Raw genomic sequence first — 56,234 nt, 5'->3', positions numbered from 1 at the left:
GGTCTTCGCCAAGCTGGGCGTCAGCCGGCGCTCCGAACTGGTCGACGCTGAACCGGACTTCCTGACCCCTCCGGCACCCGGATCCGGGCCGGGGACGGGGCCGCCGGGAGGTCCTGCGTAGTTCCCGGCCGGCGCTCCGACCGGCCGGGAGTACGCCTAAGTAGTTCGGCAGGGTAGCGGCGGAGGGAAGTCGGGTAAGTCCTACTCGTGTGGAGCACCGGCGGGATTTGGTTAACTTGACTCAGTCAAGGGAACGGCCCCGAAAGGACAACGCTCCACACACTTGGCTTTCGCTTCATCCGGCTTCCTTCGATGGAACCGTACGGTGCCCCCAACCGGCAGCCGTACCCCTTAGACGGAGCCGGCGGCGTCAGAGCCTTCTGAGACCGAGGCTCTCCCCCCAGCCGCCGCCGGCTCCCTTTACGGTCTCCCGCCAGGTCCATCCGGCGGCAGACGCAGGAATCAAACGCCCCGCCCGGGAACCCAAGGCCCGCCGGTGGGGCGTTTGGCTGCCCGGGACAGGGCGCTTGTCTGATCGGCACGTGGCCTGTGGTTGCCCGGAACGCGGGGAGAAGCCCGGGAGCGCCCCGCGTTCCGGCGGTAAGTTCCGGCGGTAAGGGGGCCCTCCGTGGGGCATCCGGCCGGGCCGTGGAATAATTAGGCTAAATCTGTGTAACGTAATCGGTCGCCCACCCCGCGCTCACCCGCCGGCGGACGCCGACGCAGCGACTGCCGATCAGGAGTTCCACCCATGGTTGCACCACCAGCCCACCTGCCCAGCCCGGCCCCGGCCCTGGGGAACGACGAGGTCCTGAGGATCCGCAACGACTTCCCGATCCTCAACCGGCCCGTGAACGGCCAGCCGCTGGTGTACCTGGACTCCGGTGCCACCTCGCAGAACCCCACCAGCGTCCTCGAAGCCGAGCAGGAGTTCTACGAGCAGCGCAACGCCGCCGTGCACCGGGGTGCCCACCACCTGGCCGTGGAGGCCACCGACGTCTTCGAGGACGCCAGGGAAACCGTCGCCGCGTTCATCGGCGCCGGCGTCGACGAACTGATCTGGACCTCGAACGCCACCGAGGGCCTGAACCTGCTCAGCTACTCCTTCCTCAACGCCTCCCTGCCCGGCGCCCCCGCGGAGGCCGCCCGGTTCGCCCTCGGCGCCGGCGACCGGATCGTTGTCACCGAGATGGAGCACCACGCCAACCTCATCCCGTGGCAGCAGCTCGCCGCCCGGACCGGCGCCACCCTGGACTACATCCCCGTGGACGACTCCGGTGCCCTGGACCTGGAGGCAGCCGCCCGGCTGATCGGCCCCCGCACCCGGGTCCTGGCCTTCACCCATGCCTCCAACGTCCTCGGCACCATCAACCCCGTTAACGACCTGGTCGCGCTGGGCCGGGCCGTCGGCGCGCTGGTGGTCCTGGACGCCTGCCAGTCCGCCCCGCACCTGGAGCTCGACGTCAAGGCCCTGGACGTGGACTTCGCCGTCTTCTCCGGCCACAAGATGCTCGGACCCACCGGGATCGGCGGCCTCTACGGCCGCTCGGAGCTGCTCAACGCCATGCCCCCGTTCCTCACCGGCGGGTCCATGATCACCACGGTCACCATGGACCGCGCAGGCTTCCTGCCCAGCCCGCAGCGCTTCGAGGCCGGCACCCAGCGGATCTCCCAGGCGGTGGCGCTCGCGGCCGCGGCGAACTACCTGACCGAGACCGGCCTGGCCCGGATCCACGCCTGGGAGGCCACGCTCGGCCAACGGCTCGTCGAGGGCCTCGAGGCGATCCCCGGCATCCGCGTGCTCGGCCCCGCCGCCGGCCGGGAACGGATCGGCCTGGCCGCGTTCGACGTCGCCGGCGTCCACGCCCACGACGTCGGGCAGTTCCTGGACAGCCGCGGCATCGCCGTGCGCGTGGGCCACCACTGCGCCCAGCCGCTGCACCGCCGCCTGGGCCTGACGGCGAGCACCCGCGCCAGCACCTACCTGTACAACACCACCGACGACGTCGACGCGTTCCTCGACGCGGTCGCCGGTGTCCGTCCCTACTTCAACGCCTGAGGACCGCCCGTGAGCCTTGACCAGCTGTACCAACAAATCATCCTCGAGCACGCCAAGGAACGGCACGGCAACGGCCTGGATGCGGGGGTGGAGTTCCCTGCGGGGGCCGCGTCCGGCCAGTCGCACCAGCTGAACCCGACCTGCGGCGACGAGATTACCGTGCGGGTGTCCGTGGCCGGCGGGAAGGTCAGCGACCTCCGCTGGGACGGTGAGGGGTGCTCGATCTCGATGGCGTCCGCCTCTGTCCTGACCGAGCTCGCCGAGGACCTGGACACGGCGGAATTGCAGCGCATCATCGACAGCTTCCGTGAGGTGTTGCGCTCCCGCGGCAAGGTGGCCGCGGATCCGGAGATCCTCGGCGACGCCGCCGCGTTCGAGGGTGTGTCCCGCTACGCCGCGCGGGTCAAGTGCGCCATGCTCTCCTGGGTTGCCGCCGAGGACGCCCTCACCCAGGCGCTGGGCCGGCAGGAGAGCTAGGGCACGTAGCTGGCGATGATGCCGAAGAGCAGCACCATCATGGCCAGCGCGGTGTACATCGACCAGTTCCGTCCGCCCGGCTTCCGGTGGCTGCCGTGCCAGACCCGTTCCATTCCATCCATGTCCATAGCACCATTGGACGGCGGGCCGGCGGCCGGAAACAGCGTGCGGTCCACGCAAAAAAAGGCCCGGCCGCCGCTTACGTGAGCGGGTTGCCTACTCACATTTCGCGACGGCCGGGTGGGGTCCGGAAGGGACCGCGGAATCAGAAGAGCCCGGCGATCCCGATCCCGGCCGTGGCCGCACCGAGCACCATCGAGATGCTGACCAGCACCACGTGCACGGTCAGGAACCGGGTGGCCTTGCCATTGGCGTCACGGGCCCGCGGATCGTTGCGCACGCGGCGCAGGAACTGCGGCCAGACCACCAGCGACCAGATGCCGGCGATGATCAGGACGACGGCGGCGAGGACGGGAAGCTCCATGGCCTAGTGGCTTTCGAGCCAGGCCTGCGCCTGGGTGGCCTGGATGTTTAGGGCCTTGCCCACCATCGGCTCGGCGGCGTCGGCGATCTTCCCGCCGAGGAACGGCACGGAAGAGGACACGGTTCCCTCGAGTTCGATGCGGGTGCTGCCGCCCTCGGCCACGAGGCGCTGCACGGCGGTGACGTCCAGCGGGGCGCCGGCGACCTTGAGGGAGATGTTGCTTTCCCGCGAACCGTCTGCCGCCGGGGCGCCCCAGCTCTCAAGCTGGGTGACCTTCAGGCTCTCGCCGACGAACTTCCGGGCGATGTCCGGCATCCGGGTGGTGGGGATGGTGCGCACGGTGGTGGTGTTGAATGCGCCGGCCGTATCGCCGTCGACGGCGAACGATTCCAGGGTGCCGCCGACCAGTTCACTGGTGTGGCGCAGGAAGTCCTCGTTGGCGAAGACTGCGGTGACACTCTCGACGGTGTGCGGAAGGGTGGTGGATGCGCTCAGGGCCATTAGGGTCCTCCAGGGGGTGGAAGGGGTCGTTTCGGGCTCCAAACATCTTACGCGTTAGGCCCGGCCGGTTCCGATTCGGTCTTCGGCGCCCGTTCCGGTTCCGGCACTGGTTTCGCCTCTGGTTCTGTCTCTGCGAGCCGTTGGGCCGCCGCCGCGATATTCCGCGACATGGCGGGGAAAATCAGGCTGTGGAACGGCAGCACGGCCAGCCAGTAGAGCTTGCCGCTGAGCCCCTTGGGGAAAAAGATGGCCCGCTGCCGGTAGAGGCTGCCGTTGCCCTCCGGTTCCACCATGAGCTCCAGCCAGGCCCGGCCCGGGGCGCGCATCTCGGCACGGAGCCGGAGCAGCCGGCCGCGGTCGATCCGCTCCACCCGCCACCAGTCCACCACTTCGCCCTCGGCCAGCAGCCGCGGGTGGCGACGGCCGCGGGCCAGCCCGGCCCCGCCGGTCAGCTTATCCAGCCAGCCGCGGACGCTCCACGCCAGCGGCAGGGAGTACCAGCCGTTCTGCCCGCCGATGCCCTCGATGATGGTCCAGACGTGGTCCGGGGCCGCCGGGCTGGAGTAGCTGCGCTCATCCACGTAGACCCGGTGCCCGGCCCACTCCGGGTCGCTCGGCAACGGGTCGGCGTCGGCGCCCGCGTTCGCCCACGTGGTCTCCACCTGCCCGTCGCGTTCCCGGCCCAGGGCCAGGGCGACGGCGCGGCGGTAGGGGGTCAGGCCGCCGTCGGGCTGCGGGATGAAGTCGTCGATGTCGTGTTCGCGCGCCACGGCGTCGTGCTGAAGAGATTCCACCAGCGGCAGGGACATGGACAGCGGGATTGGCGTGGTCAGGGCCACCCACATGCCGGCCAGCTTCGGGGCCGGAACGGGCAGGGCCAGCACCATCCGGTAGGGCAGCCCGGCCTCCGCGGCGTACTCCTGCATCATCCCGGCGTAGGTGAGCACCTGCCGGGAGCCGATGTCGAAGGTGCGGTTGATCGGGCCCTCCAGCGAGGCCGCGCCGACCAGGTAGTAGAGCACGTCGCGGACGGCGATCGCCTCGATCTTGTTGCGCACCCAGCTGGGGGCCGGCATCAGCGGCAGCGTCTCGGACAGGTGCCGGATCATCTCAAAGGACGCGGAGCCGGAGCCGATCACCACGCCGGCCTGGAAGACGACGGCGTCCACGGGGCTGTCCAGGAAGATCTTGCCCACGGCCTCGCGGGAGCGCATGTGGGTGGAGAGTTCGGCGCCGGAGGGGTGCAGGCCGCCGAGGTAGACGATCCGGTCCACGCCGGCGGACTCGGCCGCCTCCGCGGTGAGCGCCGCCATCGCCTTTTCCTTGGCCTCGAAGCCGGAGCCGCCGGCCATCGAGTGGACCAGGTAGTAGAGGACGTCGACGCCGGCCAGGGCAGCCTTGAGTGCCGCGCCGTCATCGAGGCTGCTTTGCACCACCTCCACCTGCTCCAGCCAGGGGACGCCCGCGATCTTCGCCGGCGTCCGGACCAGGACCTTGACCTTGTGCCCGGCCTCCAGCAGCCGGGGGACCAGCCGGCCGCCGATGTAGCCGGTGGCGCCGGTGACCAGGACCGTCTTGGGGTGCGGGGTAGGGGGGATGCCGGTCATTGCGGGTGGCTCCTTCTCGTTGCGGATATTAGCCATTCGGAGCGGCGGGGCCGCCGGACGTCCCGCTGCCACGAAACAGGCGTGGAAGGGGAGCCGGAACGGGCCGGGCCCGTCCTGCCAGCTTAGCGCCCGGGTGCCCGGTCCGCTCCGGTGGCGGTAGGCTGGAATCACCCGGGATTCTTGCGAATTCCGGGTATTCGTGTTGCCTGCACGTCAGCGATCAGTTCAGGAGTTTCCGCCATGAGCCTTCCCGGCCCCTCACTTTCCGGCCTGCGGCGCGTCCTCGCCCGGGACTCAACCTTCGCCCGGGTGCAGGCCGAGGCGTCCCGGCCGGTCTCCGCCCGCAGCGAGGGCTACCAGCTCAGCGCCCCGGCCGGGCTGCGCGCGGCCCTGCTGGCCGAGGTATCGGACGGCCTGCTCGCGTCCGACGCCGGCGGCACCGCCGCACCCGTCGTGTTGGCCGTGACCGCGACCGGGCGTGAGGCGGAGGACCTGGTGCAGGCCCTGGACGCGTTCCTGCCCGCCGGCAGCATCGCCGAGTTCCCCAGCTGGGAGACCCTCCCGCACGAACGGCTCTCCCCGCGCTCGGACACCGTCGGCCGCCGCCTCTCCGTGCTGCGCCGCCTGGCCCACCCGGAGGCCTCCGGCACGCCGCTGCGCGTCGTCGTCGCCCCCGTCCGCGCCGTCGTCCAGCCGATCGTGGCGGGGCTGGGAGAGCTGGTGCCCGTGACCCTGACGGTGGGCCAGGAGGCCCCGTTCGGCGAGGTGGTGAAGAACCTCGCGGCCGCCGCCTACGCCCGGGTGGACATGGTCACCCGGCGCGGCGAGTTCGCCGTCCGCGGCGGCATGCTGGACGTCTTCCCGCCCACCGAGGACCACCCCATCCGGGTGGAGTTCTTCGGCGACGAGGTCGAACAGATGCGCTGGTTCGCCGTCGCCGACCAGCGCTCGCTGACCGCCCCCGGCGTGCACCACCCCACCAAACTGCACGCCCCGCCGTGTCGCGAAATCCTGATCACCCCCTCCGTGATGTCCCGCGCCGCGACGCTGAAGTCCCAGCTGCCGGCCGCCGCGGACATGCTGGAGAAGATCGCCGGCGGCATTGCCGTCGAGGGCATGGAGTCCCTCGCCCCGGTGCTGGTGGATTCGATGGTTCCGTTCGTGGACCAGTTCCCGGCCGGTTCGATCGCCGTCGTGATCGAACCCGAGAAGGTCCGCACCCGCGCCCACGACCTCGCCGCCACTAACGAGGAATTCCTCGAGGCGGCCTGGTCCACCGCGTCCGACGGCGGGTCTGCACCGCTGGATTTGAGCGCCGCCGCGTCCGAGGCGCTGCACTCGGCCAGCTTCCGGTCCTTGGCCGAGACCCGCGCCACCGCGCTGGAGCACCAGGTGTCCTGGTGGTCGATCAGCTCCCTGGCCAGCGACGAGGAGCTGCTGCCGGACATCGACGTCGTGAACCTGCACGCCCGCGAACCGCGCGGCTACCAGGGCGACGTCGCCGAGATGATGGACTTCATCGGCTCGCACGTGCGCGACCAGTGGCGGATCGTGGTCGCCACCGAGGGCCCCGGCCCCGCCCAGCGCCTCGCCGAACTGTTCCACGACAACGACATCCCCTGCGCCCGGGTCGAGACGCTCGAAGCGGAGCCGCAGCCGGGGCTGATCGAGGTCACCACCGCATGCGTGGGCCGCGGCTTCGTCCTGGACGGGCTGAAGACGGCGCTGCTGACCGAGGCGGACCTGCTGGGCCGCACCTCCGCCGGGTCCACCAAGGACATGCGGCGGATGCCCTCCAAGCGGCGCAACGCCGTCGACCCGCTGCAGCTGCTCGCCGGCGACTTCGTGGTGCACGAACAGCACGGCATCGGCCGGTTCGTCGAGCTGATCCAGCGCAAGGTGGCCGGTGGAGGCGACGGTGTGCGCGAGTACCTGGTGCTTGAGTACGCCCCGTCCAAGCGCGGCGCCCCCGGCGACCGGCTCTTCGTCCCCACCGACCAGCTGGACCAGGTCACCCGCTATGTCGGCGGCGACACCCCGGTGTTGAGCAAGATGGGCGGCTCCGACTGGGCCAGCACCAAGTCCAAGGCCCGCAAGGCGGTCAAGGAGATCGCCGGCGAGCTGATCCGGCTCTACTCGGCCCGGATGGCCTCCCGCGGCCACGCCTTCGGCCCGGACACGCCCTGGCAGCGCGAGCTGGAGGAGGCCTTCCCGTACGTGGAGACCCCGGACCAGCTGACCACCATCAACGAGGTCAAGGCGGACATGGAGCGGGAGATCCCGATGGACCGCCTGGTCTCCGGCGACGTCGGCTACGGCAAGACCGAGATCGCCGTCCGGGCCGCGTTCAAGGCCGTCCAGGACGGCAAGCAGGTGGCCGTGCTGGTGCCCACTACCCTGCTCGCCCAGCAGCACTACGAGACCTTCACCGAGCGGTTCTCCGGGTTCCCGCTGCGGGTCCGGCCCCTGTCCCGCTTCCAGGCCGCCAAGGAGGCCAAGGAGACGGCCGAAGGCGTCAAGACCGGCGCGGTCGACGTCGTCATCGGCACCCACCGGCTGCTGTCCAAGGACTTCGAGTTCAAGGACCTGGGCCTGGTGATCGTGGACGAGGAGCAGCGCTTCGGCGTCGAACACAAGGAGGCGCTGAAGAAGATGCGCACCAACGTGGACGTCCTGGCCATGAGCGCGACGCCGATCCCGCGCACCCTGGAGATGTCGCTGACCGGCATCCGCGAGACCTCCACCCTGGCCACCCCGCCGGAGGAGCGGCACCCGGTGCTGACCTACGTGGGCCCGTACACGGACAAGCAGACCTCCGCCGCGATCCGCCGCGAGCTGATGCGCGAGGGGCAGGTCTTCTTCGTCCACAACCGGGTCTCCACGATCGAGCGCACCGCCGCGAAGATCCGCGAACTCGTGCCCGAGGCGCGCGTGGAGGTGGCGCACGGCAAGATGTCCGAGAGCCGGCTGGAACAGATCATCGTGGACTTCTGGGAGAAGCGCTTCGACGTCCTGGTCTGCACCACCATCATCGAGACCGGCCTGGACATCTCCAACGCCAACACCCTGATCGTCGACGGCGCGGACAAGTACGGGCTCTCGCAGCTGCACCAGCTGCGCGGGCGGGTGGGCCGCGGCCGGGAACGCGCCTACGCCTACTTCCTCTACCCCTCGGAGAAGCCGCTGGGCGAGGTGGCGCTGGAGCGGCTCAAGGCCGTGGCCACCCACAATGAGCTTGGCGCCGGCATGCAGCTGGCCATGAAGGACCTCGAGATCCGCGGCGCCGGCAACCTGCTCGGCGGAGAACAGTCCGGCCACATCCAGGGCGTCGGCTTCGACCTCTACATCCGGCTGGTCGGCGAGGCCGTGGCGGATTACCGCGGCGAGGCCGAGGAAAAGGCCGCCGAGATGAAGATCGAGCTGCCGGTCAACGCGCACCTGCCGCACGACTACGTCCCCGGCGAACGGCTCCGCCTCGAGGCGTACCGGAAGCTGGCGTCGGCTCTCACCAACGAGGCGATCGAGGAAGTCGAGGCCGAGCTGGTGGACCGCTACGGGGAGTTGCCGCTGCCCGCGCAGAACCTCGTGGCCGTGGCCCGCTTCCGAGTCGGGGCGCGCGAGGCCGGCCTGACCGACGTAGCCCTGCAGGGGAACTTCATTAAATTCTCGCCCGCCCAGCTGCCCGAGTCCAAGCAGATGCGGCTGGCCCGGATGTACCCGGGCTCGCAGACCAAGCCGGCGCTGGACGCGGTGCTGATTCCCAAGCCCAAGACCGCCCGGATCGGCGGCCGAGACCTGCAGGACGCCGAGATCCTGGCCTGGGCCAACAGCGTGATCGAGGCGATCTTCACCGACGCCCCGCCCGCCGCGGGCTAGGCCGTGATGGGAGGACACCACGCCGCGTCAGGTGCCGCGGCGTGGGTGGCTATTGCCTCGACCGGGCCGTACACGCTCGGCTGGTACCCGCTGGATCCCGCCGGGATCGTGATCGGCGGGATGGCGACCGCGGGGACGGCGCTGATCTGCGACTGGGACCACCGCTCGTCCACGGTGGCGCACGCGCTGCCGCCGCTTTCGAACCTGATCGCCGTCGGGATCGAGAACGCCTCCGGCGGCCACCGCCAGGGCACCCACTCGGTGCTGGGGGCGGCGTTCTTCGTGCTGCTCGCCGCGCTGGCCGGGAAGATCCAGTTGCAGACCGACTGGGGCCTGCTCTCGGTGGGCGCCGGGCTGCTGTGCATGTTCCTGATCAACATCGCCGCCAAGGCGCTCAAGCTCTTCCCCAAATACGGGGTAGTCAGCAACTGGATCTTCGCGCTCACCATGGCCGGGCTGGTGACCTGGTTCGCTCCGCACCAGTGGTCCTGGCTGCCGGTGTCGATGCTGACCGGCGTGCTGGTGCACATCCTCGGGGACATGATCACCACCGGGGGAGTGCCGCTGCTGTGGCCGATCGTGGTCAAACCGCCGAAGTTCCTGCGGAAGCTGCCGCTGGTCAAGGACGTCTGGAAGGCCAACGGGGCGTTCTCCATCCCGCTCCTGGGCCGGGCCGGTTCGCGGCGCGAGTGGCTGGTGCTGATCCCCGTCGGCGCCTACGCCATGGTGGGGATGTGCGTCGCCGCCGTCGACGTCGCCCGTGGCCACTTCCCGGCGGCCGTCGCCTTCGGCTCCGCCGTCGTCGGCCGGCTGTTCGGCACGGGAAGCTAGCGGCGCCACCGCACATCGTTTCCGCTACGGTTTCGGACCCGCGCACAGCGGGTCCGGGGTGCGCGGGTCCGAATCCGCCGCGCCCGTCCGGAACCGGCCGTTAAACGCCTGAAGCCCCGGCGAACCGGGGCTTCAGGCGTTGGACGAGGCTTAGTGTTCGCCGGCCGAGTCCGAGCGGCCGGTGATGGTCTGCGGGATCCAGAACGCAAGGGCGAACAGCACCAGGCAGGCAAGCATCGGCCAGGGGTTGCCCAGGGTCAGGAACGACAGCGAGTACAGTGCGCCGAAGAAGAGCGCCATCATGATGACAAACAGCACCACGCTGGATGCCAGGTTGTTCTCGAACCTGGGGGTCTTGGCGGTCTTGCCGTTGTTGCTGGACATTCGTTCCTCCTCGGCCCCGCGGGGCTGTAAAAACTGTGGCGGCGTGGTTCCGGCGGGGCGGTCAGTACGCGGACGAACCCTGTTCGCCCTTGACGATCGCGATGCCGGAGCTGGCGCCAATACGTGTTGCACCAGCAGCTATCATAGCCTGCGCGTCGGCAAGGGACCGCACGCCGCCGGATGCCTTGACGCCCAGGTCCGGTCCCACGGTGCGGCGCATCAGGGTGACGTCTTCGACCGTCGCGCCGCCGCCGTTGAAGCCGGTGGAGGTCTTGACGAAGTCGGCGCCGGCCTCGACGGCGGCCTCGCAGGCGAGGACCTTCTGCGCGTCGTCCAGCAGGGACGTCTCGATGATGACCTTGAGGATGGCGCCGCCGGCGTGGACGGTCTCGGCCACGGCACGGATGTCATCGACCAGGGCGCCCTTGTCGCCGGCGCGGGCGGCGGCGATGTTGATCACCATGTCGATCTCGTCCGCGCCGTCGAGCACGGCGCCGCGGGCCTCGAAGGCCTTGACGTCGCTGGGTGTCGCACCGAGCGGGAAGCCGATCACGGAGCAGGTCAGCACGCCGGAACCCTTGAGGGCGGTCTTGACGGTCTTGACCCAGATCGGGTTCACGCAGACGGACTTGAACTGGTACTCGGCGGCCTCGGAGCAGACCTTGAGCACGTCGGCCTCGCCGGCCTCCGGCTTGAGCAGGGTGTGGTCGATGAACGCGGCGATGTTGCCGGTGCCCTGGTGGAGGTCCTGGCCGGTGCCGGGTGCCCCGGCCGTGGTGGCGTCGTTGCTCATGGTGGTCCCTTTCCTGACGGGACGGATCATGGCCGGCCCGGCTGCTGACGCGGCGCGCGTCGTGGCTTCTCAGTGCACCATCTTGCCATATGGGACCACACTGTCTCGGGGTAGGAGGCCCGCTCAGGCGGCGGCCGCGACGGGGACCTGGAGGCAGGCCTGCACGAGCCCGGCGGCGCAGATGCTGGCGGCGGAACCGGCGGCCACCAACAGGCCCAGCCGGACGCCGTCGAGCGCCGCGGCGTCGCCGATCGCCCAGATCCCGGGAACGGAGGTGCGGTAGTCGGCCCCCACCAGGATCCCGCCCTGGGCGGCGGTGGCCAGCCCGGCGGTGCGGGCCAGCGCGTCCCGGGAGATCCGCTCCTCGGCGAGGACCACCAGGTCCCCGCTCATGCTGGAGCCGTCCTCGAAGACGATCCCGGAGGCCGGCAGCACGGAGCCGGCGAGGGTGGGGACGACGGCGGCGGGCCGCAGCGTGGTGCGGACCGGGCGCACGCCGCGGGCCCGCAGCACTGCCTCGGCCTGTCCCGCTGCCGTGCCGGTGCCCACCAGGATGCCCAGCGGCCGCCGGCCCAGGACCCGGGTGACGTCCTTGACCGCGTCGCCGAGGGTGCCGGCGTCGTCGATCGTGGAATAGCTCAGGCACCGGCCCGAGCCCTCGATCGGGGCCAGGGCCGGCGCCGAGCCGGTGGCGATGACCAGCTGGTCGTAGCCGAATTCGAGGCCGTCCGCCGTCGTCACCCGCCGCTGCTCGGCGTCGATGAAGCTGGCGGGCTGGCCGAACCGGACCGAGACCTGGGGGAGGACGGCCAGCTCCAGCAGTTCCGCCGGGGCGTCGTCCCGGTTGCTGAGGACCGTGATGGCGCCGCCGAACGGGGTGCGGGTGAGCTGGCGGACCAGGGCCTGCGCCGCCGGGCCGGCCCCGGCGATCACGATCCGCGGCGAGGAGGCGACGGTGGTGGAAGCGGTGCTGGCGGCGGAGGATTTCGGTGCGGACATGTGCTGGCCCTTTCGCTGGCGGGCCTGCTGGTGTGGCCCCTGTTTCTGTTGTTCCCCAGCGTAGGAGGCCGGTTTTTCGCGCACGTTTCTGCGGTGTTGCGGTATTTTCGCTCCCTGTTCGCCAATTGTTACCAGCTGGTAATGGCGTGGCTCACACCCGGAGCCGGTAGCCGCGCTTCACCACGGTTTCCACCAGCGAGGCGTCCGGCAGCGCGGACCGGAGCCGGCTGACTGTCATGTCCAGCGCGTGCACCGAGCCGCGCAGTTCCAGCAGCTCGGAGAGCGACTCGCGGGACAGGACGGCGCCGCCCGCCCCCAGCAGCGCCCTCATCAGCAGCAGCGGCGCGGGCGCCAGTTCCACGGGCTCGCCGTCGATCCGCAGCGACCGGCCGCGCAGCTCCACCGCGCCCGCGGCGGTGTCCAGCCGGCGGACGTGATTCAGGGCCAGGTGCTCGCAGACCAGCCGGATCAGCGCGCCCATCCGGAACCGTTCCGGCACCAGCGGCTGCACGCCGGCGTCGACCAGCGGCTGGGCGGTGATGGGGCCGACGACGGCGGTGGCCACCGTGGTCTTCAGCGCCGCGACCAGTTGCTTGTACAGGCCCATCTCGTGCGCGGTGCTCCATAACGCGTCGACGGCGGGGGCGGAGGTGAAGGTCAGCACGTCGAGGCTGCCGTTGCAGGCGGCCTCTATCAGCTTGGGCAGCCGGCCGGCACCCTCGGGCTTGACCCAGCGGTAGGGGGTGACGGTCATGACGTTCGCCCCGGACATCCGGAGTCGCTCCAGCTGCCGGACGTCGGTGTAGCCATGCAGCTGGACGGCGACGGTCTTCCCGCGCACCCCTTCGGCCAGCAGCATGTCCACCAGGGTTGCGGTGGTCTCGTCGCTGCTGATCCCGACGTCGGCCAGGCCCGCCGCCCGCACGGCGCCGCGGGCCTTGGGCCCGCGGACGAACATCCGGGTGGCGGCCAGGGTTTCCAGCAGCTGGTCGCCGATGCCGAAGCTGTCCGCCGCCTCGCACCAGCGGCGCATGCCGTAGGCGGTGGTGGCGATGCACAGCTGCGGCCGGGCCTCGATGATGGCGCGGCTGTCCTCGATCAGCCGGTGGTCCTCCTGCACCGGGGCAATCTTCAGCGCCGGTGCGTGCAGCACCTCGGCGCCGCGGCGTTCCAGGGCCTCGATCAGGTCCTGCGAGCGTCGGTGAGAGGTGACGCCGATCCGGAACCCTTCCAGCGGCAGGTCGGCGGTTCCGGCGGTGTCCGGGGCGGTCCCGGCCAGGCTGTTCACGGTCACGGCGCTCACGCCCCGACCAGGGACGCCGCGAGGCGGTCCAGTTCGGCCGCGGCGGCGTCGCAGCCCCGGTTCGCCTCCGCGACCCGGACCACCTCGCCGATCACCAGGACGGCGGGGTTGCCGCAGCCGGCAGCGGCCGCCGTGATGCCGCCCAGGTCCGCGATGGTGGTGCGCTGGCCGGGCTGGTAACCGCGCTCGATCACCGCCACCGGCATGTCCGCGCGCATCCCGGCCCGGCGCAGCCCGGCCGCCAGCTGGTGCAGCGTGCCGATGCCCATCAGCACCACGATGGTCCCACCGAGCCCTGCCAGGTGCCGGTGTTCGTCCTCGGTGAGCGGGGCATGGCCGGAGACCACGGTGAACAGGCGGCTGACCTCACGGTGGGTGACGGGAATGCCCGCGGCGGCCGGGACGGAGACGGCGCTGGTGACCCCGGAAATGACCCGGACCGGCAGCCCGGCGCGCACGCAGGCGGCCACTTCCTCGCCGCCGCGGCCAAAGACGTACGGGTCTCCGCCCTTGAGCCGGACCACGTTCGCGCCGGCCAGAGCGGCATTGACCATCAACTCCTCGATGCCGGCCTGGCTGACCTTGTGGTGGCCGGGGGTCTTGCCCACGTCCACCAGCTCCGCGGTGGTCAGGGACGGCAGGTCCTGGTGCGGTGCCAGCCGGTCGTAGAAGACGACGTCGGCGTCGCGCAGGGCGGCCACCGCGGCGACGGTCAGCAGTTCCCCGGCGCCGGGGCCGCCGCCCACCAGGGTGACGTGCCCGGCCGGGCCGGCCGCCGGTTCGGCGGCGACCGGCACGCCGGCGGCGCGGAACCGGTCCAGGCGGGCCGGCCAGCCGGGCTGGCCGTCGTCCACCGCGGCCACCAGGAAGGGCAGCGGCCCCGGAGCCGCCGGGGCGTCCGGGCCGGTGAGGCGGCCGACGACGGCGCCGGCGGCCCGGTAGCGCCGGACGGCCTGCCGGGCTGCGGCGTCGGAGCCGGCCACCAGGACGGTCCGGCCGGTGAGTTCGATGCTGAGCTGCATGCTTAGACCCTGCTTTCGGTGGGTTCGCCGGCGGCGGGGCCGGCCGACCTGACGGGAATGGTCGTGGCGATCAGCCGGGAGCGTTTCTCTTCCGCGGTGGCGGGCCGCATCTGGCCGCGCTCGTCGGGGACGAGGGTGATGGAGTCGTCCACCTGGCCCGGGGCGTTGACGAAGGAGCGGAAGCGGCGCAGCCGGTCCGGGTCCCGCAGGGTCTCGGCCCACTCGTCGACGTAGGTGTCCACATGTTTGGCCATGGCTGCCTCCAGGTCCGCGGCAATGCCCAGGCTGTCGTGCACCACCACGTCCTCGACGTGGCGGATGCCGCCATCGAGCTCCTCCTGCCAGCGGGCGGTGCGCTGCAGCCGGTCGGCGGTGCGGATGTAGTACATGAAGTAGCGGTCGATGTAGCGGATCAGCGTCTCGTCGTCGAGGTCCTTGGCGAGAAGCTGCGCGTGCGCCGGGGTGGAGCCGCCGTTTCCGCCGACGTAGAGGTTCCAGCCGTCCGCGGTGGCGATCACGCCGACGTCCTTGCCGCGGGCCTCGGCGCATTCGCGGGCGCAGCCGGAGACCCCCATCTTCAGCTTGTGCGGGCTGCGCAGGCCGCGGTACCGGAGTTCCAGGCGGATGGCCATGGCCACCGAATCCTGCACCCCGAAGCGGCACCAGGTGGACCCGACGCAGGACTTCACGGTGCGCAGGCTCTTGCCGTAGGCCTGGCCGGATTCGAACCCGGCGTCCACCAGCAGCTTCCAGATCTCCGGGAGCTGTTCCAGCCGGGCGCCGAACATGTCGATCCGCTGGCCGCCGGTGATCTTCGTGTACAGGCCGTATTGCTCGGCGACGGCGGCGATCACGCCGAGTTTCTGCGGCGTGATCTCACCGCCCGCGATCCGCGGCACCACCGAGTAGGTGCCGTCCTTTTGCATGTTCGCCAGGGCCCGGTCGTTGGTGTCCTGGAGGGTGCCGCGGCCAGCGTCGAGGACGTATGCGCCGTGCTGGCTGGCGAGGATGTTGGCGATGGTGGGCTTGCAGATATCGCAGCCCTCCCCGCTGCCGTAGCGGTCCATGACGTCCTCGAATGAGGTCAGTTCCAGGACCCTGATGGCGTCGAAGAGTTCCTGGCGGGAGAGCGCGATGTGTTCGCATAGCGCCGTGGAGACCTCGACGCCGGACTTGGTGAGTTCGCCGTCGAGGAGTTTCTTGAGCATCGGGACGCAGGATCCGCAGCTGGTGCCGGCGCGGGTGCAGCCCTTGAGCCCGGGGACGTCCCGGACCGGTTCGCTGCCCTCGCAGGTGCCGCAGCCGTTGACGGCGTCGCGGATGGTCCCGGCGGCCACGTTGTTGCAGGAGCAGAGGATGGCGTCGTCGGGCAGTTCGGCCGCGAGGGCGTCGACTCCGCCGCCGGCCGCGGTGAGGTAGGCGCCGGGTTCGGCCGGCAGTGCGCGGCCCAGCAGCGGCCGCAGCGCGGTGTACGGGGCGGCGTCGCCGACGAAGATCCCGCCGAGCAGGGTGGTGGCGTCGTCGGTGGTGACGATCTTTTGGTAGACGCCTCGGGCCGGGTCCGCGTAGACGATCTCCAAAGCGTGGTCGGTGCGGGCGAAGGCGTCGCCGAAGCTGGCGACGTCGACGCCGGAGAGCTTGAGTTTGGTGGCGGTGTCGAAGCCGGGGAAGGTCGCGGCGCCGCCGTGCAGCCGGTCCGCGACGATTTCCGCCATCGTGTTCGCCGGCGCTACCAGGCCCAGACACATGCCGCCGAAATTGGCCACTTCGCCGATCGCCCAGATCCCGGGGACCTCGGTGCGGCAGTCCTCGCCGATCACGACGCCGCCGCGCGGGCCGAGTCGGAACTGCTGCGGCCCGCCGTCGCCGGCCCTGAACAGCTCGTCGCGGGGCCGCACGCCGACGGCGGCGATGACGATGTCGGCGTCGATCACCCGCCCGTCGGCCAGCAGCACGCCGGTGACCCGGCCGGCGTCGTCGGAGAGCACCTCGGCGGGGAACACGCCGCAGTGGACGGTGAAGCCCTTGGCCTCGATCAGCCGGCCGAGGGCCTGCCCGGCGCCCTCGTCCAGCTGGGTGTTCATCAGCCAGGGGGAGCCGTTGATGACGACCGGGTTGGCGCCGAGCTGGGCGGTGCCGGCCGCCGCCTCCAGGCCCAGCAACCCGCCGCCGACGGTGACGGCGTTGACCGTGCGGCCCAGGGCCGCGGTGAGGTCCGCGATTTCGGCGTTGATGGCCCGGACGTCCTCCAGCGTGCGGTAGACGTGGGTGTGTTCGGCGCCCGGGATGGGCAGGCGGGCCGCGTCCGAGCCGGTCGCGACCACCAGCTCGTCGTAGGGGTAGACGGTGCCGGCGGCGGTCTGCACGGTTTTCGCGGCGGTGTCGATGGCGGTGGCGCGCTCGCCGGTCCGGAGGGTGAGCGCCCCGTGGCCCCACAAGGAGGGCTCGCCCAGGGTGAGGTCCACGGCGGTATCCGTCAGCGCCTTGCTCAGCGCCACCCGGTCGTAGGGCAGGTGGGCCTCCTCCGTCAGCACGGTGATCTGCCAGCCGGCCAGGCCACGGGCGTGCATGGCCTCCACGAAACGGTGGGCTGCGGGGCCGCCGCCGGCGACGACGACGCGGCGCGCCGCGGCGGGTGCGGGGGAGGAGGGGCGGGGGCTGGCGGTCTGTCCGGTCACGGGTGGCCTTTCGTTGGGCCGCAGGCGGTGTGCTGCAACATCTCCGGCCAGCCTAGGCAGCGGCAGTTTCGCGTCAGTTTCCCGAATGTTTCGTGGTCTTAACTTCTGCATCACGGACGGGTTTCGGCCCGGGTGAGGTCTCTTTTACCGGCCGGACACATGGGCTGTATGCGGCCGTTACACGACGGTCCTAGCGTGGGGGAATGGCCGCAGTGGCGGCCGGGAAACCGGAAAGCAAGCAGGGAGGAGCCCCGGATGACTGCCGTACTGGATGACGCGGCCCGCAGTTTTGCGGAGCAGATGACGGGAATGCACGGGACCGGCTGGCACCGGATCTGCGCGGTGCAGGACCTGGAGCCAGGCTGGGGTGAGGCGGCACTGGTCGCGGGCCGGCAGGTGGCCGTGTTCCGCACGGCCGGCGGTGAGGTCTTGGCCGTCGACCACGCCGATCCGGCCACCGGCGCGCACGTCATGGCCCGGGGGATCACCGGATCGCGGGGGACCCGGCGGACCCTGGCGTCCCCGTTGCACAAGGAGGTCTACGACCTGCTGACCGGGGAGTGCCTCGGCAACCCGGAGCTGCGGCTGGCAACCTATCCGGCGCGCGCCGTTGACGGCTTCATCGAAATCCGGCTTTAGCCACGGCCCGTATCTCTTGAAGCTGCGTCCCCGCGAGGGGGGCGCTAGAGGCTCAAGGGATTTAGAGGCCCAGGGCCTCGCGCACGTCCGCCAGCACGGCGTCCAGCGCTGCGCGCGCCTCCTGCCGGGCCTGGGGCAGGCCGGCGGCGGATTCCACGCCCCGGATGACCTCCAAGTAGCACTTGAGTTTCGGCTCGGTGCCGCTGGGCCGGATGATCACGCGGCTGCCGTCGCGGGTCAGGTAGAGCAGGCCGTCGGTGGGCGGAAGCTGCTCGCTGCCCTCGGACAGGTCCGCGGCGGTCTCCACGGCGGAGCCGCCGAAGGATTCCGGCGGGCTGACCCGCAGCCGGTTCATCATGGCGTCCAGCAGGCCCAGGTCCGCCACCCGGATGCTGAGCTGATCGCTGGCGTGCAGGCCGTGCACCAGATACAGCTCGTCGAGGGTGTCGAAGATGGTCCGGCCGGCGGCCTTGGCCGCGGCGGCGAGTTCGGCGATCAGCACGGCGGCGGAGATGCCGTCCTTGTCCCGGACCAGGGACGGTGCCACGCAATATCCCAGGGCCTCCTCGTAGCCGTAGAGCAGGTGCGGAACGCGGGCGATCCACTTGAAACCGGTGAGGGTTTCCTTGTGGTCGTAGCCTGCGGCGGTGGCCACGCGGGCAAGCAACCGGGACGAGACGATGGAGTTGGCGAACACGCCGGCGTTTTCGCCGTCCTGTGCGGCGCCCGCAACAGCGCTACCCTGTCCGTCTCCGCCGTCGGCCGCGAGCCGGGCGACGACGTGCGCGCCCAGCAGGGCGCCCACCTCGTCGCCGCGCAGCATCCGCCAGGCGCCGGTGTCCGGGTCCTTGGCAGCCACCGCGGCGCGGTCGGCGTCGGGGTCGTTGGCGATCACGATGTCCGCGTCCACCCGGGCAGCGGTCTCCAGCGCCAGGTCAAGGGCGCCGGGTTCCTCCGGGTTGGGGAAGCTGACGGTGGGGAAGTCCGGGTCCGGAAGGGCCTGCTCGGTGACCAGGGTAACGTCCGCGAAGCCGGCGGCGTTCAGTACCGCGACGGCGGTTTCCCCGCCTACGCCGTGCATGGGGGTCAGGACGATCTTCAGGTCGCGGGCCGGGAAGTGCTCCGGCATCACCAGCGCCGCGACGGCGGCCTGGTAGTCGGCGGCGATGGAGGGCTCCAGGACCGTCCAGCCCTCCCCGGCGAGGGCGATCGACTCAAGCGGGCCGACGGCGTCGATCTCGGATGCGATCCGGGCGTCGTACGGTGCCACGATCTGGGCGCCGCGGCCGGATTCCTCGACGGCGTGCCGGCCCAGGTAGACCTTGTACCCGTTGTCCTGCGGGGGGTTGTGGCTGGCGGTGACCATCACGCCGCCGTCGCAGTCCAGGGCGCGGACGGCGTAGGCGAGCAGCGGGGTGGGCAGTGCGGCGGGCATCAGGAACGTCTCGATGCCGGCGGCGGTGAAGATGGCGGCGGTCTCGCGGGCGAAGACGTCCGAGTTGTGCCGGGCGTCGTAGCCGACGACGGCGCGCGGCCGGGTGCCGGCGGCTGCCTGGCCGACGGCGCCGGTGAGGAAGGCGGCGAGCCCTGCGGCGGCGCGCCGGACCACCACGCGGTTCATCCGGTTCGGGCCCGGGCCGAGGGCGGCGCGGAGGCCTGCGGTGCCGAACTCCAGGGTGCCGCTGAAGCTGTCTGCGAGTTTCTGGCGGGCGCCGGGAGCGCCTTCCTCGGTGAGGCGGATGAGCTCGGCCAGGGCGGCGGCGGTGGCCGGATCCGGGTCCTGTCCGGCCCAGGCACGGGCTTCGCCCAGGAGATCGTTCAGTGCGGCATCGGAAGACGTCATGGATACCAAACTAGCGGCAAACCGGGGGCCGGCGCGCCGCGACAAGCGCGCGCGGCCTTACAGTTCCATTACGTCCGGACCCTCCGCAGGGCTGGCTCAGGATTGCCGCAGGAGACCCCCACAGGGCCCCTCGGCCCGTTGACACCCCAATTTCCGGACACATAGCGTCTGGAATATGAGGATGGGGCGAGGGGTGGAATGGGCGCTGCACGCGTGCGTCGCCATGTCCTGGACCCCCGCCGGCGAGGCCGTCAACAGCGGCCGGATCGCCGCCCTGTATGACCTGCCCGCCGCCTACCTGAACAAGCAGCTGCAGGCGCTGGTCCGGGACGGGATCCTGGTCTCGGTCTCCGGCCCGCGCGGCGGGTTCGCGCTGGCCCGGCGGCCGGATGCCATCACCGTCCTGGACGTGGTGCTGGCCATCGAGGGCCAGGAACCGGCCTTCCGTTGCGAGGGAATCCTGGGCAACGTCCCGGGCGCCGCGACGCGGGACGACTTCACCCGGTCCTGCCTGGTCTCCCAGACGATGCGGCAGGCGGAACTGGTGTGGCGGCAGACCCTGGCCCGGCAGACCATCGCCGGGATCGCCGACTCGATGGAGCGGCGGTTCCCGGAGGACCGGGCCCGGACCGTGGCGCAGCTGGCGGCAGGCTGAGCCGGCCGACTTAGAGCTTGGCGATGATCTCCGCGAGCAGCTTGGAGATGCGCGGGCCCGCGGCCTGGCCGGCCTCGAGGACCTCTTCGTGGCTCAGCGGTACCGGGCTGATGCCGGCGGCGAGGTTGGTCACCAGCGAGATGCCGAAGACCTCCATGCCCGCGTGACGTGCGGCGATGGCCTCCAGCGCGGTGGACATGCCCACCAGGGAAGCGCCGATCCGCTTGGCATACTGCACCTCGGCCGGGGTTTCGTAGTGCGGGCCGGTGAACTGCGCGTAGATGCCCTCGTCCAGGCTTGAATCCACCTCGCGGGCCAGGCCGCGGATGCGGGAGGAGTAGAGGTCTGTCAGGTCCACGAATGTGGCGCCCTCCAGCGGGGAAGTGGCGGTGAGGTTGATGTGGTCGCTGATCAGCACCGGGGTTCCGGGAGCCCAGTCCTCGTTCAGGCCCCCGCAGCCGTTGGTGAGGACCAGGGTCTTGCAGCCGGCAGCGGCGGCGGTCCGGACGCCGTGCACCACGGCGCGGACGCCCTTGCCCTCGTAGTAGTGCGTGCGCGCGCCGAGCACCAGGGCGCGCTTGCCCTCGCGGGTGAGAACCGAGCGGATGGTGCCCACGTGGCCCACCACCGACGGCGCGGAGAAGCCCGGGACCTCGTCCGCGGACAGGGTGGCGGTGGTCTCGCCGATCAGTTCGGCGGCGTCCCCCCAGCCCGAGCCCAGCACCAGGGCGATGTCGTGGCTGTCGACGCCGGTCTCCTCCGCGATGTAGTCGGCGGCGGCGCGGGCGGCGTCGAAGGGGTCAGTGTTCAGGAATTCCGTGTTGCTCACTGGAACAAGCTACCCTGCCGCCCCCGCGCTGCCCAGCACCGTGGCTTGGTGGCGCCGGTCCGGATGATGGACAATGGATGATTGTGACTACGCATCCCGATTTCAGTGCACCCCGTATCGCGATTCTCGGCGGAGGGCCGGGTGGCTACGAGGCGGCCATGGTCGCCGCCTCGCTGGGAGCGCAGGTCACCATCATCGAACGCGCCGGCCTCGGCGGCTCCGCCGTGCTGACCGACGTCGTTCCCTCCAAGACCCTGATCGCCACCGCGGACCTGATGACCCGCGTGGGCGAGGCGGGGGAGCTGGGCGTGAAGTTCGACGTCGACGGCGGCGACTGCATGCCCACCATGCGCGCGGACCTCAAGCACATCAACGACCGGCTCCTCGGCCTGGCGCGGCAGCAGTCCGCGGACATCCAGCGCGGCCTCGAGGGCCAGGGCGTGCGCATCATGCTCGGCTCCGGCAAGATGCTCGACAACCACACGATCGAGGTCCTGACCGCGGAGGGCGTGGAGACGGTCGAGGCGGACGCGGTCCTGCTCGCCGTCGGCGCCCACCCGCGCGAACTGCCCACCGCCCGTCCGGACGGCGAACGCATCCTGAACTGGGCGCAGATCTACAACCTGGACGAACTGCCCGAGGAACTGATCGTGGTGGGCTCCGGCGTCACCGGCGCCGAATTCGCCTCCGCCTACAACGGCCTGGGCTCCAAGGTCACCCTGATCTCCTCCCGCGACCGGGTCCTGCCCGGCTCCGACGCGGACGCCGCCGAGGTCCTCGAGGGCGTCTTCGAACGCCGCGGCGTGACCGTGTTGTCCCGGGCCCGCGCCGAGACCGTGGAGCGCACGGACAACGGCGTCGTGGTCACCCTGGCGGACGGCTCCACCGTCCGCGGCAGCCACTGCCTGGTGGCCGTCGGATCCATCCCGAACACCGCCGGGATCGGCCTGGAGGAAGCCGGCGTCGCGCTGACCGAGAGCGGCCACATCAAGGTCGACGGCGTCTCGCGCACCACCGCCCCGAACATCTACGCCGCCGGCGACTGCACCGGCGTCCTGGCGCTGGCCTCCGTCGCCGCCATGCAGGGCCGGATCGCCATCGCCCACTTCCTCGGCGACAGCGTCGCCCCGCTGAAGCTGCACCAGGTGGCCTCCAACATTTTCACCTCGCCCGAAATCGCCAACGTGGGCGTGTCCGAGGCGGACATCGACTCCGGCAAGTACCAGGGCGACGTCGTCAAGCTCTCGTTGCGCAGCAACGCCCGCGCCAAGATGCGCAACCACCGCGACGGCTTCATCAAAATCTTCGCCCGCAAGGGCTCCGGCACCGTGATCGGCGGCGTCGTCGTGGGCCCCAACGCCTCCGAGCTGATCTTCCCGATCTCGCTGGCCGTGACCCAGAAGATGCACGTCGACGACGTCGCCAGCACCTTCACTGTCTACCCGTCCCTGAGCGGATCGATCTCCGAGGCGGCCCGCCGCCTGCACGTGCACATGTAGCACCGCTCCACACCTTCCGAACGCCGGCGCCCCTCGGGGCCGCCGGCGTTCGGCTTTTAACCGGCGCCAGGGCATCCCGGACACGGCACGCTTTACATTCTGACACTTCATGCCTAAAGTGTCAGACATGAACGACCGCAGTGCTGACATCGTCGAGGCGGCCTACGTGTGCTTCACCCGGCACGGGGCGCGCCGCACCACCATGAACGACATCGCCGGGCAGGCCGGAGTCTCCCGGCCCGCGCTGTATCAGTACTTCCGCAGCAAGGAAGACGTCTTCCGCGCCCTGGTCGAACGCCTGCTGGCCGACGCCCTCGCCGCCTCGGAGGCGGCCGCGGAGGCCGGCACGGCGCCGGAGGAGCGGCTGGCCGGAATCCTGCTGGCCAAGCTGGAGCTGGTGATGCGGATCTGGCGGGACAGCCCGGCACACGCCGCCGAGCTGCTGGGTGTGGAAACCCGGCTCGCGCCCGAGGCTCTGGGCCGGTACGACGAGGCGATGCTGGCCCTGCTCACCCGCACCGTACAGGAGGCCTACCCCGGCGCCGATGCCCGGGACGCCGCCGAAATGCTGTTCGCCTTCACCCGCGGCCTGGAAGCAGGCGTCGCCGCCCCCGACGCGCTCCCGGACCGGCTGCGCCGCGGCGTGGCCATCTTCACCGCAGGCTTCACCATCTATCCCAACGAACCCAAGGACCAGCCATGACCACCGCAGTTCTGATCACCGGAGCCTCCTCCGGCATTGGCCGGGCCGCCGCCGAACGGCTGCTCAAACGGCCCGGCTTCACCGTCTACGCCACCGCGCGTCGGCCCGAAACCCTCGCCGGACTCGCCGACGCCGGCGCCACCGTCCTGCCCCTGGACGTCACCGACGAGGACTCCATGGCCGCGGCCGTCCGCACCGTGGAGGAACGGCACGGCAGCGTTGGCATCCTGATCAACAACGCCGGCTACGGCGAATACGGCACCATCGAGGAAGCGGACCTGGACGCCGTCCGCCGCCAGTTCGAGACCAACGTCTTCGGCTTCTCCCGTATGATCCAGCTGGTGCTGCCCGGCATGCGCGCCGCCCGCTCCGGCCGGATCATCAACATCGGGTCCATGGGCGGCCGCGTCACCTTCCCGGTGGGCGGCTACTACCACGCCAGCAAGTACGCCGTGGAGGCCATCACCGACGCACTGCGCTTCGAGACGGCGCCCTTCGGCATCAGCACCTCCCTGATCGCCCCCGGCCTGATCCGCACCGGCTTCGGCGCCACCGCCGCCCGCACCCTGGCCTCCTCCGGCGCCGACGGCGGCCCGTACGCCCCGCTCCGGGCCGCGGCCGATAAACAGATGGCCGTCTCCTACGCCTCCCCGCTGCTTGCTGCGGAGCCCGACGCCGTGGCCGCCGTCGTCGAACACGCCGCGACGGCCCGCAAACCCCGGTCCCGCTACACCGTCACCCCCGCCGCCAAGGCGATCGTCCAGTCCCGCCGCTTCCTCGGCTCGGGCCTCTTCGACGCCTACCTTCGTCTTCAGTTCAGGAGCAGCAAGTGAACCCCACCACCGATTGGCCCGCCGGCTTCGACCCCGCCTCGGCCCGGGTGTACGCCTATAACGAGCTCCGCACCGACCTCACGCCGGAGCAGCTCTGGCCCGTACTGATCGAGGCGCCGCGCTGGCCGGCCTGGTACCGCAATGCCAAGGACGTGGTGCTCGACGACGGCGGCGGCACGGAACTTGAGGCCTCGTCCCGGTTCGACTGGACCACCTTCGGCCTGCGCGTGGCCAGCACGGTCCGCGAGTTCGCCCCCCTGCACCCGGCTCGGCTGGGAGGGCGCCGGCCGCGGCTCCACCGGCTACCACCGCTGGGACCTGCAGCGCACGGACGACGGCGGCACCCTGATCGTCACCGAGGAGGTCCAGGGCGGCGTCCTCGCGACGCTGCTGGGACCGGTGGTCCGGCGCAGCATCGAGAAGCAGCACCAGCACTGGCTCGAGGCCTTGGTGGAGACCGCCGCCGCGCGGGTGGCCCGCTCCTAGAACGGGTAGGGTGCGATGTCCGGCCGCATGGTGAGCCACTGGATCTCGGTGAACGACTCCATGTTGGCGTGATGGCCGCCGATCCGTGAGCCGTTGCCGGAGTTCTTCGTGCCGCCGAAGGGGGAGTTGGCCTCGTCGGAGACGGTCTGTTCGTTAATGTGGACCTTGCCGGAGTCCAGCCGGTCGGCGATGGTCATGGCCAGGCCCACGTCGCCCAGGATGCCGATCGAAAGGCCGTATTCGTTGTCGTTGGCCAGCGCCACGGCCTCGTCCACGGTGGAGAACTTCATCACCGGGGCCACCGGGCCGAAGATCTCGTCCTTCCAGGCGGGGCTGTCCGTGTCCAGGTCCACCAGCACGGCCGGCTGGTAGAAGCGGCCGTCGTGGGTGCCGCCCGCGGCGAGCTTCGCGCCGGCGGCGACGGCGTCCCGGACGATCCCGTCCACCCGCTGCAGCTGGCGTTCGTCGATCACCGGGCCGAGCGCCACGGTGCCGCTTTTCGGGTCGCCCACGGGCAGGTGCGCGGCCTTCTCGGAGAGGGCGGCGACGTATTCGTCGTAGAGGTCCTCGTGCACGATGTGACGGCCGGCGGCCATGCAGATCTGGCCCTGGTGCATGAAGGACCCGAACGCGGCGGCGGAGGCCGCCTTGGCGATGTCCGCACCGGGCAGGACGATCAGGGCGTTGTTGCCGCCCAGTTCCAGGTGGGCGCGCTTGAGCAGCCGGCCGGCGGTCTCGCCGATTTTCCGGCCGGCCGCCGTCGAGCCCGTGAACGCGATCACGCGCACCTCCTCGGCTTCGACGACGGCGGCACCCACCTCCGCGCCGCCGGGCAGCAGCGAGAGCAGCCCCGGCGGGAGCCCGGCCTCCTCGAAGATGCGGATGACGCTGACGCCGCCGCACACCGTGGTCCGCGGATCCGGCTTGAGCAGCACGGCGTTGCCGAGGGCCAGGGCCGGGGCGACGGCGCGGATGGAGAGGATCAGCGGGAAGTTGAACGGGGCGATCACGGAGACGACGCCGACGGGCCGGCGGCGGGCAAAGGACCAGCGGTTTTCGTTGGAGGTCAGGACGTCCCCGGCCGGCAGCGAGGGCAGCGCGGAGGCCTCGTAGCATTCGTTGGCGGCGATGTGGGTTTCCAGGCCGGCCTTGGGCGGGATGCCGCCGGATTCGCGGACGATCCAGTCCTGGATGTCGGCGGCGTGCTCCTCCCAGAGCTGCCCGGCGCGGCGCAGGACGGCGGCGCGCTCCTCCGGGCTCCGGGCGGCCCATTCCTTTTGCGCCTTGGCCGCCGTGGCGGCGGCCTCCAAGACGTCTTCAACCGAGGCGACCCCGTAGCTGCCCAGCTCCTCGCCCGTGGCCGGCTCGACGGCAGTGCCGGTCCCTCCGCCCCCGTCCCGCCAGCCGTTGAGGTAGATCTTGCCGTTCCAGAGGGCGGAGTCGAGCAGGGACATTCGTTGTCCTTTCGGCGTTCCGGGCGGCGGGCGTCCGGCAGATGAGTGGTCCGGGATCAGTTCCCGTCCATCACATGCTGTCCGGACGCCGCCGTCAAGAGCCGTTCCACGCTATGTGCGCGGTGCCTGGGGCGACCCGCGGTCGCTGCAGCCGGACGGCCAGGATCTGCACGAATTGAAGCCCGGCGGGGACATGGGGACCAGTGGAGGAATGCCTGCGTCGCGGCGCGAGCGTGGCAGTTAAGGCCAGGTGTGCACACCTCGGCCCAGGCCGGTACGCAATCCCGTCTTTATACGACGCGCCGGAATGAGAGCCCGGCCGTGGTGCAGAAAGGCCCACCCCCTAACGGGAGCGGGCCTTCAGGCAGGGAGGGTATTAGTTGGTGGTGCAGACGCCTGTGCTGTGGTTGTAGCCGCCGCTTACATTGGCTTCCACGAAATTGGTGTCCAGGACGCAGGTCAGTCCGTCGGGGAAGGAGAGGACATCTGACCCGTCGACCCGTGTGACCTTGGCATCGTAGTAGAGGACCCCGTCGGGTGTCTGAACGGACGAACCGAAGACGGAGACGTACCGCCGAGTTCCTTGGCTGGACTGCGTGCCATCGGGGAAGGCTGTGGAGTCCGTGTACTCGCGATAACCCTGCAAGACCGCAACCCCGGACGGGGTGACTACCACGTTGCGGCGCTCCTCCATAGTGAGGCAGGTGGTGATATCGGGTGCGAGTTCCGTGCAGGTGCTGGTGGTGCTCTTCGTAGCGCCTTCGCTGCTGGATGCCTGTGCCGGAACTGCGGCGCCCATCAGGGATGCAGCCGCTGCAATGCCGACGGACAGGCAGAGAAGATTTCTATTGCGCATGAGACGGTTTCCCCCGAAACGTAAATGGCGGCCCCAGCGACCGCTTGCGCATCGTATCAGTACCGCTCGGACGAGACGGCTAGGCTCGGGACCTATAAACCTCTGTGGCCACTGCGATTGGGCCGACTCGACGTCGACGGTCAGAGTCGCAGCGGTACATCCTGGCTGCCCAGCTTCAAGGCACCCAGATCCTCTACGCCACGGCCGCTTGGAAGTTTATTTCGATTAGGCCCTTGATCTCGTCGTGGCAGCGGCCGCAGCCGGTGCCGGCACGGGTGGTACTAGAGACTTAGGCAACCGTCGAGCAACCCGGGAGGAAACAGCTGAAGTAATGGGCCGGCATCCAGGCGCCAAGTATCTGCCGGGCCGAAGGCCGCGCCGCGTGTCAGTTACTGGCCGGTAGGCTGGTCGCATGCTTGAGATCCGACCGAACTGCGAATGCTGCGATCGCGACATCGCGCCCACCGACGAGGCCTATATCTGCACCTTCGAGTGCACGTGGTGCCCGGGCTGCGTCGCCCGTTTCCGCGACGGGGCGTGCCCCAACTGCGGTGGTAACCTCGAGCGGCGTCCGGTCAGGCCGGCCGCGGCCCTCGTCGCCAACCCGGCCAGCACGCTGCGGGTCGTCTCGCCCAGCTGCCAGGAACGCCTGACCGGAGTGTAGGTGCCGGGCCGGTGTGTCGGCCCGGCAACTTTCTCGAGCTAGTTTCTGATGCCTCCGTGACCGCTGCAAGCGCCCCGACGGGTTGAAGACGGCCATGCGTAGCCGTCCTTGCAGATGATTCCGCCATAGACGGGCGGAGCCTGAACCGGTGCCGGCGGGACATAGGCCGGTGCCGGCGGAACGTAGGCGGGAGCGGGCGGCTCAGCCACCGCCGGAGGGGCGGCCGGGACCACCGGCGCGGGCGGAGCCTCTACGACCTTGACCGGAGTCGGCGTCGGAGTCGGTGTCGGCGTCGGGGTGGAGTCGGTGAGGTGATGGACCCCCAATTCAACGGTCGCGCCCTTGTCTACCTTGGTGCCTTCCGCTGTGCCCTGGCGGGCGACGGTCCAGTTGCTTTTGACCATGATCGACTTGCCGTTATCAACGTCGGTTGCCTTGACCTTGAGACCCAGATCCTGAAGTTGGTTCGTGGCCTTGTCCAGGGTCATCCCGACCACACCGGGAACGGAGATGGCGCCCTCTACGGCCGCGGCTGCGGAAATGCTGGGTGATGCTGCAGATGGTGCGGACATCTGCTTGCCGCCGCACCCGGTGAGCAGAAGCCCGGTGAGCACGACAAATGCGAGTGATTTCTTCAAAATTTCCCCCTTGGAAGGCGGCGCCTGAGACTGGGCCGCTGTCATAAGCTACCAGCTGTTCAGGCCGGTCTCAGGTTCGCGACATCGGCGCACCCCCACCGGGCCGCTCCCTACGCCACCGCCGACTGGAAGTGCTTTTCGATCAGGCCCCTGATCTCGTCGTGGCAGCTGCCGCAGCCGGTGCCGGCGCGGGTGGTCCCGGAGACCTCGGCAACTGTCGAGCATCCGGAGGAAACGGCTGAAGCAATGGCTGTTCCGCTGATCCCCGCGCAGCGGCAAACGGTCCGCGCCGGGTCGTGGGCGGCCTGCGAGGTATTAGCCTCCGGACCGTCCAGCCTGAGCAACAGCGACCGGTCCGCCGGTAGTTCCGCACCGCGTTCGAAGAGCTGCACCAGCTCGGCCGCGGTGCGGGGCATCCCGACGGCCACTAGACCCTCCAATACCCCGGCACGGGTGGACATTTTGACGTAGCGGCCGTGTTCGGGGTCGGCCCATTGCGAGACCTGCAGCCGTGGCCGGTCCGTGGCCGACCCGGAACACAGCGCCTCCTCGTCCCACGGATCAGCGGTGACGTCACCGGCCACGGCCATGGTCAGCCCGCGCGCCTTGAGCACCACCACGGCCGGCTGTTCCGAAGGCAGCGCCGGCATCGCCTGAGCCTCCGCAAGAGCACCGGACGCCAGCAGCGTGAGGTAGCCGGCCAGCCACTCGGCCTGGCGCCATCCCGGCCCCACCAGTCCGGACGGTCCGCGGGGAACCCGGCAGTCCACGCAGTCCGGATCGGGGCAGCGGACCTCCGCGCAGTCCCCGACGGCGAAGACGTGCGGCTCGTGGTGCGCGCGAAGCCGGTGGTCCACCAGGATGCCGGCCGCCGTCGGCAGCCCGCAGCCCTCCGCGAGCTCAACGCGGGGCCGCACGCCGCAGGACAGCACCAGCAGGTCCCCGTCGATCGCGGAGCCGTCGTCCAGCAGCAGCGCGGAGAAGCCGCCGTCGTCGTCCGTCTCCACGCCCACGGATCGAGCATTGCCCGCCATCCGCACCCCGCAGTTCCGCAGCGACGCCGCCAGCACGGCCCCGCCGCCGCGGTCGATGCTGCGGCCCAGCGGGAACGGGCCATTGTGCACCACGGTCACGGTGGCGCCCTCCTCGGCGGCGGCCAGGGCGGTTTCCAGGCCCAGGACACCGCCGCCTAGGACCACCACGCGTTTGCCGCCGGCCACCGCTGCGTGCAGCGCCGCCGCATCACCCAGGTCGCGTAGCGCGGTCACCCCGGGCGGAAGGGCGGGCCGTCCGGGATCCGGGTTCAGCCCGGTGAGGTTGGGAATCACGGGCCGGGCGCCGGTGGCGAACACCAGCCGGTCATAGCGCGGGGTGCTGCCGTCGCTGAGCAGGAGCAGGCGCCGGGCCCGGTCCACCCGGCGGACCCGCACGCCCAGCCGGACGTCGACGCCCGCGGCCACCAGGGACGCCGCATCGGCAAGGGCCAGGGCGTCCGCGCTGGTCCGGCCGACGCCCAAGTCCGCCACCAGGACCCGGTTGTAGGCGGCCACCGGTTCCTCGCCGATCACGGTCATCTCCACCACGCCTGACTCCACCGCCGGCAGCAGTTCATCGATCAGCCTCGCCGCAACCGGGCCGAAGCCCACCACCACAACACGCTCGCTCATGAGGCACCTTCGCTCTGCAGGGCCACGGCGGAGGCACCGGCAGCAACCGGCCGCACCCACACCTGACTGGTCTTAAATTCCGGCATCCCGGAGACGGGGTCCGTTACGGCCTCCGTGAGCCGGTTCGCGCTCTCCACCCCGGCGAAATGGAACGGCAGGAACACGGTTTCCGGGCGGATGTCCGGGCTGACTTCGGCGCGGCACAGCACCTCGCCGCGGACATTCGCCACGAGCACCAGGGCGCCGTCGTCGATGCCCTGCGCCGCGGCTGCCGAGGGATGCAGCTGCAGCCGCGCCTCGGGCCGTGCATCGACCAACGCGGGCACACGCCGGGTCTGGGCGCCCGACTGGTAATGCTCCAGCCAGCGTCCGGTCACCAGGGTCATCGGGGCGCCGCCGTCGCCGGAACCTAAGGAGCCGGCCGAGCCCGCGGAAACGCCCGACGGCGCACGACGGCGGGGCGTCACCGGCGTGAACACCGCACGTCCGTCCGGATGCGCGAAGGCCTCCAGGAACAACCGCGGCGTCCCGGCGCTGCCCGCGGGATACGGCCAGTAGGCCTCCTCGCCGCGGTCCAACATTGCGTAATCGATCCCGGAGTAGTCCGCCGGTCCGCCGGCGGAGGCCCTGCGGAGTTCCTCGAACACCGTCTCCGGGTCCTCGCTGAAGGTCGACGGGGCGTCCAGCAACTCTGCCAGCCGGGCCATGATCCACAACTCGCTGCGGACCCCGGCCGGGGGAGTCACGGCCCGGCGGCGGCGCAGCACACGGCCCTCGAGGTTGGTCAGCGTGCCCTCCTCCTCGGCCCACTGGGTCACCGGCAGGATCAGGTCCGCCTCGGCCGCGGTCTCTGAGACGAAGAAGTCGCAGACCACCAGGAAATTCAGCCGGCGCAGGCCCGCGGTCACGGCGTTCGCATCCGGGGCGGACACCGCAACGTTGGCGCCGTGCACGAAGAGGCAGCGGACGCCGTCGGGCTGTCCCAGGGAGGCCAGGAGCTCGACGGCGGGGACCCCGGGACCCGGGATCAGCGCCTCGGGAACTCCCCAGACGCCCGCGACGTGGGCCCGCGCCGCGGGGTCGGTGATCTTCCGGTAGCCGGGCAGCTGGTCCGCCTTCTGGCCGTGTTCGCGCCCGCCCTGCCCATTGCCTTGGCCGGTCAGCGTTCCGTAGCCGCTCCGGGCCGAACCCGGCAGGCCCAGCAGCAGGGCCAGGTTGATCGCGGCGGTGGCGGTGTCCGTCCCGTCCACGTGTTGTTCCACGCCGCGGCCGGTCAGGACGTAGCTGCCGCCGCGGCGCGCACCGTCGGCCAAGCGCCGGGCGGTCTCGCGGACCAGGCCGGCCGGCACGCCGGTGAGGGACTGCACCCGCTCGGGCCAGTACCCGGCCACGCTGCGGGCGAGGGCCGGGTAGCCGACCGTGCGCTTGGCGATGTAGGCCTGATCTGCCAGGCCCTCGTGGATCACCACATGTGCCAGCCCCAGCAGCAGCGCCAGATCGCTGCCCGGCAGCGGCTGCAGGTGCAGTCCGGCGCCGTCGGAGGTCAACGCGGCCGTCGCGGAGCGCCGCGGGTCGACGACGATCAGGCCGCCGGCGTCGCGCGCCCCGCGCAGGTGCTGGACGAACGGGGGCATCGTCTCCGCCACGTTGGAGCCCAGCAGGAGCACGGTCGACGCACCGTCCAGGTCGGCCACCGGGAACGGCAGCCCACGGTCCAGGCCGAACGCGCGGATCCCGGCCGCCGCGGCGGAGGACATGCAGAACCTGCCGTTGTAATCGATCCGCGAGGTCCCCAGCCCCAGCCGCGCGAACTTGCCCAGCTGGTACGCCTTCTCGTTGGTCAGCCCGCCGCCGCCAAACACGCCGACAGCGTCCGGGCCGTGGGCGGCCCGGGTCTCCCGGACCGCGGTGGCGGCCAGGTGCAAGGCGGTATCCCAGTCGACCGGACGGTGCACGCCGTCGGCGCCCCTGAGAAGCGGCTCGGTGACCCGCCCGGGGTGCTCGAGCAACGACGTCGAGGTCCAGCCCTTCCGGCAGAGCCCGCCACGGTTGGTGGGGAACTCCCTGCCGGTCACCTCGAGCGGGACTTCGGCGGCCGCCGGCACCGTCAGCGTCACGGCACACTGCAGGGCGCAGTACGGGCAGTGGGTCGCGGCGCCGTCGGCCATCTAGACGTGCCCCTTGCCGTGACCGGCGGGGCGTAGGTAGCAGGCCCAGCACACGGCCAGCATCAGGACGTAGGCCGCCACGAAGCCGTAGAACGCCGGCGTGTAGGAGCCGGTGGCGGTGTTCGCGGCGTTGAGCACCTGCGGGATCACGAACCCGCCGTAGGCGCCGATCGCCGAGATCAGCCCCAGCGCCGAGGAGGCCAGTTTCTGCGTGGCCGCCGGACCGGCCCCGGTGCGGGCCGCGCGGCTGTGCAGGGCGAAAATCACCGGGATCATCCGGTAGGTGGCGCCGTTGCCGAACCCGCTGGCGGTGAAGAGGGCCAGGAACAAGACCAGGAAGAGCCAGAAGTTCTTCAGCGGCAGCGTCCACACCACGGTCAGGGTGATGGCGGCCATCGCCGCGAACGCGGCCACGGTCATCCGCGCCCCGCCCAGCCGGTCCGCCATCCGTCCGCCGTAGGGCCGCGCCAGGGATCCCACCAGCGGGCCGAGGAAGGCCAGGGACAGCGCCACGGTTCCCACCCCGAAGGAGGAGAACGCCGGGAAGTAATCCTTGATCAGCTTGGGAAAGACGCCCGCGAAGCCGATGAACGAGCCGAAGGTGCCGATGTACAGCAGCGCCATCACCCACAGGTGGGGTTCCCGGACCGCGGCGAGGGAGCCGGCCACGTCACCCTTGGCGCTGGTGAGGTTGTCCATGTACTTCCAGGCGCCAAACGCCGCCAGCAGGATCAGCGGCACCCACATCAGCCCGGCCACGGGCAGGTTGATGGTGCCGGCGGCCAGCAGGGTGACGGCGACCGGGACGGCCAGCTGGGCGACGGCCGCGCCCAGGTTTCCGCCGGCGGCGTTCAGGCCCAGCGCCCAGCCCTTTTCCCGGGCCGGGTAGAAGAAGCTGATGTTCGCCATCGAGCTGGCGAAGTTGCCGCCGCCGAAACCGGCCAGGGCGGCCACCAGCAGCATGACGCCGAACGGGGTGCCCGGGTTGGCCACGCAGAACGCCAGCCCGGTGGAGGGGACCAGCAGCAGGAGCGCCGAGACGACCGTCCAGTTTCGGCCGCCGAAGCGCGGGACCATGAAGGTGTACGGGATGCGCAGGGTCGCTCCGACCAGGCTGGGCATCGAGATGAGCCAGAAGATCTCATTGGTGGAGAAGCGGAAACCGGCCGCGGGCAGCTGCACCACCACGATCGACCAGAGCTGCCAGACCACGAAGCCCAGGAACTCGGCGAAGATGGACCAGTTGAGGTTCCGCCGGGCGATGCCACGCCCCGCCGACTCCCACTGGGCCGGGTTCTCGGCGTCCCAGTTGGCGATCCACCGGCCGGCCCGGTGTTCCAGTGCGGGGACGGTCGGGGGAGTGAGGGTGGCGGTGTCTGCGGTGCGTTCTGTCACGGGGACCTCCTTGGGGATGTTCCCTCAAAGCTAGGGAGGCCGCATTTCCGGAACGCTCGCCGAATGTAAACGTGCTGTGACGTTTGCCTATCCGGGGTTCAGCCGGGGCGTGAGGCGCCGGCGGCATCCCGGGCCAGCCAACCCCTAATCCGGGCGACACGCAGATGTCCAAATAGTGAAATAAATGTCCAACTCGTGGACAGTGCCGCGTAATATGGCAGATATATTCCACTCCTTTGCCGGACGGCCCCCACTGGCCACCGGTCTTGATGAAAGCGTTCTCACATGTCACCCACCGCCATGTCGACGGAGCATGGATCCGCCAAGCAGGTGAACTCGCGCGGCCGCGTGATCGTTGCCAGCCTGATCGGCACCACCGTCGAGTTCTACGACTTCTACGTCTACGCCACGGCCGCCGTCCTGGTCTTCCCGAAGCTCTTCTTCCCGGGCCAGAACGAGACCACCCAGCTCCTGAGCTCCTTCGCCGTCTTCGGCGTCGCGTTCGTCGCCCGTCCGCTCGGCTCGATCGTCTTTGGGCACTTCGGTGACAAGTTCGGCCGCAAGGGCACCCTCGTGGCCTCGCTGCTCACCATGGGCATCGCCACCTTCCTGATTGGCTGCCTCCCCACCGCCCTGGTCCCGGGCTGGGAATTCTGGGCGCCGGCACTGCTGGTGGTCATGCGCTTCGCCCAGGGCCTGGCCCTCGGCGGCGAATGGAGCGGCGCCGCGCTGCTCGCGACGGAGAACGCCCCGGCCAACAAGCGCGCGATCTACGGAACGTTCCCGCAGCTGGGCGCGCCGATCGGCTTCATCATCGCCAACGTGCTCTTCCTGGTTTTCAGCTACACCCTGAGCCCGCAGGCCTTCAGCGACTGGGGCTGGCGCGTGCCGTTCCTGGTCAGCGCCGTCATGGTCATCATCGGCCTGTACGTCCGGCTGAAGCTGATCGAGACCCCCGCCTTCACCAAGGTCCTGGAGACCAACGAGGTTGCCAAGCTGCCGCTGGGCCGGGTCTTCAAGACCAGCTGGCGCCCGCTGATCCTGGGCACCTTCATCATGCTGGCCACCTACGTGCTCTTCTACCTGATGACCACGTTCACGCTGACCTACGGCACCAAGCCGACCCTGGCCGGCGCGCAGGCCGCCGCGGAGAAGGCCGGCAAGCCGATGAGCGAGGCCGCCGCGGCCGCGTTCGTTCCCGGCCTGGGCTACTCCCGCAACGACTTCCTCTGGATGCTGATCGCCGGCGTCGTGTTCTTCGGCATCTTCACATTGGTCTCCGGCCCGCTGGCCGAGAAGTACGGACGCCGCAAGATGCTGCTCGCCGTCACCACCGGCATCTTCGTCTTCGGCCTGCTCTTCGTGCCGCTGTTCAGCGCCGGGTTCGCCGGTGCCATGGGCCTGCTGATCATCGGCTTCTCCCTGATGGGCCTGACCTTCGGACCGATGGGTGCGCTGCTGCCGGAGCTCTTCCCGACCAACGTCCGGTACACCGGCTCCGCCATCAGCTACAACGTCTCCTCCATCCTGGGTGCGGCCGTGGCTCCGTTCATCGCCGTCTGGCTGTGGGAGTCCGCCAAGGGCAGCCCCGTCCTGGTGGGCATCTACCTCTCGGTCATGGCGGTGCTGACCCTGATCGCACTGTTCATCAGCCGCGAGACCCGCGACCTGGACTACGAGAACAACGTGGCCTGACGCTCCTCCCCGGTTACTGCGGCAAATGCCCGGCGTGCGCACCCGACACGCCGGGCATTTCCGTGTCCGGGGAGGGTGCGGTGGGCGGTAACCGGGGAGGAGCGTACGACGGCGGCGGCTCTCCTTGCGGGCTAGCGCGCGTACCGCTCCACGAAGTTGCGCAGGATGGCCATCGGCTCGGTCACGTTGTGGCTTCGGGCCTGGGCCATGAGTTCCTCGGCGGATTCCGGAGGGAAGTAGCCGGCGTGCCGGTAGATGTCGATCCGGGTGGTGAGGCCGTCGGCATCGAGCTCCGGGTGGAACTGTGTGGCATAGAGGTTGGACCGAATCCGGAACATCTGCACCGGGCAGGTCTCTGAGCTGGCCAGCAGCACCGCGCCGCCGGGCAGCACGGTGCAGGCCTCCTTGTGCCCGACGAACGCCGTGAATGATTCCGGCAGCCCGCGCAGCAGCGGGTCCTTCCGGCCCGCGTCGGTCTGGCTGACGGTCACTCCGCCCAGGCCCTCGCCATAGGTCCGGTCGATGACGGCGCCCTGGTGCAGGCCCAGGGTGCCGACGCCGTAGCAGGCGCCCAGGAAGGGGAAGTCCTCGGCCACGATACGGTCCAGCAGGGCGAACAGCTCACGCTCCACCCGGTGCTGGACGTCGGTTTTGTCCTCAGCGGGGTCGCTGGAGGTGAACGGGCTGCCGCCGACAATCACGCCCGAGTACCGCTCCAGGTCCAGTGGCGGCAGGGGCGCGGCCTCCATCCGGATCCGATGCAGCCCGGACTCGGCCAGACCGGTGTAGCGCAGGTAGGCGAGATATTCGTCGTCGGCGGCGGCGTCCTCCGCGCGGGAGGCGAGCAGCAGGAAGGGCTTCACAGACCTAAGTCTGCACCGCCGCCGACGCGGCCGCTATTCGGCGCCCTCGCCATCCTCGATCATGGCGATCACGGCACCGGCGGAGACAGTCTCTCCGGCGGAGGCGGACAGGCCGATGACGATGCCGGCGCGGTGCGCGGTCAGCGGCTGCTCCATCTTCATGGCTTCCAGCACCACCACAAGATCGCCCTCGGCGACGCGCTCACCCTCGGCGACGGCCACCTTGACGATGGTGCCCTGCATGGGGGAGGTCAGGGCGTTGCCGCCGGCTGCCGCGGCGGGACCGGCGGCGCTGCGGGAGCGCTTCTTGGCCTTGGCGGGCTTGCCGCCGCCGCTGACGGTTCCGAGCGATGCCGGCAGGACGACTTCCATCCGCTTGCCGCCGACCTCGACGACGACGCGCTGGCGTTCGCCGGCGTCGGCCGCCTCGGCGGTGGCGCCGCCCGGGGTCCAGGCGGGGATGTCGTTGACGAACGCTGTCTCGATCCAGCGGGTGTGGACCTTGAACGGGCCGTCCGCCGGGGCGAAGTCGGGGTTGCTGACGACGGCCAGATCGAACGGGATGACGGTGGGGATTCCCTCGACCACCATCTCCTCGAGGGCGCGGCGGGAGCGCTGCAGGGCCTGCTCGCGGGTGGCGCCGGTGATGACCAGCTTGGAGAGCATGGAGTCGAAGTTGCCGCTGATGACGTCGCCCTGCTCCACGCCGGAGTCGATCCGGACGCCGGGGCCGGTGGGGCTCTTCAGGGCGGTGATGGTGCCGGGGGCGGGCATGAAGTTCCGGCCCGGGTCCTCGCCGGTGATGCGGAATTCGATCGAGTGGCCGCGGACCTCGGGATCGCCGTAGCCGAGCTCCTCGCCGCGGGCCAGCCGGAACTGTTCGCGGACCAGGTCGATGCCGGTGACTTCCTCGGAGACGCAGTGCTCCACCTGAAGGCGGGTGTTGACCTCGAGGAAGGAGATGGTGCCATCCTGGCCGACCAGGAATTCGCAGGTGCCCGCGCCGAGGTAGCCGGCCTCTTTAAGGATGGCTTTGGAGGATTCGTAGAGGCGCTGGTTCTGCTCGTCGGTGAGGAACGGTGCGGGGGCCTCTTCGACCAGTTTCTGGTTGCGGCGCTGCAGTGAACAGTCACGGGTGGAGACGACGACGACGTTGCCGTGCGCGTCGGCCAGGCACTGGGTTTCGACGTGGCGGGGAGCGTCGAGGAACCGTTCGATGAAGCATTCGCCGCGGCCGAAGGCTGCGGTGGCCTCGCGGACGGCGGATTCGAACAGTTCGGGGATCTCCTCGCGTGTGCGGGCGACCTTGATGCCGCGGCCGCCGCCGCCGAAGGCCGCCTTGATGGCGACCGGGAGGCCGAAGTTGTCGACAAATTCGAGGATTTCCTCGGCGGAGCTGACGGGGTCGGCGGTGCCGGGAACCTGGGGCGCGCCGACCTTTTCGGCGATGTGGCGGGCCTGGACCTTATCGCCGAGGGCGGAGATAGCCTCGGGGGAGGGGCCGATCCAGGTGATGCCGGCGGCGATGACCTTGGCGGCGAATTCGGCGTTCTCGGCCAGGAAGCCGTAGCCGGGGTGGACGGCGTCGGCGCCGGAGCGCAGGGCCACCTCGATCAGCTTGTCCATGACCAGGTAGGACTCGGCCGCGGTGTTGCCGCCGAGAGCGTAGGCCTCGTCGGCGAGCTTGACGTGCAGCGCGTCGCGGTCCGGATCGGCGTAGACGGCCACCGAGGCCAGGCCTTCGTCACGGGCGGCGCGGATGATGCGCACCGCGATCTCGCCGCGGTTGGCGATCAGCACCTTGCTCAGGCGACGGGTACCTGGCTGGGTTGAGGCGGGCGCGGACTGGACGGACTGCTCCGAAATAGCTGACAAGGCGTCTCCTTCTTTCCTTCACGGAGCCTAGCGCGGTTTTGTGGGTTCCGCCGAGATTCCTTGCGGATCCCGCGCGTAAACCGCTATTCCTTTGTGGGGTTCCTACAAGGCCGGGCGAATTGCCTCACTCGGCGCGGACCTCGGCGGGATTCGCGGCGCCGGAGGTCCACAGCTGTGTGACGTTGACTCCCGCCTGGGTCAGGAGGCCGCGGAGGGTGGAGATGGAGAGGCCGACGACGGTGTGCGGGTCGCCGTCGACCTTGCGGATGAACGCCCCGCCGTAGCCGTCGATGGTGAACGATCCGGCGCAGAGGAGCGGCTCTTCGGTGGCGATGTAGGTGTCGATCTCCGCCTCGCTCATCTCCATGAAGTGCACCTCGGCCGAGGCGACGGAACCGAGCGTCGCACCGGAACCGGTGCCGCCGTCGTCGTCCGCTTCGTCCGTGTCCCGGCAGTCGACCAGCCAGTGGCCGGTGTGCAGGATGCCCATACTGCCGCTCATCCGGAGCATGCGTTCCTTGGCGACCTCGGGGGTGTAGGGCTTGCCGTGGGCTTCGCCGTCGAATTCGAAGACCGAATCGCAACCGATCACCAGGGCGCCCTCCGCCTCGGGGAGCGACGCGACCGCCTCGGCCTTGGCGCGGGCCAGGAGGAGGGCGGTGTCGTGCGGGTCGGTTACGCCGTAGCGGGCCTGGACGGCGTCCTCATCGACGTCGGAGACGAGAACGGTGTGCGCGATGCCGGCGTTGCTGAGCAGCTTGGTGCGGGCGGGGGACTGGGAGGCGAGGATCAGGCGGGTCACGGAACCAGCGTAGTTCCTCGGGCTGACAGTGTGGCGGGTTCGGTGGGTATCCGGTGGGGTGCGGGCTTGGTCGGGGCGGCCGCCGCGCATCGAAGTACAGCGGACGACGACGATGCGCCGCCAAAAACGGCTTCCGGCCGCGTGCCCGCATGGCCGTCGTCAGGTCTCGGCCCCGGCGGCAGAGGTGCGACGTTATGGCGGGGGCGGCCTTATATTGTCAGACCCCTCCGATTGAATTGGCTTATGGAAGGCAGTCGGAAGCTTTTCGAGGATTCAGTCGGCGCGGTCCCGGTGGCGGGGGACGCGGCGGCGATCATCGATGAGCTCCGTGCGCTGGAGGACCGGAAGTCGGCGATCACTGCCCGGCAGGCGAGGTTGGCCGTGTCGCTGGACCTGGTGCGGCGGCGGGACCAGGCCGCTCTTGGCTTGCCCGCGGACCAGCTCGGTGCCGGGGTGGGGGCGGAGGTTGCGTTGGCGCGGCGGGAATCCCCGGCCAAAGGCTCACGGCTGCTGGGTCTGGCCCGGGCGTTGGTGACGGAGATGCCGCGCACCCTGGCCGCCCTCGACACCGGGCGCCTGAACGAATGGCGCGCCACCCTGCTGGTCCGCGAAACCGCCTTCCTCGACTCTGCTGACCGTGCCGCGGTGGATGAGGAACTCGCCGCCGACACCGGGACCTTCGACGGCGTCGGCGACCGTGCCATCATCTCCGCCGCCAAGGCCGCCGCCTACCGGCACGACCCGAGATCCGTCACCCAACGGGCAGCCCACGCCGAAACCGAACGCAGTGTCAGTCTCCGACCGGCCCCGGACACCATGTGCTACCTCACCGCACTGCTCCCCGTCGCCGCCGGAGTCGCCGCCTACGCCGCCCTGACCCGGCACGCCGACACCGCCCGCTCCACCGGAGACCCACGCACCCGCAGCCAACTCATGGCCGACGCCCTCGTTGAGCGAGTCACCGGGACACCGGGCGGGATCACCGGCATCGAAGTCCAACTCGTCATGACCGACCGCGCCCTCCTCGCCGGGGACAGTGAACCCGCCAGGCTCGCCGGCTACGGCATCGTCCCGGCCGGGTGGGCCAGGAAACTCGTGGCCGGCAAAGGCGACAACGCAGAGTTCACAACCTGGCTCCGCCGGCTCTACACCGCCCCCGGCACCGGCGAACTGACCGGCATGGACTCCCGGGCCCGGCTCTTCCCCGCAGGGCTGCGCCGGTTCATCGAAACCCGCGACAACACCTGCCGCACCCCCTACTGCGACGCACCCATCCGGCACCTGGATCACATTGTCCCCTGGCACCGCGGCGGACAAACCACAGCCACCAACGGCGCCGGACTCTGCGAAGCCTGCAACCACACCAAAGAAACCCCCGGCTGGACCGCCCGAACGGTCACTGGGACAGGTTCCGCCCGGCGGACAGAATCGACCAGAACGGCTGAACCGGGTAAGCGGGCCGGTCCGGACAGCCGGCGCCACACCTTGGAACTCACCAGTCCCACGGGTCACACCTATCTCTCAGTCTCACCGCCCCTCCCGGGTCATTCCGTGACGTCCGGAGAGGCGGAGCCAGCAGGGGTGGGGGATCGATGGTTGACGATAGATGTCTCCCACGCCCGGTCGGAAGTTGAGACTAGTTACCGGCTCCAAGCGCTTTCGAAGAGTCGGACAGCCCGTCGGAAACGGATGAAACCGGTCGCGGCACTCGTCCCGCGTGTGCCGAGTGTTCACGCGCCCGACGGTTCGTTGGATGGAGCCGTGTGACCGCTCAGCATGAGAAATCGTGACCGTCCGCGTAGGAGATGTGGAGGGCGCGGAGAGTCTGCGGCGACCGGCCCGGTGGGCTTGAGTACTAGTCGGTCGTAGGAGTCTGGCAAGTCACCAAGGCGTACCCCGAAGGTCGATGTCGCCCTCTGGCCATTCGCTCGTCTCGCGGAGTCCAGAGCAGATGAGAATGGGGCCACCTTCCGTTTGGACGACGGATTTTTGATCCAGCCGTGAGATGCAGCGTTCCGTCGCGTGAACCTGCACCCAACCTGCTTTCTCATAGAACGGCACCACCTCCGGCCGGCAACCGAGGAAGCCAAACTCGATGTCCCGTTCTGTGCGCATGGCCTGTTGGGCACGGCGCATCACCAGGCCGCCGAGGCCCGTCCCGCGAGAGCCGTCGTCGACGAGCACGCCACCGGTGCCGGCCACCACGACCTCGCGCATCCCGACGGCAATTCGTCGACGTTGAAAGCCCACATGAGCGGCCAGGTCCCGGCCGCGGAACGCCAACACATGGGTGTCGGCTGGCGAATAACCGTAGGGTGCGTTGGGAGTCCACGGGCCGAAGTCCTTCAGGTATTCACCGTCGAAGAGCTTCTGTAAAGCGTCGACGTCAGCAACCGTCAGGTCTGCATGGCGAAGGACATGGATCCCCTCACGCATCGTCGCCGCAGCTGTCGAGAGATGGCGGCATCGGACGCCTCTTAGCCGGCGCGTTGCGGAGACAGAAACTCAAGGCGGTTTCCATTGTTGTCCTGCAGATAGAACCGCCGCATGCCGGGGAAATTGTCATCCCACTCGACATCGAGGCCGTGCTCCTGAACCCGCTGAGCGAGGGCATCGATGTCCGCTACCAGAATTCCAGGATGAGCTTTCTTCTGCGGGCGGAAGTCCTCCTCGACCCCAAGATGGATCTCAAGGTTGTCAGCCCTGACCCACAGGCCACCCCGGGCGGCCAGCGCCGGTGGTTTCTGCACCTCCGTCATGCCCAGGACGCCTACATAAAACTCCCGGCACTCCTCTTCGCCACCCGCCGGCAGAGCCAACTGCACGTGGTGGAGACCAAAGCCCAGGACAGTGCGGGCAGGAACAGACTCATACGGTTGCAGGTCAGGCACGGAACTCCTTCGTCGGCGTCGGGCCGAGTATTCCACATGGAGCGCCCGGGAGCTTGTAAAGGTGCGCATTCGAAGAACCCACCCAAACGACCACCGCCCGCCGATCAAGGATCGACGGGCGGCGTCTAGGGGAGTGCAGCGCGGGCGTGCCGCGACGGGTTCGGCGCGCAACCCGTGAAGGCGCGGAAGCAACCCTTAGCGCACGGCGACCCCGGCGGGCTCGGACTCGGCGGCCTCGCCGTCGGCGTCGGCCTTGCGCAGCTTGGCGCCTTCGACGTCGACGTCCGGGAGAATCCGGTCCAGCCAGCGCGGCAGCCACCACGCCTTGCTGCCCAGCAGGTACATGACCGCCGGGACGATCGTCATGCGCACCACGAACGCGTCCACCAGCACGCCGAACGCCATTGCGAAGCCCAGCGGCCGGACCATGTTCAGGTGCGAGAAGATGAAGCCGGAGAACACACTCACCATGATGATCGCGGCGGCGGTCACCACGGCGGCCGCGTGGCTGAAGCCGGACCGGACCGCGTGCTTGGCGGTCTCGCCGTGCATGTAGGCCTCACGCATGCCGGAGGTAATGAACACCTGGTAATCCATCGCCAGGCCGAACAGCACGCCGATCAGGATGATGGGCAGGAAGCTCAGCACCGCGCCCGGATTCTCCACACCGAACACGGACCCCAGCCAGCCCCACTGGTACACGGCCACCACGGCGCCGAACGCCGCCGCGAGCGAGAGTAGGAAGCCGCCGGTGGCCAGCAGCGGAACCACTACGGAGCGGAACACCAGCAGCAGCAGGATCAGCGAGAGCCCCACCACGATCGCCAGGTACGGCGGCAGCGCGTCGCCCAGCTTGGTGGAGACGTCCACGTTGCCCGCGGTCTGGCCGGTCAGGCCGATGGACACCCCGGTCTGGTCCTTGATCTGGCCCTTCTCGGCCCGCAGGTCGGCCACCACCTGGACGGTGCTGGCGCTGGCCGGACCCTCCTTCGGCAGCACCTGGAACACGGCGGTCCGGCGGTCCTCACTGAGGGCCAGCGGCACGGCGGCGGCCACGTTGTCGGTCTTGCGCAGGATGTCGGCGACGTCGAACTGCTCGGCCTGCGCGGTGGCCGCGTCCAGGCCCTCGGGGAGGTCGCCCACCACGATGATCGGACCGGTCATGCCCTCGCCGAAGCTGCGCTTGGTGACGTCGTAGGCCTTGAACGCGGTGGAGGCCACCGGTTCGGAGCTGGCATCCGGCAGGGCGAGCCGCAGCTGGCTGGCCGGCAGCGCCACGACGCCCAGCAGGATCACGCCGGCCAGGAGCGCCAGCCACGGGTGATTGGTGACGACGCCGCCCCAGCCGTGGCTGCCGCGGTACTCGTCCCGCTCCCGGTCCTCCGAGTCGTGGCCGGGGTCGGCGTTGTGCCGTTCGGCCTTGGCCCAGGCCCGCTTCGAGATCAGCTTCCGGCCCACCAGCGACAGGATGGCCGGGGTCAGCGTCAGGGCGACGACGACGGCGACAGCCACCGTGGCGGCGGCGGAGAGGCCCATCACGGCCAGGAACGGCAGCCCGGGCACCACCAGGGCGGCCAGGGCGATGATGACGGTCAGCCCGGCGAACATCACTGCGTTGCCGGAGGTGCCGGTGGCGAGTGCCACGGACTCCTCCGTGTCCATGCCGGAGAGCAGCTGGCCGCGGTGCCGGTTGACGATGAAGAGCGAGTAGTCGATGCCGACGGCGAGCCCCAGCATCAGGGCCAGCATCGGCGAGATGGAGCTCATGTCCACGGCGCCGCTGAGCGCGAAGGTACCGCCGACGCCGACGGCCACACCCACGATTGCCATCAGCAGCGGCAGGCCGGCGGCCACCAGGGTGCCGAGCATGACGATCAGGACCAGAGCGGCGACGGCGATGCCGATGACCTCCGCGGTGCCGAAGAGTTCCGAGATGTCCTCGCTGATTTCCTTGCTGGGCAGGGCGGTGACATTGGCGGCGGAGACCTCGTTGACGATGTCCTGAACCTGCTGCCGGACCTCCGGCTTCAGGCCGTTGATCGAGGTCTTGAACTGCACCTGGGCGATCGCGGCCTTGCCGTCCTCGGAGACAAACCGGAGACCCTTGGAGGCCTCCAGCTGGCGTTTTCCGAGCGCGAGCTTGGCGTCGCCGGCGGCCAGGTCTTTGGTGCCCGCGTCGAGCTTCGCCTGCCCGGCTGCGAGGGCCGCCTTCTGCTGGCCGAGCTGGGCTTCGATGGCGGCATCCGGCAGGCCGGCGGCCCTTAGCTGGACCTCGGCGGCGTCCAGCTTGGCCTTGCCGGCGGCGAGGTCGGCAGCGGACTTGTCCAGCTGCGCCTTGCCGGCCGCGGCCTGCTGCTCGCCGGCGGCCAGGTCGGTACCGGCCTTGTCCAGCTGGGCCTGGGTGGCGAAGGGATCCACGGTTCCCTGCACGTCGGGAATGGTCTTGAGCTTAGACAGGGCGGCGGACACCGCGTCCTTGCCGGCCTGGCTGAACTGGGCGTCGTTGGCCTCGAAGACCACCGTGGCGGACCCGCCGGAGGACGACGGCAGGTCCTTCTTGAGCTTGTCCGCCATCTGCTGGGTCTCGGTGCCCGGAATCTGGAAGTTGTTGCTGAGGGTGCCGTGGAAGGCGGCGGCGGCCCCGCCGACGGCCACCATGACGGCGAGCCACAGCGAAATGACCAGCCAGCGGTGGCGGTAGGAGAACTTGCCGAGGCGGTACAGCAGGAGTGCCATGTCAGAGCCGATCTGGGGAAGGGGTGGCGGTGGAAGGGGCGGCCGGGGCGGCCGCCGGGGAAGCGAATCCGGAGCCCAGCAGGCTCATGGAGTCGATGAGGAGCTGGCGGAGGGTGGACAGCGAGGCGGGGGAGAGGTCGCCGTGGCAGCGGTCGAACCAGAGATCCATGGCGGCCTTGCCGCAGGCGATGACCGAGCCGGCCAGCGCCCGCAGGTAGAGCTCGTCGAGCGCCCCGGCCGGGCCGGTGAAGCGGGACCGGGCGGCCTCGATGATCTCGGCCGTGCAGTGGTCCCAGGCCTCCAGCTCGGAGCGGTTCAGCTGCGGATTGGATTGGCCCAGGGTGTACAGCTCGGCCAGGGGGGCGATGGTCATCGGATCCGCCAGGGCCATGAGCGAGGCCCGGGCCGCCTCCAGGATGGGTTCGCTGACCGGGCGCAGCCGGAACTGCTGGAGCGCGGTGTCCAGGAAGCCATGCGTCACCTACGCGATGACGGCGTCGGTGCTGCCGAAGTAGTTGAAGAAGGTGCGGCGGGAGATCCCGGCGGCGTCGGCGATTTCCTCGACCGTGAAGTTGCCCGGGCCGTTGGCGCGCAGGAGCCCGAGGGCGGCGTCGATGATGGCCTGACGGGTGGCGGCCTTGTTCAGTTCACGCCGGGAGGGTGCGGCCGCGGGGGCGCCGGGAACGGTCGCGGAGGAGGGCATGGAATTACACTAAGTGCATCTTTGCACTCCGGGCAACTTTATGACGGTGAGGTGAGCTGGATCGACTGTCCGGTGGCGCCCGGCTCGCCGCTGGTCAGCGGAATCGCGTAGACCGCCGTGCCGTAGGCGCAGATTTCGGACCAGTTGTTGGCCATGTGGGCGGTGTCGAAGCGCATCGCCACGATCGCGTTGGCCCCGCGCTGGGCCGCCTCGGACACCATCCGGGCCATGACCTCCTGCCGGCTCTCGTAGAGCACATCGGTCAGTTCGCGCAGTTCCCCGCCCGCCAGCGACCGGAAGCCCGCCACCACCTGGGCGCCGACGTCGCGCGAGCGGACGGTAAGGCCCATGACCTCCCCGAAGACGGCGTCGATGCGGTGGCCGGGGATGTCGTTGGTGGTGACGATCAGCATGCCCTGAGCCTAACCAGTCATCAGCATTCACAGGAAGCTAAAAGGTTCCCGACAGCCCACGCAGAAACGGACGGGGCACACTGGAAGAGCGGCCGGTCCGTCGACCACCGTGGTTTCCGGGCCGCCGCACACCGTAGGACTGACACCGCCGTCGCTGACGGCAGACCAGGAGACATCGCATGTCACGTACCAAGAGAATCACGCTCGGCGTCTCGGCCACCGCCCTGGCCCTGGGCGCAGGCCTCGGGGTGGCCGGGATGGCTTCCGCCACCACCACTCCCGCCCCCAGCCCGAGCGCCAGCTCCAGCGCGCCCGCCGACGGTAGCATCGCCAAGGGCGACGGCGACGGGATGCGCGGCGGCCACGGCCGCGGCGACCGCGAAGGCATGGCGGCCGTCAAGGCCGCGGAACTCGCCACCAAGCTGGGCGTGGACAAGACCAAGGTGGTCGATGCCCTGAAGGCCTTCCGTGACGCGCACAAGCCGTCCACGCCGCCGGCCGAGGGCACCAAGCCGGACCGCGCCGCCATGGAGGCGGAGCTGGCCAAGTCGCTGGCCTCCTCGCTGGGAATCGACGAAGCCAAGGTCACCGCGGCGCTGGATGAATTGAAGTCCGAGGCCCAGGCCAAGCACGCGGCCGCGCTGAAGACGAAGCTGGACAAGGCCGTCAGCAGCGGCACCCTCACCCAGGCCGAGGCGGATGCCGTCACCAAGGCCGTCGAGAAGGGCGTCATCGGCGGCGGCGGACGCTGACCGAAAAGAAACGACGCCGATGAGGCGGGATTAAACGGAAAGGTCCCCGGGAGACGTATCTCCCGGGGACCTTTACTTGTGGCGGGTAGGTCAGGCCTTGCTGCCCACCAGGCGCCCGCCCTCGAACTCGTCGGCGTCGGCCTCGCGGCTGATGGCCGCGGCGGTCGGGTCGGAGCCCTCGGATTCGGCGTCGTCGTCGGCGAACGGGTCACCGTTGCGCGGGGCGTTGTAGAGCGCCTCGTCCAGGATGCCCTGGCGCTTCGCGACGATCGTGGGGACCAGCGCCTGGCCGGCGACGTTGACCGCGGTGCGGCCCATGTCGAGGATCGGGTCGATCGCCAGCAGGAGGCCGACGCCGGCCAGCGGCAGGCCCAGGGTGGAGAGCGTCAGGGTCAGCATCACGACGGCGCCGGTGGTGCCGGCGGTCGCGGCGGATCCCAGGACGGAGACCAGTGCGATCAGCAGGTACTGGCTGAAGTCCAGCTGGATGCCGAAGAACTGGGCCACGAAGATCGCGGACACGGCCGGGTAGATCGCGGCGCAGCCGTCCATCTTGGTGGTGGCGCCCAGCGGCACGGCGAAGGAGGCGTAGGCGCGGGGGACGCCCAGGGACCGTTCGGTGACGCGCTGGGTCAGCGGCAGGGTGCCCACCGAGGAGCGCGAGACGAAGGCCAGCTGCACGGCCGGCCACACGCCGGAGAAGTACTGCTTGATGGACAGGCCGTGGCTGCGGATCAGGACCGGGTAGACCACGAACAGGACCAGCACCAGGCCGGCGTAGATCGCGACGGCGAACTTGCCGAGCGAGCCGATGGTGTCCCAGCCGTAGACGGCGACGGCGTTGCCGATCAGGCCGACGGTACCCAGCGGGGCGATCCGGATGATCCACCAGAGGACCTTCTGGATGACGGCCAGGGCGGAGGCGTTGAGGTTCAGGAACGGCTCGGCGGCCTTGCCCACCTTGAGCGCGGCGATGCCGACGGCGATCGCGATCACCAGGATCTGGAGGACGTTGAAGCTCACGGCCGTCGTGGCAGTGCCGTCGGCGACGGTGGTGCTGGCGCCCAGGCCCAGAAAGTTCTTCGGGAAGAGGCCGATCAGGAACGCCCACCAGTCGCCGGACTTGCCGGTGTACTTGGCTTCCTGGGTGATGCCGGTGCCGGCGCCGGGCTGCAGCAGGACGCCCAAGCCCATGCCGATCAGGACCGCGATCAGCGAGGTGATCGCGAACCAGAGCAGCGTGTTCCAAGCCAGCCGCGCAGCGTTGGAGACGGCGCGGAGGTTGGAGATGGAGCTGACGACGGCGGTGAAGATCAGCGGGACGACGGCCGTCTGCAGCAGCGAGACGTAGCTCGAGCCGATGGTCTGCAGTGTGGCGCCGAGGGCGTTCGGGGCCGTCTTGGTGCTGCCCGTGTACTTCGCGAGCAGGCCGAGCCCCAGGCCAACGATCAGCGCGGCGATGATCTGGAAGCCGAACGAGCCGGCCCAGCGTGGCAGCCGAAAACCGGGCTTGCCTGCGGTTGCGGGGGTACTTGTCTGAGTGGTCACCCGAATACGCTAGGACCACGGCCTTTACCACGACGAACCAATGTTGAGAAATGTTACGCGGCAGATTTTGCGTTGTGCTTCGAAAAACCCTGCAACGACGCCGAAAGACTGCCCCATTGTGAAGTTATTCCGGCCCGGAGTGTGGTGATTGTCTCTCGGTAGGATGCGCCCTAGAGTGGCGCCATGGCTATCGCACGCTTTCCCGCCGTCGTCCTCGACTGCCCCGACCCCCGGGCCCTGGCGCGGTTTTACGGCGCCCTGCTCGACTGGACCATCGAGCAGGACGACGAGGGGTGGACCTCCATCCGCGCCGAGTACGGCGACTCGATCAATTTCCAGAAAGTGGAATCCTTCGTCCCGCCGCAGTGGCCGGGCCAGGAAATGCCGCAGCAGATGCACCTGGACCTGACCGTTGACGACCTCGACGCGGCCGAGGCGGCGGTGCTGGAGCTTGGCGCGACCCGGCACGAGCACCAGCCGGGGGAGACCTTCCGGGTCTTCCTGGACCCGGCCGGCCACCCCTTCTGCCTCTGCCTGAGCTAGCCCCGAGAGGCTAGCCCCGAAAAGCCAGCCCCGAAAAACTAGCCCAGCAGCGCCCGCTTCAGCGTGTCCAGCCCCACCGAGCCCATGTTCAGCGCCTTGGTGTGGAACGCCTTGAGGTCGAAGCCGGGGCGGGACTCCAGCTCGGCCCGGATCTGCTCCCAGAGCCGCTGGCCAACCTTGTAGGACGGGGCCTGGCCCGGCCAGCCCAGGTAGCGGGTGAACTCGAACTTCAGCTGGCCCTCGCTTATCGGCAGGTTGGCCTTGAGGAACTCGAAGCCCTTCTCCGAGGTCCAGGTGCCGCTGCCCCAGCGCTCGGGGACCTCGAGCTCCAGGTGCACGCCGATGTCGAAGACCACGCGGGCCGCGCGCATCCGCTGCATGTCCAGCATGCCCATGTGGTCACCCGGATCTTTGAGGTAGCCCAGTTCCTGCATCAGCTTCTCGGCGTACAGCGCCCAGCCCTCGCCGTGACCTGAGGTCCAGCAGACGCTGCGGCGCCACTTGTTCAGCAGCTCGCGGCGGTAGACGGCGGTGGCAACCTGCAGGTGGTGGCCCGGGACGCCCTCGTGGAACACGGTGGTGGTCTCGGCCCACGTGGTGAAGGTGTCCTCGCCGGCGGGTACGGACCACCACATGCGGCCGGGGCGGCTGAAGTCCTCGGACGGGCCGGTGTAGTAGATGCCGCCCTCGTCGGTGGGGGCGATCCGGCATTCCAGGGTCTTCATGATGTCCGGGATCTCGAAGTGCACGCCGGCGAGGTCCGCCACGGCTTTGTCCGAGAGTTCCTGCATCCAGGCCTGGAGCGCGTCGGTGCCCTTGAGCTGGCGCGCCGGGTCGTTGTTCAGGATCTCCTTGGCCTCTTCGATGGTGGCGCCGGGGCGGATCTGGTCCGCGACGCGCACCTGCTCGGCGATCAGCCGGTCCAGTTCCTGCACGCCCCAGGCGTAGGTTTCCTCAAGGTCCACGGCGGCGCCGAGGAACTGGCGGGAGGCCAGGGCATAGCGTTCGCGGCCCACGGCGTCCTTGTCCGGGGCGACCGGCAACAGCTCGGATTCGAGGAACCCGGCCAGGCGGGAGTAGGCGACGCGGGCGTCCGCGGCGCCGGCGTCGAGGTCCGACTGCAGTTCTGCCGGAAGCGGGCCGTCACCGGTGCGGGCGCCGGCGGCGAGCTTGGCGAAGAAGCCGTCCTCGGCGGCGTACTTGGTGGTCTGCTCGATGACGATCCGCACCTGGCGGGCGGCGGAGACCTTGCCGTCGGCCTTGGCCGCGCGGAGGGATTCGATGTAGCCGTCGATGGCGCCGCCGATGTTGTGCGCGCGGCCGGCGATGTGGTCCCAGTCCGTGGTGGTGGCCGTGGGCATCAGGTCGAAGATGGCCCGGATCTGCTGGGCCGGGGATTCGATGTTGTTCAACTCGGCCAGGCCCCAGCCCGACTCGTGGATTTCCAGCTCCAGGCCCAGGCGCTCGCGCATCGCGTCCAGGGTGACGGCGTCGACGTCGTCCTCCGGCTCCAGCCCGTCCAGGGCGTCCAGCGCCTCGCGGGCCGCGGCGGCGAACGCGTCATGGCCGGCGGGGGAGAAGTCCGGGTACTCGGTCTCGTGGCCGGGCAGGCCCAGTTCGGTGGCGAAGCTCGGGTTGAGCCGGATCAGGGTGTCCGTGTACGCGTCGGCGACGGCGTCGATCCGGGTCTGCGGGCGGGCCGGCGTGCCGGCGGCGGGGGTGTTGGTTTCGATAGTCACCCGACCGACACTAGCCCGGCCCGCGCAGTTATGAAAGGGTTACTGAACTTTTAGCCGCGGCTGCGTTTCCACGAGCCCGGGCCGGGCTTGGGGGCCAGCTGCAGCTGCTGCCGGCGGATCCAGTGACGGGCGCTGGGCTGCTTCGCCTCCGCCGGCGCGCCGCTGCCCAGGGACAGGACGACGGCGGTAAGCGCGGCGAGTTCCTCCGCGGTGGGATCGCCCTTGACGACGGCCAGCAGGGGCTGCTCCGCCGGCGCGGCTGCGGGGTCTGGAGCGGCGGTCACAGCGGGATGTTCCCGTGCTTCTTGGCCGGCAGGCTGGCGCGCTTGTCCCGCAGCGCCCGCAGGCCCTTGATGATCTGCAGCCGGGTCTCCGACGGGGCGATCACGGCGTCGACGTAGCCAAGCTCGGCAGCCTGGTACGGGTTGAGGAGCTCCTCCTCGTACTGCCGGATGACCTCGGCGCGCTTGGCCTCGACGTCGCCGCCGGCCTCCGCCACGGCCGCCAGGTCGCGGCGGTACAGGATGTTGACGGCGCCCTGGGCGCCCATGACGCCGATCTGCGCTGTGGGCCAGGCGAGGTTCAGGTCCGCGCCCAGCTTCTTGGAGCCCATCACGATGTACGCTCCGCCGTAGGCCTTGCGGGTGATGACGGTCAGCTTCGGCACGGTGGCCTCGGCGTAGGCGTAGAGCAGCTTGGCGCCGCGGCGGATGATGCCCTGGAACTCCTGGTCCTTGCCGGGCAGGAAGCCGGGCACATCCACCAGGGTGATGATCGGGATGTTGAAGGCGTCGCAGTGCCGGACGAAGCGGGCGGCCTTCTCCGAGGCGGCGATGTCCAGGGTGCCGGCGAACTGCATCGGCTGGTTGGCCACGACGCCCACGGTGTGGCCCTCGACCCGGCCGTAGCCGATGATGACGTTCGGCGCGTAGAGGGACTGCATCTCCAGGAAGTGCGCGTCGTCGACGATCTGCTCGATCACCTTGCGCATGTCGTACGGCTGGTTGGCCGAGTCCGGGATGAGTGCATCCAGGACGAGGTCCTCGTCGTCGAGCTCGAGTTCCTGCGCGTGCTCCAGCACGGGGGCCTCGGCCAGGTTGTTCGAGGGCAGGAAGTCCAGCAGTTCGCGGACGAACTCGACGGCGTCGGCCTCGTCGGCGGCCAGGTAGGTGGAGGTGCCGGTGTTGGCGTTGTGCTGGCGGGCGCCGCCCAGGGTCTCCATGTCCACGTCCTCGCCGGTGACGGTCTTGATCACGTCGGGGCCGGTAATGAACATGTGCGAGGTCTTGTCCACCATGACCACGTAGTCGGTCAGGGCGGGGGAGTAGGCCGCGCCGCCGGCGGAGGGGCCCATGATGAGAGAGATCTGCGGGACGACGCCGGAGGCGTGGACGTTGTTGCGGAAGATGTCCGCGAACATGGCCAGCGAGGCGACGCCCTCCTGGATGCGGGCGCCGCCGCCGTCGAGGATGCCGACCACGGGGCAGCCGTTGCGCAGCGCGAACTCCTGGACCTTGACGATCTTCTCGCCGTTGACCTGGCTGAGGGACCCGCCGTAGACGGAGAAGTCCTGGCTGTAGACGGCGACCGGCCGGCCATCGACGGTGCCGTAGCCGGAGACTAGGCCGTCGCCGAGGGGCTTCTTCTTCTCCATGCCGAACGCGGTGGAGCGGTGCACGGCCAGGGCGTCGAACTCGACGAAGGAGCCGGCGTCGAGCAGCAGGTCGATGCGCTCGCGGGCGGTGTTCTTGCCGCGGGCGTGCTGCTTGGCGATGGCTTCGGGGCCGGAGGGCTGCTCGGCACGGGCCTGGCGGTCGCGGAAATCGGCAATCTTTCCCGCAGTCGTGGTCAGATCGTGGCTCATCAGGTGTCTCCGGCTCTGTTGTTCTGTGCTGACGTTCTCTGTCGGTCGTGGGCGCTGGCCCGGGCCCGTGCGGGGAATTCGCCGTTTAGGTGAATCCACACAAAAGCAGGGCCGTTGTGGCAAGTCTAGTAACGGTATTCGAGCTTGCCGCTGTAGAAACCCTACAATTTTCGACCGAATCCGCGGCGGGTGGGGCTGTACGGCACCCGGGAAAAAGGGGATGTTACTGGCGGGTAACATCGGTTAGGGTAGTGCCATGACTTCCAGCAATGACGCTTTGGACACCTCCGCCGCCCAGCAGCCGGGCCCCTACCGGGCTACCGGGTCCCTGGCCGGCCGCACCATCCTGATGTCCGGCGGCAGCCGCGGCATTGGCCTGGCCATCGCCCTGCGCGCTGCCCGGGACGGGGCCAACATCGCCCTGCTGGCCAAGACCGGCCAGCCGCACGCCAAGCTGGAGGGCACTGTCTACACCGCCGCCGAGCAGATCGAGGCGGCCGGCGGGCGGGCCCTGCCGCTGGTGGGGGACGTGCGCAACGACGCCGACGTCGAGGGCGCCGTGACGTCCACGGTGGAGCGGTTCGGCGGGATCGACATCGTCATCAACAATGCCTCCGCGATCGACCTGTCCAAGACCGACGCCGTGGACATGAAGCGCTACGACCTGATGCAGGACATCAACGTCCGCGGCACGTTCCTGCTGAGCAAGCTGTCCCTGCCGGCACTGCGCGAGTCCGAGGCCGGCCAGATCCTAACCCTCTCGCCGCCGCTGAACCTGGACCCCAAGTGGGCCGGCCTGCACCTGGCGTACACCATGGCCAAGTACGGCATGAGTCTGACCACCCTGGGCCTGGCCGAGGAGCTCAAGGTGGACGGCATCAGCGTCAACTCGCTTTGGCCCTGCACGCTGGTGGACACCGCCGCCATCCGCAACATGCCCGGCGGGGACCGCATCGTCCGCGGCGCCCGCGGCCCGGAGATCATGGCCGACGCCGCGCACGCCATCCTCACCGCGGGCAACGCCATCCCCGAATCGGGTAGCTGGAGTGGAAACTTCTACACCGACGAGCAGGTCCTCAAGGCCGCCGGCGTCACGGACTTCACCCCCTACAGCATGGGCGCCCCGGAAGATCAGCTGGTTCCTGACATTTTCCTCTGAGTTCCCCGACCATGCCGCCGGTGACGGGCTGTCACCGGCGCCGGGGAGGCCGCAACTCGGTAGGATTCAAGCATGGAAGCCGAGCAGCGAAACCCTGACCGTCCGCCGCTGGACCGGGCGGCCCTGACCGATCCTGCCTTCCTGGCCGGGAACGGGCTCGCCGGGGTGAGTGTGGTCGACTCCACCGGCTCCACCAATGCGGACCTGCTGCGCGGCGTCACCGTGGACCCGGCGTCGTATCCGGACCTAACTGTACTGACCGCCGAACACCAGAGCGCGGCCCGCGGCCGGCTGGACCGGCACTGGGAGGCCCCCGCCCGCAGCTCGGTCTCCGTCTCGATCGTGCTCCGCCCGGTCAACGCCGACGGCCGGCCGCTGCCCACCGACTCCTACTCCTGGCTCTCGCTGCTGGGAGCGCTGGCGCTGCGCGAGGCCCTGCTGGAAACCGCCGGGATCCCGGCCGAGCTCAAGTGGCCCAACGACGTGCTGGTGCGCGGGAAGAAGATCGCCGGCATCCTCGCCCAGCTGGGCCCCATGGGGGACGGCGCCGTCCCGCCGGTGATCCTCGGCACCGGCCTGAACGTCACACTGACCGACGCGGAGCTGCCGGTACCCACCGCCACGTCCGTACTGCTGGAGAACCCCCGCACCGTGGACCGGACCGAGCTGCTCAAGAGCTACCTGTCGCGCTTCTGCACGCTGTACCGCGGCTTCTGCAACGCCGACGGCGACCCCGCCGCGGGCCTGGCCGGCGGCCCCGCCCTGCACAAGCGGGTGGAGCACGTGCTCACCACCCTCGGCAAGCAGGTCCGGGCGCAGCTGCCCGGCGACCACGAGATCATCGGCCACGCCAGCCGGCTGGACGAGTACGGCTCGCTGCTGGTGGTCGACGAGCACGGCCGCGAGCACGTGGTGACCGCCGGCGACGTCGTCCACCTGCGCCCTTGGAGCCCGCCCGGCACCGAAAGCGACTATGCGTAAAGAGCTGTTCCCGGGCGAGCAGGTCATCGTGACCACCCGCCCGCAGCCCCGGACCCTGATCGGCCCGGCACTGCTCCTGATCGTCATCGCGGCCCTTACCGCCTATGCCTGCGCCTGGATTACCAAGGGCGGACCGGGCAAGCTGCTGCCGCTGGTGACCGCCGAATGGACGCCCTGGCTGACCGGGGTGTGCCTGGTCGTCGCGGGGTGGGCCGTGCTCTCCTACGGGCTGCCCCGGCTGGTGGCCTGGCAGGGCAGCCGATACATCCTCACCAGCCGGCGCCTGGTGGCCCGCAACGGCATGCTCCGCCGCCGTGACCAGCAGGTTCCGCTTGTCGCAGTCCGTAATGTGTTTGTCGATCAGTCGTTGCTTCAACGGAGCCTGCGGTCCGGGAATATATCCTTGGACACCGGGTACCCCGCGAACACGGTGATTCCCGACGTCCCGGAAGTCATGACCTTCCGGCGCTTCATCCTCGAGGCGATGGAAGAACTTCCGGAGGGCGAAGTGATGAACGACGGCGGTACGGAGGACGGCTCCGACGAATGGCCATGGGAGACGAGGGAAGGTGGACGAGATGACCGCTGAGAACGCGCAGCCGGACACCGGACTCCTGGCGCCCGAGCCCTCCGACGTGCCCGACGCCGTCGTCGACGCCGCCGCCCTGGAGGCCGCGGTGCTGGACACGGCCGGCGACGACGACGGCGCCCCCGGTGGCGCTGCCGGCGGCACGATCGATCCCGAAACCCTGACCGACGACGCCGCCGATGCCGGTTCCGGCCCGGCCGACGCCGATGCGGACGCCGCGGTGACCTCGGCCCGCGCCCAGGCCGTCGCCGCCCACCCCGCCACCGGCGCCATGTCGCCCGAACGGCTGGCCATCAAGGCCCTCGAACAGCGGCTGCTCGGCGGCGAACGCAAGCTCCGCCGCCGCGAGGTGGCTGCCGGGGCCGGACTGTCCCTGCTCTCGGCCCGGAAGCTGTGGCGCGCCCTCGGCTTCCCGAACCTCGGTGACGAGGACGTGGCCTTCACCGAGGCGGACCTGACTGCCCTAAACACCGTGGTGGGCCTGGTCCGCACCGGCACACTCACCGAGGAAGCGGCCATCTCCGTCACCCGCGCCATCGGCCAGATGACGGACCGCATGGTGGTCTGGCAGATCGAGGCCCTGGTCGAGGACATGGTCCACCAGCAGGGCGTCAGCGACGCCGTCGCCCGCAAGCAGCTGGTCGGCCAGCTGCCCGCCCTGGTGGACGCCCTCGAGGAGGTGCTCGTCTACTCCTGGCGCCGGCAGCTCAACGCGGGTGTACAGCGCCTGGCCGTCCGCGCCGAGGCCGGACTGGCCTCCAGCGAGGAGGGCCGCGAGGGCGACGAGGACGACGCACCCCTGCCCCTGGCCCGCGCCGTCGGCTTCGCCGACCTGGTCTCCTACACCAGCCTCTCGCGCCGGATGAACGAGAAGACCCTGGCCCAGCTGGTGCAGCGGTTCGAAAACAAGTGCGCGGAGATCATCTCCGTGGGTGGCGGCCGCCTGGTCAAGACCGTGGGCGACGAAGTCCTCTATATTGCCGAGACCCCCGCCGCGGGCGCGGAGATCTCCCTGGCCCTCTCACAGGCCTTCAATGACGACGAGATCCTTCCCCAGGCCAGGGTGGCGATGGTCTGGGGCCGCATCCTCTCCAGGCTCGGCGACATCTACGGGCCCACCGTCAACCTGGCGGCCCGGCTGACCGCGCTCGCGGACCCCGGCACCGTGCTGGTGGACTCCATGACCGCCGCCGCCCTGGAGCACGACGAGCGCTTCGTCCTGCTGCCCCGGGAAGCCGAAAACGTCCGTGGTTTCGGCGAGATCCTGCCGGTGGAACTGCAGCGCGGACAGGGCAAGGGCCTGGTTCTGGACTAAGTCCCGGGGTTTCTAAAGTCGCCGGTCTTATGTCATAGTCGTGGAGGCCCAGCCGGGCCGGAGCCCGCTGGGGGAGCCGCCGGCGGGCAGAGCTCCCCATCGCGCCGCCGCGGGCCGTTCGGTAGGCTGTCGCGGGGCGTAGAGCCCTGCCCGGGGCATCCGCCCGGAACCCAATGCCGCACTTTTTTGAGGGACAACTGACGCCTTGACACGACTTCTGAGCACTCTGAAAGCCAGGAAACCGGGCTCCCTGCTGCCCCGTTTCCGGCGACTGAGCCGTGCCCGACGCCGCCTGCTCTCTGTTGTGGGGTTTGTGGTGTCGCTGGCCGTTCTGGTGGTGGCTGCGGTGTTGTATCCGGGTTTCAAGACCACTGAGGTGGATTTGAATGACGGCGGCGTCTGGGTGGTCTCGAAGTCGAAGAA

The 56,234-nt window shown here is 69.9% G+C and carries 50 protein-coding genes, 1 tRNA gene and 2 pseudogenes (2 of these 53 running past the window's edge); 21 read left to right on the top strand and 32 right to left on the bottom strand.

What is annotated here, in order from left to right:
• The 3 genes from QWJ39_RS14245 to sufU all read left to right on the top strand — a co-directional run.
• Window positions 1-121, top strand: partial view of a LuxR family transcriptional regulator gene (locus QWJ39_RS14245; protein ID WP_290258506.1) — the final stretch only. The gene continues 2,591 nt to the left of window position 1, outside the view; the window shows 121 of its 2,712 coding nt (coding positions 2,592-2,712); the start codon falls outside the window, past its left edge; it ends in the stop codon at window positions 119-121.
• Between the two features lie 630 nt (window positions 122-751).
• Window positions 752-2,059: a SufS family cysteine desulfurase gene (locus QWJ39_RS14240; protein WP_290258505.1), complete on the top strand. Its 1,308-nt coding sequence runs from the start codon at window positions 752-754 to the stop codon at window positions 2,057-2,059.
• A gap of 9 nt (window positions 2,060-2,068) precedes the next feature.
• Window positions 2,069-2,536 (top strand): Fe-S cluster assembly sulfur transfer protein SufU, encoded by a 468-nt coding sequence (gene sufU / locus QWJ39_RS14235; RefSeq protein ID WP_290258504.1) that lies wholly within the window; start codon window positions 2,069-2,071, stop codon window positions 2,534-2,536.
• On the opposite strand, the gene QWJ39_RS14230 is transcribed toward sufU, so the two are convergent.
• The 4 genes from QWJ39_RS14230 to QWJ39_RS14215 all read right to left on the bottom strand — a co-directional run bounded on the left by QWJ39_RS14230 (window position 2,533) and on the right by QWJ39_RS14215 (window position 5,128).
• Complete coding sequence (locus QWJ39_RS14230; RefSeq protein WP_290258503.1) at window positions 2,533-2,664, bottom strand: hypothetical protein; 132 nt, start codon at window positions 2,662-2,664, stop codon at window positions 2,533-2,535. The two genes, sufU and QWJ39_RS14230, sit on opposite strands and share 4 nt — an antisense overlap.
• Before the next feature lie 137 nt (window positions 2,665-2,801).
• A complete protein-coding gene (locus QWJ39_RS14225; protein WP_290258502.1) occupies window positions 2,802-3,020 on the bottom strand; it encodes an SCO4848 family membrane protein in 219 nt (72 codons plus the stop codon).
• A gap of 3 nt (window positions 3,021-3,023) precedes the next feature.
• The gene (locus QWJ39_RS14220) at window positions 3,024-3,521 is read right to left on the bottom strand and encodes a DUF2505 domain-containing protein (RefSeq protein ID WP_290258501.1); all 498 of its coding nucleotides are present in this window, start codon (window positions 3,519-3,521) and stop codon (window positions 3,024-3,026) included.
• 47 nt (window positions 3,522-3,568) lie between these two features.
• On the bottom strand, window positions 3,569-5,128 hold the full coding sequence (locus tag QWJ39_RS14215; RefSeq protein ID WP_290258500.1) for an SDR family oxidoreductase: 1,560 nt from the start codon (window positions 5,126-5,128) through the stop codon (window positions 3,569-3,571).
• A 240-nt stretch (window positions 5,129-5,368) separates the two neighbouring features.
• On the opposite strand from QWJ39_RS14215, the gene mfd reads away from it, so the two are divergent.
• Window positions 5,369-9,004: a transcription-repair coupling factor gene (mfd, locus tag QWJ39_RS14210; RefSeq protein WP_290258498.1), complete on the top strand. Its 3,636-nt coding sequence runs from the start codon at window positions 5,369-5,371 to the stop codon at window positions 9,002-9,004.
• Between the two features lie 6 nt (window positions 9,005-9,010).
• Complete coding sequence (locus QWJ39_RS14205) at window positions 9,011-9,835, top strand: metal-dependent hydrolase (protein ID WP_290258497.1); 825 nt, start codon at window positions 9,011-9,013, stop codon at window positions 9,833-9,835.
• A 150-nt stretch (window positions 9,836-9,985) separates the two neighbouring features.
• On the opposite strand, the gene QWJ39_RS14200 is transcribed toward QWJ39_RS14205, so the two are convergent.
• The 8 genes and pseudogenes from QWJ39_RS14200 to QWJ39_RS16285 form a co-directional block, all read right to left on the bottom strand.
• Window positions 9,986-10,219 carry a hypothetical protein gene (locus QWJ39_RS14200; RefSeq protein WP_290258496.1) on the bottom strand — a complete coding sequence of 78 codons (234 nt, stop codon included), beginning with the start codon at window positions 10,217-10,219 and terminating at the stop codon, window positions 9,986-9,988.
• A 61-nt stretch (window positions 10,220-10,280) separates the two neighbouring features.
• Window positions 10,281-11,012, bottom strand: coding sequence for a deoxyribose-phosphate aldolase (gene deoC, locus QWJ39_RS14195; RefSeq protein WP_290258495.1), 732 nt, complete (start codon window positions 11,010-11,012; stop codon window positions 10,281-10,283).
• Window positions 11,013-11,135: 123 nt separating this feature from the next.
• On the bottom strand, window positions 11,136-12,011 hold the full coding sequence (locus QWJ39_RS14190; protein ID WP_290258494.1) for an FAD-dependent oxidoreductase: 876 nt from the start codon (window positions 12,009-12,011) through the stop codon (window positions 11,136-11,138).
• Window positions 12,012-12,162: 151 nt separating this feature from the next.
• Window positions 12,163-13,305, bottom strand: coding sequence for a uroporphyrinogen-III synthase (locus tag QWJ39_RS14185; protein WP_290258584.1), 1,143 nt, complete (start codon window positions 13,303-13,305; stop codon window positions 12,163-12,165).
• Between the two features lie 5 nt (window positions 13,306-13,310).
• On the bottom strand, window positions 13,311-14,336 hold the full coding sequence (gene cobA / locus QWJ39_RS14180; protein WP_290258493.1) for a uroporphyrinogen-III C-methyltransferase: 1,026 nt from the start codon (window positions 14,334-14,336) through the stop codon (window positions 13,311-13,313).
• A 2-nt stretch (window positions 14,337-14,338) separates the two neighbouring features.
• On the bottom strand, window positions 14,339-15,076 hold the full coding sequence (locus tag QWJ39_RS14175; RefSeq protein WP_290258492.1) for a hypothetical protein: 738 nt from the start codon (window positions 15,074-15,076) through the stop codon (window positions 14,339-14,341).
• Window positions 15,045-15,164, bottom strand: a tRNA-OTHER gene (locus QWJ39_RS14170). The genes QWJ39_RS14175 and QWJ39_RS14170 overlap by 32 nt, the downstream gene beginning before the upstream one ends.
• Window positions 15,134-16,906 (bottom strand): annotated as a pseudogene (locus QWJ39_RS16285) (FAD-dependent oxidoreductase); the annotation flags it as partial. The gene QWJ39_RS14170 and the pseudogene QWJ39_RS16285, both read right to left, overlap by 31 nt.
• 408 nt (window positions 16,907-17,314) lie before the next feature.
• Between QWJ39_RS16285 and nirD the strand changes: the two are divergent.
• A complete protein-coding gene (nirD, locus tag QWJ39_RS14160; protein ID WP_290258583.1) occupies window positions 17,315-17,653 on the top strand; it encodes a nitrite reductase small subunit NirD in 339 nt (112 codons plus the stop codon).
• A gap of 61 nt (window positions 17,654-17,714) precedes the next feature.
• Here the strand turns inward: nirD and QWJ39_RS14155 are convergent, their stop codons facing one another.
• The gene (locus QWJ39_RS14155) at window positions 17,715-19,496 is read right to left on the bottom strand and encodes a phospho-sugar mutase (RefSeq protein ID WP_290258490.1); all 1,782 of its coding nucleotides are present in this window, start codon (window positions 19,494-19,496) and stop codon (window positions 17,715-17,717) included.
• A 175-nt stretch (window positions 19,497-19,671) separates the two neighbouring features.
• Between QWJ39_RS14155 and QWJ39_RS14150 the strand changes: the two genes are divergently transcribed.
• Entirely contained in the window at window positions 19,672-20,151 is a 480-nt protein-coding gene (locus tag QWJ39_RS14150) for an Rrf2 family transcriptional regulator (RefSeq protein ID WP_290258489.1), read from the top strand.
• A 10-nt stretch (window positions 20,152-20,161) separates the two neighbouring features.
• On the opposite strand, the gene QWJ39_RS14145 is transcribed toward QWJ39_RS14150, so the two are convergent.
• Window positions 20,162-20,980, bottom strand: a complete 819-nt coding sequence (locus QWJ39_RS14145; protein WP_290258488.1) for a purine-nucleoside phosphorylase — start codon at window positions 20,978-20,980, stop codon at window positions 20,162-20,164.
• Between the two features lie 83 nt (window positions 20,981-21,063).
• Between QWJ39_RS14145 and QWJ39_RS14140 the strand changes: the two genes are divergently transcribed.
• From QWJ39_RS14140 to QWJ39_RS14125, 4 genes are all read left to right on the top strand, one after another.
• On the top strand, window positions 21,064-22,479 hold the full coding sequence (locus tag QWJ39_RS14140) for an NAD(P)H-quinone dehydrogenase (RefSeq protein WP_290258487.1): 1,416 nt from the start codon (window positions 21,064-21,066) through the stop codon (window positions 22,477-22,479).
• A 127-nt stretch (window positions 22,480-22,606) separates the two neighbouring features.
• Window positions 22,607-23,182: a TetR/AcrR family transcriptional regulator gene (locus QWJ39_RS14135; protein ID WP_290258486.1), complete on the top strand. Its 576-nt coding sequence runs from the start codon at window positions 22,607-22,609 to the stop codon at window positions 23,180-23,182.
• The gene (locus tag QWJ39_RS14130) at window positions 23,179-24,015 is read left to right on the top strand and encodes an SDR family NAD(P)-dependent oxidoreductase (RefSeq protein ID WP_290258485.1); all 837 of its coding nucleotides are present in this window, start codon (window positions 23,179-23,181) and stop codon (window positions 24,013-24,015) included. Before QWJ39_RS14135 ends, QWJ39_RS14130 begins: the two co-directional genes overlap by 4 nt.
• Before the next feature lie 183 nt (window positions 24,016-24,198).
• Entirely contained in the window at window positions 24,199-24,501 is a 303-nt protein-coding gene (locus QWJ39_RS14125; RefSeq protein WP_290258484.1) for a hypothetical protein, read from the top strand.
• Here QWJ39_RS14125 and QWJ39_RS14120 read toward each other — a convergent pair.
• Both QWJ39_RS14120 and QWJ39_RS14115 read right to left on the bottom strand, forming a co-directional pair.
• A complete protein-coding gene (locus tag QWJ39_RS14120) occupies window positions 24,498-25,955 on the bottom strand; it encodes an aldehyde dehydrogenase family protein (RefSeq protein ID WP_290258483.1) in 1,458 nt (485 codons plus the stop codon). The genes QWJ39_RS14125 and QWJ39_RS14120 overlap by 4 nt on opposite strands.
• 376 nt (window positions 25,956-26,331) lie before the next feature.
• Window positions 26,332-26,811 (bottom strand): hypothetical protein, encoded by a 480-nt coding sequence (locus QWJ39_RS14115; RefSeq protein WP_290258482.1) that lies wholly within the window; start codon window positions 26,809-26,811, stop codon window positions 26,332-26,334.
• Between the two features lie 412 nt (window positions 26,812-27,223).
• On the opposite strand from QWJ39_RS14115, the gene QWJ39_RS14110 reads away from it, so the two are divergent.
• Window positions 27,224-27,475, top strand: a complete 252-nt coding sequence (locus tag QWJ39_RS14110) for a DUF1272 domain-containing protein (protein WP_290258481.1) — start codon at window positions 27,224-27,226, stop codon at window positions 27,473-27,475.
• A 38-nt stretch (window positions 27,476-27,513) separates the two neighbouring features.
• On the opposite strand, the gene QWJ39_RS14105 is transcribed toward QWJ39_RS14110, so the two are convergent.
• The 4 genes from QWJ39_RS14105 to QWJ39_RS14090 all read right to left on the bottom strand — a co-directional run bounded on the left by QWJ39_RS14105 (window position 27,514) and on the right by QWJ39_RS14090 (window position 33,343).
• Entirely contained in the window at window positions 27,514-28,113 is a 600-nt protein-coding gene (locus tag QWJ39_RS14105; RefSeq protein WP_290258480.1) for a PASTA domain-containing protein, read from the bottom strand.
• A gap of 110 nt (window positions 28,114-28,223) precedes the next feature.
• Window positions 28,224-29,780, bottom strand: a complete 1,557-nt coding sequence (locus QWJ39_RS14100) for an FAD-dependent oxidoreductase (RefSeq protein WP_290258479.1) — start codon at window positions 29,778-29,780, stop codon at window positions 28,224-28,226.
• Window positions 29,777-31,948, bottom strand: coding sequence for a molybdopterin oxidoreductase family protein (locus QWJ39_RS14095; RefSeq protein WP_290258478.1), 2,172 nt, complete (start codon window positions 31,946-31,948; stop codon window positions 29,777-29,779). Before QWJ39_RS14095 ends, QWJ39_RS14100 begins: the two co-directional genes overlap by 4 nt.
• Complete coding sequence (locus QWJ39_RS14090) at window positions 31,949-33,343, bottom strand: MFS transporter (protein ID WP_290258477.1); 1,395 nt, start codon at window positions 33,341-33,343, stop codon at window positions 31,949-31,951.
• A 285-nt stretch (window positions 33,344-33,628) separates the two neighbouring features.
• On the opposite strand from QWJ39_RS14090, the gene QWJ39_RS14085 reads away from it, so the two are divergent.
• Window positions 33,629-35,038, top strand: coding sequence for an MFS transporter (locus QWJ39_RS14085; RefSeq protein WP_290258476.1), 1,410 nt, complete (start codon window positions 33,629-33,631; stop codon window positions 35,036-35,038).
• Window positions 35,039-35,169: 131 nt separating this feature from the next.
• Here QWJ39_RS14085 and QWJ39_RS14080 read toward each other — a convergent pair whose 3' ends face one another.
• From QWJ39_RS14080 to QWJ39_RS14070, 3 genes are all read right to left on the bottom strand, one after another.
• Window positions 35,170-35,901, bottom strand: a complete 732-nt coding sequence (locus QWJ39_RS14080) for a glutamine amidotransferase (protein ID WP_290258475.1) — start codon at window positions 35,899-35,901, stop codon at window positions 35,170-35,172.
• A gap of 33 nt (window positions 35,902-35,934) precedes the next feature.
• Window positions 35,935-37,767, bottom strand: a complete 1,833-nt coding sequence (locus QWJ39_RS14075; RefSeq protein WP_290258582.1) for a biotin carboxylase N-terminal domain-containing protein — start codon at window positions 37,765-37,767, stop codon at window positions 35,935-35,937.
• A 133-nt stretch (window positions 37,768-37,900) separates the two neighbouring features.
• Window positions 37,901-38,578, bottom strand: coding sequence for a nucleoside triphosphate pyrophosphatase (locus tag QWJ39_RS14070; protein ID WP_290258474.1), 678 nt, complete (start codon window positions 38,576-38,578; stop codon window positions 37,901-37,903).
• Window positions 38,579-38,821: 243 nt separating this feature from the next.
• Between QWJ39_RS14070 and QWJ39_RS14065 the strand changes: the two genes are divergently transcribed.
• The gene (locus QWJ39_RS14065) at window positions 38,822-40,345 is read left to right on the top strand and encodes an HNH endonuclease signature motif containing protein (protein WP_290258473.1); all 1,524 of its coding nucleotides are present in this window, start codon (window positions 38,822-38,824) and stop codon (window positions 40,343-40,345) included.
• Between the two features lie 114 nt (window positions 40,346-40,459).
• Here QWJ39_RS14065 and QWJ39_RS14060 read toward each other — a convergent pair whose 3' ends face one another.
• The 5 genes and pseudogenes from QWJ39_RS14060 to QWJ39_RS14040 form a co-directional block, all read right to left on the bottom strand.
• A complete protein-coding gene (locus QWJ39_RS14060) occupies window positions 40,460-41,014 on the bottom strand; it encodes a GNAT family N-acetyltransferase (RefSeq protein ID WP_290258472.1) in 555 nt (184 codons plus the stop codon).
• 41 nt (window positions 41,015-41,055) lie between these two features.
• Complete coding sequence (locus QWJ39_RS14055) at window positions 41,056-41,469, bottom strand: VOC family protein (protein ID WP_290258471.1); 414 nt, start codon at window positions 41,467-41,469, stop codon at window positions 41,056-41,058.
• Between the two features lie 195 nt (window positions 41,470-41,664).
• On the bottom strand, window positions 41,665-44,205 hold the full coding sequence (locus QWJ39_RS14050) for an MMPL family transporter (RefSeq protein ID WP_290258470.1): 2,541 nt from the start codon (window positions 44,203-44,205) through the stop codon (window positions 41,665-41,667).
• 1 nt (window position 44,206) lies between these two features.
• Window positions 44,207-44,908, bottom strand: a pseudogene (locus QWJ39_RS14045) (TetR/AcrR family transcriptional regulator).
• 38 nt (window positions 44,909-44,946) lie between these two features.
• Window positions 44,947-45,321, bottom strand: a complete 375-nt coding sequence (locus QWJ39_RS14040; RefSeq protein ID WP_290258469.1) for a YbjQ family protein — start codon at window positions 45,319-45,321, stop codon at window positions 44,947-44,949.
• A gap of 179 nt (window positions 45,322-45,500) precedes the next feature.
• On the opposite strand from QWJ39_RS14040, the gene QWJ39_RS14035 reads away from it, so the two are divergent.
• Complete coding sequence (locus QWJ39_RS14035) at window positions 45,501-46,073, top strand: hypothetical protein (RefSeq protein ID WP_290258468.1); 573 nt, start codon at window positions 45,501-45,503, stop codon at window positions 46,071-46,073.
• Between the two features lie 90 nt (window positions 46,074-46,163).
• Here the strand turns inward: QWJ39_RS14035 and QWJ39_RS14030 are convergent, their stop codons facing one another.
• Window positions 46,164-47,621, bottom strand: coding sequence for a dicarboxylate/amino acid:cation symporter (locus QWJ39_RS14030; protein WP_290258467.1), 1,458 nt, complete (start codon window positions 47,619-47,621; stop codon window positions 46,164-46,166).
• Between the two features lie 183 nt (window positions 47,622-47,804).
• Here QWJ39_RS14030 and QWJ39_RS14025 point away from each other — a divergent pair, with 183 nt between their 5' ends.
• Window positions 47,805-48,164 (top strand): VOC family protein, encoded by a 360-nt coding sequence (locus QWJ39_RS14025; RefSeq protein ID WP_290258465.1) that lies wholly within the window; start codon window positions 47,805-47,807, stop codon window positions 48,162-48,164.
• Window positions 48,165-48,202: 38 nt separating this feature from the next.
• Here QWJ39_RS14025 and QWJ39_RS14020 read toward each other — a convergent pair whose 3' ends face one another.
• From QWJ39_RS14020 to QWJ39_RS14010, 3 genes are read right to left on the bottom strand one after another with little or no spacing between them, the layout of a single operon-like run.
• Entirely contained in the window at window positions 48,203-49,903 is a 1,701-nt protein-coding gene (locus QWJ39_RS14020) for a DUF885 domain-containing protein (RefSeq protein ID WP_290258464.1), read from the bottom strand.
• Between the two features lie 50 nt (window positions 49,904-49,953).
• Window positions 49,954-50,187, bottom strand: a complete 234-nt coding sequence (locus QWJ39_RS14015; RefSeq protein WP_290258463.1) for an acyl-CoA carboxylase subunit epsilon — start codon at window positions 50,185-50,187, stop codon at window positions 49,954-49,956.
• On the bottom strand, window positions 50,184-51,767 hold the full coding sequence (locus QWJ39_RS14010; RefSeq protein WP_290258462.1) for an acyl-CoA carboxylase subunit beta: 1,584 nt from the start codon (window positions 51,765-51,767) through the stop codon (window positions 50,184-50,186). Before QWJ39_RS14010 ends, QWJ39_RS14015 begins: the two co-directional genes overlap by 4 nt.
• A 256-nt stretch (window positions 51,768-52,023) precedes the next feature.
• Between QWJ39_RS14010 and QWJ39_RS14005 the strand changes: the two genes are divergently transcribed.
• The 5 genes from QWJ39_RS14005 to QWJ39_RS13985 form a co-directional block, all read left to right on the top strand.
• On the top strand, window positions 52,024-52,926 hold the full coding sequence (locus QWJ39_RS14005) for an NAD(P)-dependent oxidoreductase (RefSeq protein WP_290258461.1): 903 nt from the start codon (window positions 52,024-52,026) through the stop codon (window positions 52,924-52,926).
• 72 nt (window positions 52,927-52,998) lie between these two features.
• A complete protein-coding gene (locus QWJ39_RS14000) occupies window positions 52,999-53,907 on the top strand; it encodes a biotin--[acetyl-CoA-carboxylase] ligase (protein ID WP_290258460.1) in 909 nt (302 codons plus the stop codon).
• The gene (locus QWJ39_RS13995; RefSeq protein WP_290258459.1) at window positions 53,900-54,496 is read left to right on the top strand and encodes a PH domain-containing protein; all 597 of its coding nucleotides are present in this window, start codon (window positions 53,900-53,902) and stop codon (window positions 54,494-54,496) included. The genes QWJ39_RS14000 and QWJ39_RS13995 overlap by 8 nt, the downstream gene beginning before the upstream one ends.
• Entirely contained in the window at window positions 54,486-55,811 is a 1,326-nt protein-coding gene (locus QWJ39_RS13990) for an adenylate/guanylate cyclase domain-containing protein (RefSeq protein ID WP_290258458.1), read from the top strand. Before QWJ39_RS13995 ends, QWJ39_RS13990 begins: the two co-directional genes overlap by 11 nt.
• 334 nt (window positions 55,812-56,145) lie before the next feature.
• Window positions 56,146-56,234 carry the start of an Ig-like domain-containing protein gene (locus tag QWJ39_RS13985; protein ID WP_290258581.1) on the top strand. It continues 5,914 nt past the right edge of the window, so only the first 89 of its 6,003 coding nucleotides appear in the window; it begins with the start codon at window positions 56,146-56,148; the stop codon falls past the right edge of the window.

The sequence above is a fragment of the Arthrobacter sp. YD4 genome (assembly GCF_030410515.1).
Taxonomy (GTDB): domain Bacteria; phylum Actinomycetota; class Actinomycetes; order Actinomycetales; family Micrococcaceae; genus Arthrobacter.
This window is presented reverse-complemented; position numbering and strand designations above follow the sequence as displayed.

What these genes read in the sequence shown, in the direction of transcription:
- QWJ39_RS14240 (WP_290258505.1), top strand. Translation starts at nt 752, where the DNA reads ATGGTTGCACCACCAGCCCACCTGCCCAGCCCGGCCCCGGCCCTGGGG.
- QWJ39_RS14230 (WP_290258503.1), bottom strand. Translation starts at nt 2,664, where the DNA reads ATGGACATGGATGGAATGGAACGGGTCTGGCACGGCAGCCACCGGAAG.
- QWJ39_RS14225 (WP_290258502.1), bottom strand. Translation starts at nt 3,020, where the DNA reads ATGGAGCTTCCCGTCCTCGCCGCCGTCGTCCTGATCATCGCCGGCATC.
- QWJ39_RS14220 (WP_290258501.1), bottom strand. Translation starts at nt 3,521, where the DNA reads ATGGCCCTGAGCGCATCCACCACCCTTCCGCACACCGTCGAGAGTGTC.
- QWJ39_RS14215 (WP_290258500.1), bottom strand. Translation starts at nt 5,128, where the DNA reads ATGACCGGCATCCCCCCTACCCCGCACCCCAAGACGGTCCTGGTCACC.
- mfd (WP_290258498.1), top strand. Translation starts at nt 5,369, where the DNA reads ATGAGCCTTCCCGGCCCCTCACTTTCCGGCCTGCGGCGCGTCCTCGCC.
- QWJ39_RS14205 (WP_290258497.1), top strand. Translation starts at nt 9,011, where the DNA reads ATGGGAGGACACCACGCCGCGTCAGGTGCCGCGGCGTGGGTGGCTATT.
- QWJ39_RS14200 (WP_290258496.1), bottom strand. Translation starts at nt 10,219, where the DNA reads ATGTCCAGCAACAACGGCAAGACCGCCAAGACCCCCAGGTTCGAGAAC.
- deoC (WP_290258495.1), bottom strand. Translation starts at nt 11,012, where the DNA reads ATGAGCAACGACGCCACCACGGCCGGGGCACCCGGCACCGGCCAGGAC.
- QWJ39_RS14190 (WP_290258494.1), bottom strand. Translation starts at nt 12,011, where the DNA reads ATGTCCGCACCGAAATCCTCCGCCGCCAGCACCGCTTCCACCACCGTC.
- cobA (WP_290258493.1), bottom strand. Translation starts at nt 14,336, where the DNA reads ATGCAGCTCAGCATCGAACTCACCGGCCGGACCGTCCTGGTGGCCGGC.
- nirD (WP_290258583.1), top strand. Translation starts at nt 17,315, where the DNA reads ATGACGGGAATGCACGGGACCGGCTGGCACCGGATCTGCGCGGTGCAG.
- QWJ39_RS14155 (WP_290258490.1), bottom strand. Translation starts at nt 19,496, where the DNA reads ATGACGTCTTCCGATGCCGCACTGAACGATCTCCTGGGCGAAGCCCGT.
- QWJ39_RS14150 (WP_290258489.1), top strand. Translation starts at nt 19,672, where the DNA reads ATGAGGATGGGGCGAGGGGTGGAATGGGCGCTGCACGCGTGCGTCGCC.
- QWJ39_RS14135 (WP_290258486.1), top strand. Translation starts at nt 22,607, where the DNA reads ATGAACGACCGCAGTGCTGACATCGTCGAGGCGGCCTACGTGTGCTTC.
- QWJ39_RS14130 (WP_290258485.1), top strand. Translation starts at nt 23,179, where the DNA reads ATGACCACCGCAGTTCTGATCACCGGAGCCTCCTCCGGCATTGGCCGG.
- QWJ39_RS14120 (WP_290258483.1), bottom strand. Translation starts at nt 25,955, where the DNA reads ATGTCCCTGCTCGACTCCGCCCTCTGGAACGGCAAGATCTACCTCAAC.
- QWJ39_RS14115 (WP_290258482.1), bottom strand. Translation starts at nt 26,811, where the DNA reads ATGCGCAATAGAAATCTTCTCTGCCTGTCCGTCGGCATTGCAGCGGCT.
- QWJ39_RS14110 (WP_290258481.1), top strand. Translation starts at nt 27,224, where the DNA reads ATGCTTGAGATCCGACCGAACTGCGAATGCTGCGATCGCGACATCGCG.
- QWJ39_RS14100 (WP_290258479.1), bottom strand. Translation starts at nt 29,780, where the DNA reads ATGAGCGAGCGTGTTGTGGTGGTGGGCTTCGGCCCGGTTGCGGCGAGG.
- QWJ39_RS14095 (WP_290258478.1), bottom strand. Translation starts at nt 31,948, where the DNA reads ATGGCCGACGGCGCCGCGACCCACTGCCCGTACTGCGCCCTGCAGTGT.
- QWJ39_RS14085 (WP_290258476.1), top strand. Translation starts at nt 33,629, where the DNA reads ATGTCACCCACCGCCATGTCGACGGAGCATGGATCCGCCAAGCAGGTG.
- QWJ39_RS14065 (WP_290258473.1), top strand. Translation starts at nt 38,822, where the DNA reads ATGGAAGGCAGTCGGAAGCTTTTCGAGGATTCAGTCGGCGCGGTCCCG.
- QWJ39_RS14060 (WP_290258472.1), bottom strand. Translation starts at nt 41,014, where the DNA reads ATGCGTGAGGGGATCCATGTCCTTCGCCATGCAGACCTGACGGTTGCT.
- QWJ39_RS14050 (WP_290258470.1), bottom strand. Translation starts at nt 44,205, where the DNA reads ATGGCACTCCTGCTGTACCGCCTCGGCAAGTTCTCCTACCGCCACCGC.
- QWJ39_RS14040 (WP_290258469.1), bottom strand. Translation starts at nt 45,321, where the DNA reads ATGCTGATCGTCACCACCAACGACATCCCCGGCCACCGCATCGACGCC.
- QWJ39_RS14035 (WP_290258468.1), top strand. Translation starts at nt 45,501, where the DNA reads ATGTCACGTACCAAGAGAATCACGCTCGGCGTCTCGGCCACCGCCCTG.
- QWJ39_RS14025 (WP_290258465.1), top strand. Translation starts at nt 47,805, where the DNA reads ATGGCTATCGCACGCTTTCCCGCCGTCGTCCTCGACTGCCCCGACCCC.
- QWJ39_RS14010 (WP_290258462.1), bottom strand. Translation starts at nt 51,767, where the DNA reads ATGAGCCACGATCTGACCACGACTGCGGGAAAGATTGCCGATTTCCGC.
- QWJ39_RS14005 (WP_290258461.1), top strand. Translation starts at nt 52,024, where the DNA reads ATGACTTCCAGCAATGACGCTTTGGACACCTCCGCCGCCCAGCAGCCG.
- QWJ39_RS14000 (WP_290258460.1), top strand. Translation starts at nt 52,999, where the DNA reads ATGGAAGCCGAGCAGCGAAACCCTGACCGTCCGCCGCTGGACCGGGCG.
- QWJ39_RS13995 (WP_290258459.1), top strand. Translation starts at nt 53,900, where the DNA reads ATGCGTAAAGAGCTGTTCCCGGGCGAGCAGGTCATCGTGACCACCCGC.
- QWJ39_RS13990 (WP_290258458.1), top strand. Translation starts at nt 54,486, where the DNA reads ATGACCGCTGAGAACGCGCAGCCGGACACCGGACTCCTGGCGCCCGAG.